Below are 57,671 nucleotides of genomic sequence, written 5' to 3'. Positions count from 1 at the left end.
AATCATATATACGCTATGATGATCGATTAATAGAAGGAGATAGTTTGTATTACGACCGAAATAAAGATTTTGCTTCGGCAACACGAAATGTAAAAATTACCGACTCCATAAATCGAGGAATTGTAAAAGGACATTATGCCGAAATTTACAAACAAAAAGATTCCATGTTTGTAACCAAGAGAGCCGTAGCCATCAACTTTGTTGAAAACGATTCGGTTTATATACACGGAAAAAGACTAATGGTTACAGGAAAAGAAGGCGATCGAATTATACGCGCTTTTAATAATGTTCGGTTTTTTAAAACTGATATGAGTGGAAAATGTGATTCGATACATTCAAGCAGCAGAACGGCTTTAACAAAACTAATACGAAACCCAATACTCTGGAACGGAGAAAGCCAGATTACTGGAGATATCATGCATCTTATTGGTGACAACAACACCAAGAAACTCGACTCACTCAAAGTACTCAATAATACCTTTATTTTATCTAAAGATACCTTGGGAACTGGCTATAATCAAGTCAAGGGATTAAATTTATACGGGAAATTCAAAGATGGAAAACTACACGATGTCGATGTTATAAAAAATACCGAAGTAGTTTATTATATGCGTAATGATGCCAATGAACTCATCGGAATCAATAAAAACGTAAGTAGTAAAATCAATCTTATTTTAGAGAATAACGGTATTGAAACCATAACATTTTTCAATCAGGTCGATGGAGATATATTTCCAGAAGCCGAATTACCCGAGAATGCACGAAAACTGCGAGGAATGAATTGGCGGGGAGAAGAAAGGATAAAGTCCAAAGACGATATCTTTACAAAAGAAGAAAACGAAGAGAACGATAAACTAGTTCAAGAAGGGAAAGATGATAATGCTAAAGAAAATGTTCCTATGAAAATAAGGAAAGAAACGCTCGATTACGATAAAAAGAAACCAGCAGCAAAACCTGCTAAAACATCCAAGACTAAAAAATAGTATATACTCTCCGTATTTAGTATTCAGTCGCAGTAACTATTTTCAGACTCGATTTTCAGTAACAATATTTAGTAACAGCAACCACAACAGTTGACAACTTTTAAACATTAAACTAGAAAACCTTTGTCCCTTTGAGCCTTAGCCTCTTAGAAACTTAAAAGAAAAGAAATGAATCCAGATTTTATAAAATACCAAGCACAAACATCACCCTATCCATTAGGAATGGAAGTTTCACATGCCATAGGATCTTACATATACGACACCAACAATAAAAAATATTTAGATTTCGTAGCTGGCGTTTCAGCCTGTACACTAGGTCATCAGCACCCAAGAGTAAATCAAGCTATAAAAGACCAGCTAGACAAATATTCACACGTAATGGTCTACGGGGAATATTCGCAAAGCCCAGCCGTAGAGTACTGCAAACTTATGGCTTCCCTCCTTCCCGAATCTCTGAATAAAACTTATTTAGTAAATTCAGGAACAGAAGCTATTGAAGGCGCTTTAAAACTAGCCCGAAGAACAACAGGACGCAGTCAGTTAATATCATGTTATAATGCTTATCATGGTAACACAATGGGATCAATGAGTGTTATGGGATTCGAAGAGCGCAAACAAGCCTTTAGACCCTTAATTCCTGATGTAGATTTTATAACCTTCAATAATGAAGAAGATTTACAAAAAATCACCACAAAGACAGCAGGAATAATACTCGAAACAATACAAGGAGGAGCAGGATTTATAGAACCTCATGACAACTTTTTACAAAAAGTACGTAAACGATGCGACGAAGTTGGTGCCATGATGATTGTTGATGAAATTCAGCCAGGGTTTGGAAGAACTGGAAAATTATTCGGATTCCAGAATTACGACGTCGTTCCCGATATCGTCGTTATGGGAAAAGGAATGGGAGGCGGAATGCCAGTAGGCGCATTTACAGCTTCGGCAGAAAAAATGGACTTACTTACCGAAAACCCAAAACTGGGGCATATAACTACATTTGGAGGACACCCTGTCATTGCGTCAGCCTGCTTGGCAACTTTGAAGGAAATTACCGAAACAAACCTAATGCCCGAAACATTAGAAAAAGAAAAGCTAATTAGAAGCCTTTTGGTACATCCTTTGATTAAGGAAGTTAGAGGAAGAGGATTAATGCTTGCTGCTATGACAGAGAGTGCCGAGATAACAAACGAAGTTATCTTAACCTGTCAGGACAGAGGGCTCATTTTATTCTGGTTATTGTTTGAAGGAACTGCCGTACGTATTACACCTCCGTTAACAATTTCTGAAGAAGAAATAAGAGAAGGTTGTGCCATCATCCTAGATGTAATGGATGAAATTTTAAACAAAAAGAATAATTAGGAGCTATCCCGATAACTATCGGGACCAGCTATCCGCTTTATCTTTTGTTTTTTGTAGTCAAAAAACAAAAGGATATCGCTTTTATCTGGGCTAAAGCATATCGTTGACAACAAAATATTTAGAAATTTAAACATATTCAGTTTTATTAAAATTCACATAAAAACTGATCGCTGATACTGCAAATATTGTTAATTAAATTGTTCACAACAATTCCTTCTTTCCCCACATAACAAAAACATGTTGCCTAATTTTATAAAAGGCTAATATCAAAAAAATAAAGTATGCAATTAAGCAACGAAGAAGAAGATTATAACCTATCCCTATCCAAATTTGAGTCGATGTTAAAAACTAACAAAGTACTCTTTTTTGATTCAGAAGAATTTGAAGAGATTATCCTTCATTATCTGGATATAGGTAAGGCTAATTTAGCGAAGAAAGCCTTAAAACTTGCATTAGACCAACATCCAAAATCTACAGGCTTAAAATTAGTACAAGTAGAGATGCTAGTGTATGACGACAAACTCGAAATAGCCGAAAAGCTTTTAAACGAGTTATACGCAATCGAACCCAACAACGAAGAAATTTATATCCAAAAGGCAAATATCTATTCTAAGAGAGACCAACACGAAAAAGCAGTCGAACTGCTTAAAATCGCCTTAGAATATACAGATGATTTTGCTGATGTGTATAATTTAATCGGTATGGAATATCTTTTTATGGATAATCTTGAAATGGCAAAAGATAGCTTTATCAAATGTCTTGAAGAAGATTTAGAAGACCAATCGGCCTTATACAACGTAGTATATTGTTTTGAATTTTTAGATCAAAATCAAGAAGCTATTACTTATTTAAACAAGTACATTAACAAAAATCCTTACAGTGAAATCGCTTGGCACCAGCTAGGACGCTTACATTATGGTATAAAAGAATACGAAAGTGCAATTCGCGCCTTTGATTATGCCACTTTAATCGATGATGAATTCCTAGGAGCTTTCATGGAAAGAGCCAAAGCATTTGAACGTTTAAAAAAATATGCCGAAGCAATAGAAAGCTACAACCGTACCATCGAACTTGATGATGCAACTTCGTATGCATTATTAAGAATTGGAAAATGTTACGAAAAACTAGGGAACAAAGCCTTAGCATTAAAATATTACAATAAAACAGTTCATGAAGACCCGCTTTTAGACAAAGGATGGATTGCCATAACTGATTTTTATGTACGTCAGAAAAACTACCAAAAAGCATTGTTTTTTGTCAACAAAGCATTAGCTATAGACAATCAAAACCGTTTGTATTGGAAACGTTATGCAACGATAAACAAACAAATGAACTTTTTTGAAGAAGCAGAGTTTGGCTACCGAAAAGCAGTAGAATTTGGTGATCATTCACTTGACACTTGGTTATTCTGGGTAGATATACTTCAGTTTTTAGGCGAGTTTGAGAGTGCTATACAAACCTTATTACAAGCAACTGAATATTTTCCAGAAGAAAACGAAATTGAATATCGTTTGGCTGGACTCTATTTTATGATACAGGAAAATACAAAAGCGAAATTCCATTTAAGTAATGGATTACGATTAAAATTTGATAATTACATCTTAATCGAAGACTTATTTCCAGTAGTTTGGACAAAAAAAACAGTTAAAAATTATATTGAAAAACATAGAAAAGAATAATGAAAAAAATAATAACATTTTTATTCTTAGTACTATTCTCTATATCTTATGGACAAGTTGCAAAGGAAAATAAGAAAAAAAGCAAATCTCAAAAAAAAGAAATTCCTGTTAGTGTAAATCCTAAATCTCAAGATTCTATAATGCGTCTGCGCGGAGGAATACAAAGCGAAGACGGTCAAACCTGGAGTGTTCCTGGAGAGATGTCAGCAACTCATCCCGAAAAAGAAGATATAAAAATATATGAGCGTAAAGAAGTTGAGGTAACTGCTGATTTTATCGATAATAAAATGGATCAATTTTTAGATGAGAATTTTGTTATTTCTAAAAAAGTAAAAGAGCAGAAAAAGAATGGAGACATTAACCTTTCATTTGTTGTTGAAAAAGACGGTTCTCTGAGTGCTTTTAAGATTATTAAAGATTTAGGTTACGATACCGGTAAAGAACTGGAAAGAGTAATAAAATTAGGAAAATGGTATCCTTCAGAACTAAATGGTAAAAAGGTAAGATCATTATTTAACTTAACATATACAATAAAAAACAATAATGATTGATACTTTAAAAAGACGGTTTGGCTTATTAGGAAAAAATATTAGTTACTCTTTTTCAAAAGGTTATTTTACTGAGAAATTCAGCGACGAACATTTTAAAGGATGTAGTTATGAAAATTTTGACATTCCAGAGATTAATCATTTTACAACGTTGACAAAAACCAATCCTGATTTAAAAGGATTAAACGTAACGATTCCTTACAAACAACAAGTATTACCCTTTTTAGATAAATTATCAAAAAAAGCTACATTAATCGGTGCTGTAAATACTATCAAGTTTACCAAAAAAGGAAAACTAAAAGGATACAACACCGATTATTATGGTTTTAAAAAATCACTGAAGCCTTTATTAAAGTCACACCACAAAAAAGCATTAATTTTAGGTACAGGAGGCGCTTCAAAAGCTGTTGCCTATGCTTTGGATGAATTAGGTATTTTATACACTTTTGTATCTCGCGAAGCCAAAGAAAATATTATAGATTATAATTTAATCAATGCTACTACTTTTGATAATTATCAAATTATAATCAATAGTACACCCGTAGGTACAAGCCCTAATATTGAAGCTTGTCCAGCAATTCCATATGAATATTTCACAAAAAAACATATTGCCTACGATTTAATATATAATCCAGAAGAAACTACATTTCTTAGAAAAGCAAAAGAAAATGGAGCCACAATAAAAAACGGATACGATATGCTTATTTTTCAAGCCGAGAAAGCCTGGAAGATTTGGAATAAATAAAAATCATAACCAACGAATATTAAAAGACTGCAATTACAAAATTGTGGTCTTTTTTTATTTACGACTGTTTCACGAATAATAGAACGCGGATGACGTTTATTTGAACGCAGATGACGCGGATTTACTTAGCGAAAAGATAAACGGATTTCATTTATGGTTTTTTTAAAAATCTATTTTTAATCCGTGTTACTACCTAGATAAACTTGGCAATAGTAACATAAATCATCCCTAACAGCCACAATATTGTCTTTCTGACGAAGGAAGAATCTCCGTAAGAAATTCAGTTACTATGAGTGTAATATATATATGATTCTTTGTTGCTTTTTTTAGATTGTAGAGTTACTCGTGAAGATTCTTCCTTCGTCAGAAAGACAAGTTTGAGAAAAATCTCCGTGATTATATAAAATATCCATCCACTTTGTACCCTCCTCTTAACTACTTTTTTTTAATACTAACATAACACCATAAAACAATCACTTAAACTTAATACTCTAGCTTTGTTTTAATTAAAACAGATAATAAAGTATGATTGTATTTTTAAAAGTGCTTGTTATTATTATAATACTCTACCTGCTCATAATTATTTATCTTTCTATTAAACATCCTGTTATAAGCTGGGATTGGACTAAAAGAAACACCAATAATTTAAACTTCCCTAAAGATTTTCATTGGGGAACTGCTACTGCGGCACATCAAGTTGAAGGTGGCCACACTAATAGCAACTGGTCTTGGTGGGAAAATCAAAAAAACGAAAAAGGTAAACCGCGAATTGATAATGGTGATAAAGCAGGGCTTGCCACCGATCATTGGAATCTATATCCCAAAGATATCGAGCTCATGCAGGAACTAGGCGTTAACTCCTATCGCTTCTCTTTATCATGGAGTAAAATAAACCCTGAGGAAGGAAAATTTAACTCCGATGCTATTCAACATTACTCGGATGTAATTGACAGCTTATTAGCTAAGCAAATCATCCCAAACATTACCTTGCACCATTTTGAAGAACCGCTGTGGTTTATGAATAAAGGAGGATTTGAAAAAGAAGAAAACATCTCTTACTTTTTATTGTTTGTAAAAACTGTATTTGAAAAATATAATGATCGCGTTACATATTGGACAACATTTAATGAAATTAATGTGTACACAAATCTGGCTTTTATGTCAGACATATTTCCTCCAGGCAAAAAGAATTCAAAAATTGCAGGAAGGGTTTTGAAAAATATATTAATTACCCACACACAAGCTTATAAAATGATAAAAAACCTATCAAATGGTAAGGAATCACAAATAGGGATTGTAAAAGACATTTTTTTCTTTGAACCTAAAAATAGATGGAATTTACTCGATTGGATTGGAGCTTTGGTTGCTAATGACAATTTTAATAATTCATCATTAAACTTCTTCGAAACAGGAAAATATCATTTTGGAGTTCCATTTCAAGCTAATGAAAATTATTTCGACAAAGATGCTCCTAATACTATAGACTTTATGGGTCTCAATTATTACTCGCATTATGCTACTACATTTAAGTTCATTGAGCATGAAAAAATGTTTTCACCTGTGGCTGGTGAAGATATGACTGATATGGATTATACTGTTTACCCTGAAGGAATTTATAGAGCAATTAAACGAATGTCACGAATCAGAAAACCAATCATTATCACTGAAACAGGTATTGCCGATGCCAAAGACAACAAAAGAGGCCTGTTTATAGAAAGAGAAATATTTGCCATATCAGAAGCTATAAAAGATGGATATGACGTAAGAGGATATTATTATTGGTCTTTAATTGATAATTTTGAATGGAGTTTAGGATACGATAAAAAATTCGGATTGTATTCAGTAAATCTAGAAACGCAAGAAAGAAAATTAAAAAATGGAGGTAAACATTATCAGGCAATTATAAAACGTTTTTCAAACAAAAAACAATGATAAAAGCAATTTTATACAAAAAAGTAAGAATATTTTAAATATCTAATGGCAATTACAATCGCTTTTACAACCTCATAAACAACCAATTAACAAGAATATTAAACTTAAACCCACTATAAATAAAGGATTTATTTTGTAGTTCGGAACACCTTTAGTATCTTTCGCTCTAGATTTAAAGTAAAAACCTTATACATTGACAAAATGTTAGAAGAAAAGAATGATAACCTGCAAGAGGCAGATGGAAAATTAGAAATTGAATCTGCAAATTCAACTGAAAACAATGAAACTGTTTCAGTTGAAATTAATGAAAGTGAATCGGAAACCATTGTATCTGAATCTGAGAATACAATAGCTCCTTCTAACGAAGAGTTATCAGATAAAGGAACTGTTGCCGAAACTCAAAACCAGACTGCACTAGATGCAATAACCAATTCTAATGCCGAAGAAAGTGAAGATGAAACGCTGAAAGAGCGCCATGACCTTCCGATGCACGATTATAATACTTTTTCGCTAGACGAACTAGTAGCAGAGCTAAAAAAATTAGTCTCGTCAGATAAGGTTATGTCTGTAAAAGAACATATTGAAGAAATCAAAAAATCGTTTTTGCTACAGTACAATCATCTTATCGAAGAAAAAAGAGAAGAATTTAATACTGAAAATCAAGATCCAAACGAAGAATTTCAATATCATTCTCCTTTAAAAACGAAATTTGATGAATATTACAACATATTCAGAGATCATAGAAATGCTCACTTTAAAAGCCTACAAACCAATCTGAAATCTAATTTAGAAAACAGATTAGCCATTGTTGATGAGTTAAAAGAGCTTATTAATCCGCAAGAAAACATAAAAGATACTCTTAAACATTTTAATGAACTAAGAGAAAGATGGAAAAATGCAGGTTCAATTCCAAAAGATAAATACAATCACGTATGGAATAACTACCATTTTCATGTAGAAAATTTTTATGATTATTTACATTTAGATCGCGAAGCAAGAGATTTAGATTTTAAACACAATCTGGAACAAAAACAAAAAATTGTTGCTCGCGTAGAAGAATTAGTAAATGAAGCAGATGTAAGCAAAGCATTTAGAGAGCTACAAGATTTACATAAAATCTGGAAAGAAGATATTGGTCCTGTTTCTAAAGAACACCGTGATGAAATATGGAATAAGTTTAGTGAATTAACTAAAAAAATTCATGATAAACGCGAAGTTTTATTCGAAAACATTAGAGGTTCAGAACTTGAAAACCTAGAAGTTAAGAAAAATATCATTTCACAAATCGAAGCTCTTGCTACCGAAAAAGTAAATACACACTCTTTATGGTTGCAACAAATAGAAAAAGTAGAAGCTTTACGTTCTGCATTTTTTGCAGCCGGAAAAGTTCCTTCAGATGTAAACGAAGCTACTTGGAGTGCTTTTAAAACTGCCGTTAGAAATTTTAATACTTTTAAAAACTCTTTTTACAAGGACATTAAAAAAGACCAAAACGACAATTTAAATAAAAAAATGGCCTTGGTAGCCAAAGCCAAAGAATTACAAGAAAGTACCGATTACGAGGCAACTACTCCTATAATGAAAAAAATTCAGGAGGAGTGGAAACAAATTGGTCATGTTCCTAGAAAATACTCTGATAAAATCTGGAAAGATTTTAAGGATGCTTGTAATAGTTATTTTGACAAATTAAAAGAACATAAAAACGAAGAAAATGGTGATGAAGTAGCTGCTTTTGACAATAAAAAAGCATACTTAGAAACTATTAGAGAATTCCAACTTACCGGTGATCATAAAACTGATCTTGATGCTATAAAATTACACATCGAGACATGGAAAGGCTTCGGAAAAGTACCTTTCCCTAGACGTCATATCGAAGGTAAATTCAATAAAATTCTAGATGCGCTTTTTGAAAAATTAAGCCTAAGCAAAAAAGAAACAGAAATGATTCGTTTTTCAAACAGAATTGATAATTTATCAGAAAGCAACGATACGAGAAAATTAGACAACGAGAAAATTTTCTTAATGCGTAAAATTGAAGAAGTTCAAAATGAAATTTTCCAATTAGAGAATAACATTCAGTTCTTTACCAATACAAAAAATGCTAAAAAAGAAAATTCAATAGTTCTAGAAGTTCGCAAAAACATTGCACTTCACAAAGAAAGCCTTGATGTTTGGAAAGAGAAATTACACCAATTAAGAAATTTAGATTCAAACAACTAATTTTTTAGAATACACATATAAGAAAGAGCGATAATTCATTTTATCGCTCTTTTTTGTTTCTCACACTTATTCTATCTGGAAAAATTTAACCGCAAAGCGCACAAAGTTTTTTAAGTAAGATTTCTCGCAAAACCGCAAAGTCCGCAAAGCTTTGTGAATTTTGTATTCTGTGTGAATTTTGTATTCTTTGTGGACTTTGCGTAAATCTTAGCGTCCTTTGCGTTTAAATCACTTAATTTACCACATCTGCGTTATCTGTACATTCCTTTATACCGACATACAGAACAATATAAATCTTATTTAATAAATGCCTCCAAAAGCGGACAATTATATTGCTTGAATGTTTTTGTCGTGTTGTAAACAGTATAAAAATTAGTTATTTCTTTTCCAGTTTTAAAAGCGACACGCTCATCTTCCGAAATAATAAAATCTCTATAATAATCATAATAATTACATTCAAAGATCATTAAACTTGCCATTGCTTTTTCTTCTTTATTTTTAGACATCTTCAATGCTTTTTCATAATACATTTTAGCCAATGTACATCGATAATAATTTGAGTTTTGATACTTCATCTCTGCATCATAATTATTCTCTCCATAAACATAATCTGAATATGTTTGTTTATTACCATAAGATGACCAATCGTAAGCGATCATCATCCAAGAGTTCCCCCAATAAGAAACATTAAAATAAGCATGTCCTAATAGTAAATTGCTTTTAACTGTGTTTTCTTTTTTCAATTCAATCAATCTAGCTACAAACTCAGCTTTATTAAAATGATAATTAAACTTTCTCTCTTTTTGTTTCTGTAATACTTTAGGAGTAAATGGATCTTCATTAAGATACGTCTTATACTCGTAATTTTTTTGCCAAAAATTAGCTGGCATACTAGCAAATATTTGATAAGCTACTGCCAAATTATTTTTCCTAAAAGCAATAGTTCCTTTTACATCTCTATAATAATTCACATTGGGTGCTATTGTCCCTGCACAAATATATTTTTCAAACGGGGTTTTATTCACTTTCTGATACAGAGCTATCAAATTATCCATATCATCTAAAGTTGCAAATCTTTCAAAATAACCTATATATTGATAAAAAGATGGAACATCATAATACCAAGAATCAGAAGCTTCTTTCTTGAGATTAGATTTTAAGAACAATAAACCTGCAGTTGCTTTATCTCCTTGCTTTGAAAACTCATTACTTGCAATTCTGTATAAACTATATAAGTTTTTAAGCAAACTATTATCTTTTTCGACCAAGTTCTCTATTGCATTAAAATAATTAAAAAGATTCTTTTGAGTATTTTTATCTTGTAAGTCATCTTGCTTTAAAGCCACAAGAGCCAACTGGATGTTCTTTTGCAATTGAATTGAAGTATTTGCTTTATCAGAAATCATTGCAACATACTTTTTTCCTAAATCTATTTCATCATCTATAAAGCATAATTGCGCAATTGCCGATGAAATAAAATCTTTTTGTTCTCCCGATACTTTAGCATGAACTCCTATCAAGAATTCCCTCAATTCTTTTAGGTAGAAAATATCTTTATTAAAATTATCGGTTTTGGCCTTTTCATAATTATCATACCAACTCATTTGGTCAAAACTTACTGAAGGAATTTTACTAGATGAATATTTAGGAGTAAAAATCCAATCTTCGAGTTTATTAATTTCTCTTTGAACCAAAAAACTAAAATAAACACTATTAGAATCAAGATTATATACTTGTTTTATTGTACTTAAGTCTGGTGCAGGATTTCGCATACTTTCGATTATCAAAATCATGTTACGCTCTTCATCATTTTTCGCCAAACTTAATGTAGCTGCTGTTTGCCTAAAATTATAATGTTGCATTACCGCAAATGATTTATCATCACAAGAAGCAAAAACTTTACTTAATAAATAATTTCGAAGAGGATAATCATCAATACACAATGCTTTATAATACAAGGCCCAAGGTTCTAAAATTGTATTTTTATCTTTAGCAAAATAAGTATCATATAAACGAATCACTTCAACTTTATCTGCTCTATAAAAACGATCTCTCAGAATAAGAAATGCGTAACGTTGTTTTAAAAAAGAATCCTTAATAGATGCTATTTTTTTTTCATAATCACCTAATGCAACATTATTTACATTTTCCTGATAGCTGTTTATACTGCTCCAGGATTCCCATTTTAAACTTGAAACATTATTATACTCTAACTTTTTTGCAAATACCAGATAATCTAAAAAGGCTTTATTCTTTGACAGCAACAAAGTTGCAATAAAGGAGTTCTTAGCAAAAGTCTGCTTTAATATTTTTTTCTGATATGCTTCTTGAAATTTATCCGAGTCTGTTTCATACAGGATTGTATAAATATCTGCTGTGGCAACATTAGTCCCAATTTTTTTCTGCCACTCTAAACAGTTTATTTCCTGATCTTTATTAGATACCTCACTAACTTCATGAAAGTTATTAGCCGAATAACAAAAATAATGTAGTTTAAGAAACCCATTCCTTTCTGATTTAAACAAGACCAATCGACTCGCTTCTGCAGATTCTTCCCATCCACAAGCAAACGAAATCTGAAAAGCAAATAATAAAATTATGCTAGTGAAAACGCGCATAATAACCAGAAATGTTTTTGATGCCGTAATCATGGATGTATTTTTTATCAAATGAAAAAAATGTAACCTTCGTATTATCATTAAAAGGCACCCTGTTTTTTATAATCGAAATCATTTTATTAATCTCATCGTCTGAGATTTTTTCGATTCTTATCTCATCACCATTACGCAAATACGTTTGCCCCACTAAAACATCATCTTGAAGTACATATCTATTAGCTGTAATCTTTTTAAATCTTACACTATCTTTAATAAAACTCTCATAATCAGAAACGACACCTTTAAAATTACTCCCTCTAAAAATAACTGTCCAACTAAATAATGGCAATGCTACATCTAAATCGAGTTCATAATCACTATGTGTAATATATTTTTCTAATTCATCACTTGTCCCAATAGAGTTTTTTGCCATATAATCATTTGGATTTGACAAATTGTAACACATCAACAATCCTCTATCAACTGGGGGAATTCCCGCTTTTTCATAATATTTATATTGCCATAACCTTATGGTTGCTGACAATTGACAGTTTTCTAATTCTTTTTTAATCTGCTCTAGCAAATAAAAATAATTCTCTTTTGATTGTTCAGTCCAATCACAATCAATTAGTACTTCATTAAAATTAGGTTCTAACTTAGCTAATTCAACTGCTTTAATAGAATCGAAATTTAATCTTTTTCTGAAATCACCTTTTTGTGTATAATAACCAGCATACAAAATTTTACTGGCGTTTGTCTCTGCTTTATGATTTACATACCTCTGTCCAATTTCTTTTATTCTTTTCTGAATTTGTTTAGCCAAAGTGTCTAATTGTCCCTTACTTGATTCTAACACAACGGCATTGGTAATAAAAATACTAGGTGTTATCTCTGGATTGGTTTCATTAAAATCCAATTTCTTTATTGTCGCTACAGGAAGTGGTTCCTTTTTATACGGATTCCAGTCTACATCAAAAAAACGAACATATATATGTTTCACATCCAAACTCTTACAAATTGAATCATCTTCATTGTCAAAATAAGCAGTCGTTCTCCAATAACAAAAAGAGCGAATCACTTCTTGTTTATTAACACATCCGGAGTTATTTATTACTACGAATAGTAATACAATAATTAAGCTTCTCATTTTTATTAATACTTACAAATTTTAAGCTAAAATACAGCATAATATGGTAACGTTATTCATTTTTTTAAACAATTTCAAATTTCGATTGTTACCTTTGCAAAAAAAAACAAATATGTCAAACATTTATATCGGGTATCACTTCACGATTGAACCTAAAGAATTAGGATCAGAAATACTAATTGCTGAATTAGGTGAGAAAGCATTTGAGAGTTTTACCGAAACTGAAACTGGGATTTCTGCATTTGTACAAAAAGATTTATGGGACGAGGCTATTCTAGAGGATATTCATATTTTACAATCGGATGAATTTAAGATTGAGTATACATTTGAAGAAATTGAGCAAGTAAATTGGAATGAAGAATGGGAAAAAAACTTCGAGCCTATTGATGTTGACGGAAACTGTCATGTTCGTGCTCCTTTTCATCCAAAAACAAATGCTAAGTTTGACATTGTAATCGAACCAAAAATGAGTTTTGGTACAGGTCATCACGAAACAACTCATATGATGATTCAGCATTTATTAGAAATGGATGTTAACGGATTAAAAACTTTAGATATGGGTTGCGGAACTGCTATTCTTGCTATTCTTGCCGAAATGAAAGGTGCTCAACCTATTGATGCAATTGACATTGATAATTGGTGCTATTTAAACTCAATAGAAAATGCAGAACGCAATAATTGCAAGCATATCACCGTTTATGAAGGTGATGCGGCATTATTAGCTGGTAAAAAATACGATTTGATTATCGCTAATATCAACCGTAATATTTTACTAAACGACATGCAAAGTTATGTTGATTGCCTAAATCCAAAAGGGACTTTATTATTAAGTGGTTTTTATGAAGAAGACATTCCTTATATTGATGCTTCATGCACAGAAAAAGGATTGAAATATGTTAAAAAATTTCAAAGAAATAATTGGGTTTCTTTAAAATATGTAAATTTGTAGTTAATCAATTACAACAGTACAAAAACAAAAAAAAATGAGTACTAAAGAAAAAGTAAAAGAAAGAGTTCGGGAAAAAGAAGCAATATCTTTTAACAACGAAATCATCGTATATAATGATGATGTAAATACTTTTGATCATGTAATAGAAACATTAATTCGCGTGTGCAATCATACACCCGAACAAGCTGAGCAATGCTCTTTAATTGTTCATTACAACGGAAAATGTACCGTAAAAACGGGCTCGATGGATAAATTAAAACCACAATGTACCCAACTTTTAGAAGCTGGACTAAGCGCAGAAATCGTTTAATTTAATTATCAATAATTTAAAAAATTGTGTAATTTATTCTATATTTGAATAAAATACACAATTTTTTTTATGGAAGAATACGGAAAAATACTAATTATTGCAATGCCGATTTTTTTATTATTAATTATAATCGAGAAATCGTATGGTTTATACATTAAACAAGACCACGTCCCTCTTATCGATAGTGTGTCTAGTGTCAGTTCTGGCATTACCAATTCTGTAAAAGATGTCCTAGGTCTCACCATCACTTTTATTTCGTATGAATGGCTAGTTTCTAAAATTGCCATTTACCACATAGAAAATACTATAATTACCTATATCGTTGGATTCTTTGTCATTGATTTTTATGGCTACTGGAGTCATCGCTTGTCTCATCAAATTAACTTTCTTTGGAACAAACATGCCATCCATCATAGTAGCGAAGAATTTAATCTTGCTTGTGCCTTACGTCAACCTATTGCCAGTTTTGTTAATTTGTTTACTTTTTTACTAATTCCAGCTGCCTTACTTGGCGTTCCTGCAACTGTAATTGCTATTACACTGCCACTGCATTTATTTTTACAATTTTGGTATCATACCAAGTATATCAAAAAAATGGGTGTTTTGGAACATATATTGGTAACTCCATCCCATCACAGAGTACATCATGCTATAAATCCTGAGTATTTAGATAAAAACCATTCGCAGATATTCATATTCTGGGATAAACTTTTTGGTACTTTTCAAGAAGAATTAGACACTGTTCCGCCTGTTTTTGGTATTACAAGACCAGCAAACACATGGAATCCCATCCGAATTAACTTTCAGCATTTATCATTACTAATAAGTGATGCATGGCGAGCTGAGAACTGGAAAGATAAATTCACCATTTGGTTTAAACCTACTGGTTGGCGCCCAGAAAATTTTGAAGAAAAGTACCCTGTCAATAAAATTACTGATGTATATAATTACACCAAATATGGAATTGATAATTCTACGAAACTCGTTTATTGGTCGATTACTCAAGTAATGATAACACTCCTGTTTGTAAGTTACTTGTTCAGCAATATTGCAAAGATTGGTTTCCCGAATATCTTTTATTATGGTTTTTTTATTTTCATAACGATTTATAGTTATACGGAATTAATGGATAAAAACCGTTTTGCTATTTTGTGGGAAAGCCTACGTTTAGTTACTGCTCTTGTTATTATTTATCATTTTGGAGATTGGTTTGGACTTAATTCTGTTTTTCCTTTTGGCAACATTGCAATTATCGGATACCTTATTATTTCTTTATTAATCTCAATATACTTTGTAAAAGTAGATTTTAAAACTATAAAACCTGTTCTGGTAAACTCTTAAAAACAAATTATGAAAAGCCCTTTACTCTTAAAATTCTATATTGGTTTTAGTTTTTTCTATCTTTTAATTCTTCTTTACAATCTCGAAAATATTGCCTGGTACTTAAAGGGATTGCTTATTCCTATTTTATGGCTTGCCGTTTATTTTTCTGAAGATTTTCCGTCAAAAAAAATTCTTCTTGGTGCTTTATTATTCTCATGGATTGGTGATGTGATTTTATTATTTGCTAATATTTCCGAAATCTATTTTATATTAGGCTTGGTAGCTTTTTTAATATCTCACGTTATTTATATCATTCTGTTTAACAAACAAAACAAGCCCGATGTCCCTAAAAATAAAGGTGTTTTCTTTATTGGTTTGGGATTTATTTTAGTTTATTTAACCACCATGCTTACCGTTTTGCTACCAAAACTTGGCGATTTACAACTTCCTGTAATTGTTTATGCTTTAACTATTTCCACGATGCTTTTGTACGCTTTTAGTGGCTATTTAATCTGGGAAAAACCTGCAAACACCTATATTTTTATTGGAGCTATTGTTTTTGTACTTTCGGATAGCATCCTAGCAATGGATAAATTTTATGAGCCCATTTATAAAAATTCATTTTTTATTATGCTCACCTATCTTATGGCACAGTATCTGATTGTAATTGGTATTCTAAAACTGAATTCAGTAAGAACAAAATAAAAGGCTCATTAAACTTAAGTAATTTTTTGCACGCAGATTTTGCAGATTTAGCAGATTTTTTTTAATCATTTTAATTCTTGAAATCTGTGACTTATTTTATCAAAACCTTTTACATTTGTATCATTAAACTGCCAAAAAAACATGAAAAAAATAGCTCTTTTTATCATCTTACTTATTACAGCTACATCTTGTGTTAGTACAAAATCTACTCTAAAAAATGTAGATGATAATGCGCCAAACTTAACTTTAAACAAAGACAATACGTTTATAATCACTCAATATAGCAAAGACAAAAAGTATGGTTATAACAAAGATTATCCTGTAAATATATTCTATAGAACATCTAAAGATGAAGTCATTAATCAACAACGCTTTTTAAACGCTCTGGCTGGACCAAATGGAGAAAAGATAACGTATACTAAACTTGAAAGTTGCTGTCCCTTCCCTAGCAAAAGAAGCGATATGGGAGCTGGTTTTCTTGATGTTTATGAAATAAAATGGGAAGGACAAAAAAAACCAATCAATTTATATCTTAATATCTACGAAAAGGGAGTTTTAATGGTTCCACTTGGATTGACTTTGAAGAAATAGAAGAAAGACCTAGAGAGGAAAGAAACAAGATTTGAAGAAGCAAAACTTAAAAATGATAAACTTGAAAGAGAACGATTCTTTTTAAAACTATAAAAATGCTAAATATTGCGCCTTTTATTTTACTTATTTCACCTGTACTATTCCAATTAATAGTTGGAACTAAAATCATATTCGACAAAAAACCAACTAAACTTAAATTTGGAAAAATAAGCTTAATGAGCTTTATCTCTCAAATATTTTTTTCTGTTGCAGCTGTTTTCATAACCAATTATAATATTTCTAAATATTTTGATCAACATCCAAACACAACAAGATGTGGAATGCCTTTTTTAGGAGTTATAGTTGGTGTTGTTTTTCTTGTCATTCTTCTGTGCATTATTATAGTTCTTCAGTTTTTAATTAAAAAATGGAAAGGAAGAAGAGTAAAATAAAACTCTATTTATGCTCAAAACAAAAACAGTTTATATAATTTTTAATTCTCCAATAAACTAAAAAAACTGTACTCTAAAGTACGCCAACAATTATACATGATAAATATCATTAATTAGTTTCTGGCAATGACTTAATATTGCCTTTGCTTATTTCACTTCTTCTTTATTTTTTATAGCTGTTGAGTGAATTGAGTTTAATGTGGAAATCATTTTCTGAAAAAATCTTGTTTTTTTTGAGATTTACTAAGCGATCAGCTGTGGCTTATGTAAAGAGTAAGAAAAAAGATTTTGAGAAAAATAGTACAATGGATAGCAGGAAATGCTCGTTAAAAAATTCCTAATTCTTAATCTGTAAATCGTAAATCATAACTACCTTTGCACTGTCTTAAAAATTTATACTATGAACATACAACATATTCCACAAATTAAGCATACAGATAGCGGTAATTTCTTTTTATTAGCAGGACCTTGCGCCATTGAAGGTGAAGAAATGGCGATGCGTATTGCTGAAAAATTAATTGGTATTACCGACAAACTTGAGATTCCTTATGTATTTAAAGGGTCATTTAAAAAAGCAAACCGTTCTAGAATCGATAGTTTCTCTGGAATTGGTGACGAAAAAGCATTAAAAATTCTAAGAAAAGTTTCTGAAACTTTTCATGTTCCTACTGTAACTGATATTCACACTAATGAGGATGCTGATATGGCTGCTCAATATGTAGATGTTTTACAAATTCCTGCATTTTTAGTACGTCAAACTGATCTTGTTGTAGCTGCTGCCAATACTGGAAAAGTGGTTAACTTGAAAAAAGGACAATTTATGAGTCCTGAAAGCATGAAACATGCTGTACAAAAGGTATTGGATTGTAACAATCAAAACGTAATGGTTACTGATCGCGGTACTATGTTTGGCTACCAAGACATGATTGTAGATTATAGAGGAATCCCAACAATGCAGCAATATGCTACTACAGTTCTTGATGTAACACATTCATTACAACAACCAAATCAAACTGTAGGTGTAACTGGCGGAAGACCTGATATGATCGAAACAGTTGCCAAAGCTGGTATAGCAGTAGGTGTTGATGGAATTTTTATCGAAACTCATTTTGACCCGGCTAACGCCAAAAGTGATGGTGCAAACATGTTGCATTTAGACTATTTTGAAGATTTAATGACAAAATTAGTTGCCATCAGAAAAACCATTAATCAATTTTAAACTTATTACTTTGAAAACTAATTTTATATTATTTTTCTTGTTGTGTTTTTCAGTAAACACTTTTGCACAAGAACAAATGGCAGTACAAGAAAAATATACAGCACATAATAAAGGGAAATTCTTCGTTTCTTGGGGTGGTAACAGAGAAAGTTACAGCAAATCTGATGTTAACTTTAGAGGGAAAGATTACAATTTTACAGTAGAGAACATGTCTGCTCATGACAAACCTAAAGGATGGCATATGGATTATGTTAATCCTGCAAGAATGACCATTCCTCAAACGAATCTACGCTTAGGTTATTTTTTTAGCGATCATTACAGTGTAACGATTGGATTAGATCATATGAAATATGTAATGACTCAAGATCAAACAGCAATTGTTAACGGATATATTAATTCACCTGAAAATCATAATGGTATCTACAACAATACACCTGTGGATTTTACAGATGGTAAATTCTTAATGTACGAACATACAGATGGTTTAAATTATATTAATACAGAGGTTTCTAGATTCGATGATGTTTCAAAATGGTTTGGCTTACCTAATACAGATAAATTTCAAATTAATTTGACTGAAGGTTTAGGTGCTGGAATTTTATATCCTAAAACAAATACAACTCTTTTAGGTAAAGATCGTCATGATGATTTTCACGTTTCTGGATATGGCGTATCCGCAAAAGCGGGAATTAACTTAACTTTCTTCAAACATTTTTACATTCAAGGAGAGTTAAAAGGTGGTTATATTAACATGCAAGACATTCGAACTACCAAAAGTAGCGATGATAGTGCTTCTCAAGACTTTTTCTTCTTCCAGAGAATTATTGCTTTCGGAGGTATCTTCAGATTATAATTACAAATTCATAAAAAATAGTCATCATTTTATTTGGTGACTATTTTTTTTATCATTTACTTTGTAATTCAAAGTACTTTATATGGAAGATAAATATTTACAGGATATTACTGAAATAAAAAACATGATGAATAAATCTTCTCAGTTTATTTCATTAAGTGGTTTATCAGGAATTATGGCAGGAATATATGCTCTTATTGGCGCTCATATTGCCAATGGTCTTATTGAGAGCCATTCGGGTTATTATGTAACTTTAGAAAGTAAAACTTTTAAGTTAATTGTATTAACTGCTTTTTTAGTATTGGTATTCTCTATTATAACTGCTGCAATATTAACTGTAAGCAAAGCCAAAAAACAAGGAGAAAAAATATGGAATTCTACTTCTAAAAGAGTATTAGTTAATTTTTTGATTCCGCTTGTTACTGGTGGTATTTTCGGCTTACTTTTGCTCCGAAATGGCTATTATGGCTTAATTGCTCCTGTTACTCTCCTATTTTACGGATTAGCTTGTGTAAATGCTAGTAAATATACTTTGAGAGACGTACGTTATTTAGGTATTACAATAATTATTCTTGGCTTAATTGCTACTGAATTCTCTGGTTATGCGCTGGAATTCTGGGCATTGGGTTTTGGAGTTTGTCATATTCTATACGGAAGTATTATGTATTTTAAATACGATAGGAAATAATCTTTATTAGTCATAATTCAAAAAGTAAAACATGAAAAAATTTAAATATATTTTTGCTGGAGTTACCTTAATTATTAGCTTTTGTTTTGCTTTATATATCACTAAGCAATTTTTTCCGAATGATCCATTTTCGAAAGCAACTGTTGAAAATCCGAAGCTAAAGGATACTCTTTTGGATAAAATAAAGGCTGGTGATTTAATTTTTCAAACCTCTGAGTCTAGCCAATGTGAAGCTGTCAGGATCGCTACAAATTCTAAGTTTTCTCATTGTGGAATCGTTTATATTTTAGACGGCAAGCGTTTTGTTTTTGAAGCTGTTCAACCTGTAAAACTAACCCCTCTTGATGAATGGATTCAGCATGGTAAAGATCAAGATTTTCTTGTAAAACGATTAAAAGACACAACTGCCTTAACTCCTACTACTATTGAAAAAATGGAAATTTATAGTCGAAATTTTCTTAATAGTGACTACGATTCTTATTTTGGCTGGTCTGATGATAAAATGTATTGCTCTGAATTAATTTGGAAGATTTATAAAAATGGAGCTGGTATCGAATTATGCCCGTTGCAGAAATTAAAGGATTTTAACCTAACTGATTCAAAAGTTAAAGCTAAATTAAAAGAACGATATGGAAACAATATTCCGCTTGAGGAAGCTGTAGTTTCTCCTTCAAACATTGTTGACTCTAAATTGTTAAAAACCGTAATTGATACCTACTAAAAATTGAAAAGCATCATTCAAAATATAAATAAAGCCTTTGACCATCGAATTCGACTTGGAATCATGTCTGTATTGATGGTCAATGATTCGGCTGATTTTAGCACTCTGAAAGAGCTCTTAGGCGTTACTGATGGTAACTTAGCTAGTCATGCTAAGGCATTAGAATTGGAAAACTATATTGAAATACAAAAACAATTTATTGGCAAAAAACCCAATACGAGTTATAGGGCCACTAAAGATGGTAAACTTGCATTTGTTGCACATATTGACGCTCTTGAAAAATTGATACAGAAGAAATAGCGCCTTTTTTTTACCTATTAACTTTGAAATACAAAGTACTTTCAAAAGAAAACTAACCCGAAAAAACATGAAAGATTTATTAATAGAGAAAATGTATGAATGGTCTCGAAAACCATATCAGAAATACATGAAGAAAAATGCGCCATGGGAAGTAAACAAGTCTCAATTACTTGCTTTTCCGGAAGGAAGTTTAGGATATGGTTTGGGGGATTTTCTTCATAGAAATAACTTTGATATTCAAGCCAAATTAGAGGATCATGATATCATTCATGTTCTAACAAATATTGGAATTTCTGTAGTAGATGAAATTGGTATGCAATACTATCTTTTGGGAAATCGTAAAAAGAGTTTGTACTTGTATATGGTGATTCTGTCAGGAACTGTCTTCTATCCTACACAACTTTGTTATTTCTTAGAACAATATAAAAGAGGAAAAAAAGCGATGCCTTTTTATTATTTGGATTTCTCCAAAATGTTATCCACTCCTATTCTATCAATTCAAAAAACTTTTAAAATCTAAAACTATGAAAAACTTAATTAATGAAGAAAAATTTGAATGTAGAGCATCTACTGAACTAACCATTGGTAGTCTTATAATTTGTTCGCTCTTTTTTGCACTGTTTGTACTTGTAAAAGACAACTCTTATATCTTGATTGTTGGCTTTCTTTTTAGCGTTGCTGCTTTATTTCTTAATGCCATCATGCTATTTCATTTAGTAGAGAGTTTCATTTCTCTACCAAGTCAAAGGGACTATATAGGTCGTAAAATCTTAATTCTATTATCAAACATTCCTATTGCGCTTTTGTATTATACAATCATTATTAAACTTAATTTATTATAAAACCTTAAAACAACTTTACCATGGAAACAAACGAAACTCCAAAACCCACTTCTATTTTTCAGTCTAATACTGCCAAGATGATTATGGTAGGTTTGCTTACTCTATTTTTGCTAGTTCCTCTGGAATATGTGAAGAATTTAATTTCGGAACGCTCTTATAGACAAAACGATGTTATCTCTGAAATCAATGACAAATGGGGAGAAAGTATCTATATCTACGGACCTATATTAAAAATCCCATATACTTCTTACGAAGAAACTGTAACGATAAATGAAAAAACCAAAGAAACTGTAAAACAAAAAGTAGCATCTACAAAATATGCTTACTTTTTTCCTCAAGAACTAAATATCAATTCGAATATTGATACAAAAATACTGAATAGAAACAATTACGAGTCGGCTGTTTTTACTACTAATATGAAGTTTAAAGGTAATTACATTCGACCTGATTTTAGCAGTAAAAATATTGCTCCAGAGGCTATTCAGTGGGACAAAGCAACGATTTTAATTAAAACTACAAATCTAAAAAGCATAAAAGAGGAAGTGAAAATTAATATAGGAGCTACTCACTATGTTTTTGAACCTGTATATAATTCATCTAAATCTGATACTACTGAGGCTCTTGAAACAGGTTATATCGATTTGACAAAAATACTATCCGCTCCCAAAACTGATTATAGCTTTGGCATTACCTACAATGGTAGTAAGCAAATTAAGATTGTACCGATTGGAAAGACTACTAATGTTGCAATGAAATCTAATTGGGCTTCACCAAGCTTTACTGGTAATTTCTTGCCGGATGATAAAACAAAAAAGATAAGCGAAACTGGATTTATTGCTAATTGGAAAATTTTGCATATCAACAGAGCATTCTCTCAACAAGCTTTTGATATTTTGCCTGATTTAAGTTCATATAGTTTCGGGGTTGACTTTGTAATTCCTGTAGATCAATACCAACAAAACGAGCGTGCCTCTAAATATGGTTTTCTTGTTATTGGGCTTACCTTTTTGATTTTCTTTTTAATCCAGAATATGAGCAAAATTAGTATTCATATTTTCCAATATTCGATGATTGGTTTGGCTCTTATTATGTTTTATACTTTATTAATTTCGATAACTGAACATAGTAATTTTACCAAAGCGTATATTTTATCTGGTATAGCCGTTATATCGCTAATTACAGCGTACTCATTTTCAATTTTAAAGAATAAAAAATTTCCGATATTCATTGGGTTTTCACTCACCGGATTATACACTTTCATTTATGTTATTATCCAATTAGAGAATTATGCATTATTGGTAGGTAGCGTAGGTTTATTTTTAATTCTTGCAGCAGTGATGTACTTTTCTAGAAAAATAGATTGGGGTAATAATTAACTGAAAAAGTTAGATACAATTTGGATGCTGTATAATTTGGAATATCCTTTTATGATATGAAGGTTATGCCTCTTATGCACTGAAAATAATTACATCCAACAGCTTAAAATAATTTCAGATAGCTTATAAGTCAGTAAGCTATCTGAAATTATATTTTAAAAACTAATCTACTATTTATCCTGTTTTAAGCCTACTTAACTCATTAATAAACGAAATAACTTATTTTTTTATATTTCTATGTTTTTTATTTTCTTCAATAAGTAATTTAACTGATCTGCTTCCTGATCGGATAATGCTCCATATACTTCCTCATCGAGTACATGAAGATTTTCATTGACTTTATTCAGTAACGTTTCTCCTTCTTTAGTGATAATAATTGCAATTAAGCGCTTATCAGATGCTACAGTTTCTTTTACTACTAATTTCTTTAAGACTAAACGATCTACCAAACGTGAAACTCCAGCATTTTTTTCGACCATTTGTGCCAATATATCAGAAGTAGATAACGCTTTTTCATTCTCTGCTAATATTTTTAAGACATTGTATTGCTGAGAAGTCAATCCATATCTAGCAAAGAACAATTGAGATTTAGTATAAGCCCAATTGAAAGTTTCAAGTAGATTTAATCCTAATTCTCTTTTTATAGAAGGAAGAGTCTGTTTTTTATCAAAAGCCATAATTTTATCTGTAAAACAAGATTACAAAAAAAAAGAAGAAGCTATTCTCCTTCTTTTTCCTTTAAACATCTTTCAAAGATACTAATTATTGAATTAAATAGCCCCCATCTACAGGCAAATAGGCTCCTGTACAATAGCTGGCATCATCTGACGCTAAAAATAAAAATGTTTTAGCTATCTCTTCTGGTTTCCCTAATCGTTTCATTGCTGTTTTTGATTTTAAATACTCGGCTGCGCCAGATCCTGCATTGTCCATTAATATAGGAGTTTCAATATATCCTGGGCCAATTATATTAACACGAATATTTTCTGTTCCGTTTTCTAGAGCTGCTGCTTTCGTTAACCCTACCACACCATGTTTTGAAGAAACATACGAGGCGATTCCCATATCTGTAACCTGACTCATCACTGAACCGATATTAACGATTGATCCTCCGCCTTGTTTACGCATTTGCGCAATCTGATATTTCATACCGTAAAACACACCGCTCAAATTTACTGCAATTACTTTATTCCACTCTTCAAGTGTTTTTTCATTAACATGACTTAAACTTGTGTCCACAATACCTGCATTATTAAGAGCCACATCCAATCTCCCAAAAATTCTTACTGTTTCATTTACCGCATGTTCCACTTCTTCAGGTTTAGAAACATCGCATTTTACATACGCAGCTTTACCACCTGCTTTTATTATTTCTTGTACTACCTGAGAAGTTTCACTTAAATCAGTAATCATTACTACAGCCCCTTCTTTTGCAATTGCAAGAGCTGAAACTTTACCTATTCCTGAATTCCCTCCAGTAATAAAAGCAACTTTATTTTCAAAACGTTTCATCTTTTATATTTTTAAGTTATTCGATTAAAAATCAAATTTAATGATTAGTCATCAATGTCTAGTCAATAAATAGTTAAATTAAGCATAAAACTAAAAAACTATATAAATCAAACACATAACAATAAAAAACTTAAACAAAAAAATGCCTCCAAATAGTACATTACTTTTTGGAGGCAATTCAAATTAAGTGACTTGTTTTTTTTTAATTAGAATCTAATTATTTCGTTAAGATTCCGTTTTGATCGATTAGATATACTAATGAAGCCATTGTTGCGGCTCCAAGCTCTAGTTCTCTTTTGTTGATTGCATCAAATTTATCATTGGCTGCATGGTGATAATCAAAGTAACGTTGCGAATCTGGCTTTAAACCTGCTTTAACAAGCGTTTTAGACGTTAAGTGTCCAATGTCTGAACCACTGTGCCCTTTTACAAAACTATGTATCAAATAAGGCTCAAATAATCCTTTGTAACTTTCGATTTTCTTAAAGTTTTCATCATCTGTTTCAAATGAGAATCCTCTTGGACTGAATCCTCCTGAATCACTCTCTAAAGCAAAAATATGGTTCTCTTTATTTTTTTGTGCCATTTCTTCATACATAGCTCCACCTCTACCTCCATTTTCCTCATTCATAAACAAGACTACACGAATTGTATTTTTAGGTTTATAACCTAAATTTTTAAGGATACGTACTACTTCCATGCTTTGTACTACTCCGGCTCCATCATCATGTGAACCATCGGCTAAATCCCAAGAATCAAGATGTCCTCCAACAATCATAATGTTTTGTGGATTCTCAGTTCCTTTCATTTCTCCTATTACGTTATGTGATAATACATCTGGTAATTGCTCGCAAGATTGTTTGAAATAAAACTTTAGCGTTGGATTTTTCTTTAAAGATTTACTTAATAATTCAGCTCCATTTGTACTTATTGCGGCGGTTGGTATGTATTCTGATTTTGGCAAATCCCCATAACTTTGTGTTCCTGTATGTGGAAAATCATCTAATCTCAAATTCATAGAACGTACAATTGTTCCTACTGCTCCAAATTTAGCTGCTTCTTTTGCTCCTGCATATCTTTGATCTACACAACCTCCGTATGATTTAAATGTTTCAACATTTTCAGGATCCATTGGTCGGTTAAAGAATACTATTTTACCTTTTACTTTAGCTCCTAGTTCATTTAATTCTTTTATTCCTTGTACTTCGATTACCTCTGCAGTAACTCCTGTTTTTGGTGTTGCGATCGATCCTCCCAATGCTGTAATTGGTACTTCAATTTTAATTTTATTATCTAAAATATAAGCCGTTTCTTTTTCTCCACGAACCCAATGTGGCACCATTACTTCCTGAAGATATACTCTGTCTAGACCTATACTTTCTAACTGATTTTTTGTGTACTGCACTGCCTCAGCTGCGTTCGTTGAGCCTGACAAGCGCCCTCCGATATCATTAGACAGGTATTCTAACCATGTATAACATTTAGAGTTAGTTAAAGCTGATTTGTAAATAGATTTAATATTTTTTTCATCGGGAGTTTGTGCAAATGCAGTTAATCCACTTAAAAATAAAATAGTTAATAAAGATGTTTTTTTCATTGGTTATATGGCTTTTTGAAATTAGTTAACTTTTAGAAGTTCTTTTAATTTCAAAAATAGACAAATTTCTTTGTAACTCTGGTACGTTTTTCTATACGTTTTCTGAAAATAGAATCTGTAATTATTTCACTTCGATGATTTCATTTTTTACACTAATTCCATTCTCATTAAAAGCTTCAATTGTAAAGTAATATTTTGTGCCTTTATCTAAACCTCTAAAATCATACTTACTTTCATCATAAACCATTATGCTGTTGTATAATTTATTTGGATCAATTCCGTAATGAATAGTATAGCCAATTGCATCTGGTTGTTTTTTCCATGAAATCATTGCATTACGAGAGTCAGTCGAACTTCTGTCAACTTTAAACTCCGAGACTGGCTTTGGTTTTTCTAATAATCCATTTCCAAAAACTCTAAAATCAGACACTGCAAATAATCCTGAAGCATTATGTATGTTTACCATTTTTATATAACGCGCATTAATCGATTTTGTTAGCTCTACATAATCATGCGGTACATCTTTGTCATTTCTAGATTTATCTATAACCAAAGTCCAATTTACAGCATCGTCAGACATAAATATCTTATACTGATAATAGATATCCATTGCCTTATTGTATTGTGTTGCTTTATGATCGGCATAATTAATTTGCAGTGCCTTTATTTGCATCTTTCTGCCTAAATCAAGTTGCAACCATTCGCCCGGATTGCTCGTTTTTGCTGACCAATAGGTTTGAATATCTTCATCAGTCAAATTCTTAGCATCGTAGCAAAATTTCTCAAATACCTTTTTTCCACCGTTATCAACTCTATGCGTTTGAACTTCCATACATTCTTCTGAAGAAGAAACGGTTACAGGCTTTTTATACGAAAGTAACATCCAGCCTGAAGAAGTTCCTTTGGTCTGATCACGTTGTTTCGTTGGTAATACTATCGGAAAATCTCCGTATGATGTAATAGAATACATTACATCATCTTTATCGAATCCTGCTGGAAACATATCGATACGACGTTCAAAACGGTCTTTTATAGAGATTTTACACGTTCCTGTATTCCAGTAATTGCCATAATTATCAGCAAAGGTATTTCCGTGTCCAGCACCGATTACAAATCCTCCTGGTTTATATGACATCGGATTGTGTTTTTGGTATACAAATGGACCTAACGGATGATCTCCTACATGTACTCCATTGGCATAGCCTTTAAACTCTGTAGCTGGTGCTCCGTATTGCATATAATATTTCCCATTGTGTTTTGTCATCCACGCTCCTTCGATAAAATTCCCCCAAGGTGCAGGCTCCATATCATTATTAGGTCCAAAACGTTCCCATCCATGATTTGCAGGATCTAAGCCCACAACTTCTTTTATTTCGCCATATGGACGCTGAATATCTTCTACTTCTGTTGCTGCGTATAGTTTTGCATAATCTGCCTGATTTCCTACTGGAAGCCATGTTTTATAATCTACTTCTGTACCTACAAGTGGTAATTTCCCGCTTGAACCATAATACATATACACTTTTTTATCATCGTCCTGAAAAATTGCAGGATCCCAAGTTGGCAACATTGCTGTATTGACATGTCTTGTCCAACGACCCGATTTTGGGTCAGCTGTTTTCCAAATAGGATGATCTTTTTTCCATGTTGAACCTACATAAAACATCGTGTCATTTACAACCCAAGCTGCTGGTGCACATTGATCATCATCGGCTGGTCGTCTCTGGAAACTACCATAAACAAATTCCCAATTGGACATATCTTTACTCCAAAAGAATCCTGCTTGATTGGTTCCAAATAAATAGTACTCGTTTTTATAAGTAATTATCACTGGATCTGCACTCGAACGACGCGATTCTGGAATTCCATTATGATTTTCGGTGGTGTAATTGTATCCAATATTTACAGGATTACAATATGTTGATACAGGTTTGTTTGGATCAAACCATTCTGTCTTTCCAAAAAGGTTCGTTTTAGGTTCTGATCTATGAATTTTACATCCAACCAAAAGCAACAAAAGTGCTATTGAGTATAGTTTATAGTTATTTTTCATCATATCGTTTTATAATTTATAGATAAGTTTAATAGAATCTTATAAAAATCTATTTTTTAATCTTTATTCTTTCACTTAATAACTCAGGTTCATTGGTGGTTATATAGTTAAAATTATTCTCGATAATCCAATCCATATCGTTAATATCGTTAACCGTCCATACATTTAAGGTGATCTTATTATCCTTTGCTTCTTTTATCCAATCTGGATGTTTTTTAAATACTGAATAATGATAATCTACACCAGTAATTTTATCTTTTTTTACTTCCTTCGGCGATTTATTACCTTCTAAATATTGTAATGTTGTTTTAGAATCGACTTCGCGAATTTGTTTCAAGATGTCATAATCAAAACTGATATAAGTAGTTATTTTTTCAGCCTTAAGGCTCTTAACTATTTCAACAGCTTTTAATGCAATTTTTTTTCCTCTTTCTTTACTTACTCCCGAAGGTTTTATTTCACAAACTAAAGTTGTGTGTTTGTTATTTTTTAGTCCTTCTAGAATATACTCTCGCAACGTTGGTAGCTTTTCTCCATTAGAAAGTTTAAACTTAATCAAGTCTGCATATTTTGTCTCTTCTACAATTAGCTTATTATAATGTGGATCGTGATTTATAACAAGCGAATCATCAGCTGTCATAACTACATCAAATTCTGCCCCCACTGCTTTTAAATCGATAGCATGCCTAAGTGCTGCTATAGAGTTTTCTGGTAAATTATTTTTTTTCCATGCTCCACGATGTGCAACAATCCCATTTTTTGTTACATTACATGATGTAAAAACAAATAGTATTAGTATTAGAAATACGCGAAATATTTTAATAGTATTCATGGTAAAATTTTTTAAGGTTAAAAATAGTTAATAGGAAGCGAGTTTCTTTAAAAATGCGCCCTTTTAAGTTAAAAAAAAGGCCCTTCGAAACCAATACGAAGGGCCAAACACGAATCAATCTAACCAATTAATTGATTAACTCAAAACTAACTTTCTTATCTGCATTTGAATCAGTTCCAACATATATGTCGAATTGACCTGGTTCTGCAATAAATTTTAAATCTGAATTGTAAAATTTCAAATCCTCAACAGTAATTTCAAAATTCACAGTTCTTTTTTCTCCTTTTTTAATATCAATTTTTTGGAAACCTTTAAGTTCTCTTACTGGTCTTGTAACTGATCCTACTAAATCTCTTATGTATAATTGAACTACTTCTTTACCATCATAATTTCCTGTATTTGTAACATCAACGGTAACATTTAATTTTCCTGTAAAGTTCATTTTATCAGATGAAATTTTTAAGTTTGAATAATCAAAAGTTGTATAACTTAATCCATAACCAAAAGCATATAAAGGCTCATTTCTTTCGTCAATAAAGTTTGATCTGAATTTCTCAAATTTCCCTTCTTTGTTTACTAATGGTCTTCCTGTATTTTTTTGGTTATAATAAATAGGCACTTGTCCTACGCTTCTTGGGAATGTTGATGTTAATTTTCCTGAAGGATTTTCATCTCCAAACAAAACATCTGCAATTGCGTGTCCTGCTTCACTTCCTGCGAACCAAACATTAAGAATTGCTGGAACAGTTTCGCTTTCTTCTTTTATTACTAATGGGCGGCCATCAAATAAAACTACAACAACTGGTTTTCCTGTTTTTAATAATGCTTGTAATAGATCTTTTTGTGCTTGTGGAATTTCTAAATTAGTTCTACTACTGCTTTCTCCGCTCATCTCTGCAGATTCTCCAATTGCTGCTACAATTACATCCGATTGTGACGCCACTTTTAAGGCCTCTGCAAGCAACTCTTCTTTAGTTCTGTTATCACGATATAGTGTTTTACCAAACATCGTTGCGTTTTTTTCAAATTCTGCATCGTAATCAAGATTACTTCCTTTTGCATAAAGCACATTTGTAGATTTTCCTGCAACATCTTTAATTCCTGCTAATAATGAAATAGCAGTTTTCATATTTGTAGCAACACTCCAAGTACCTGGCATATTTTCTTTGGCATCTGCCAATGGTCCAATTACTGCAATAGTTCCTGATTTTTTTAAAGGCAATAATTGATTTTCATTTTTCAATAAAACCAAAGATTGTGAAGAAATTTTTCTAGCTTCGGCTCTATGACTTGCTGTAAAAATTTCTGTTTTAGCTCTTTTTGGATCACAGTATTTATATGGATCTTCAAACAATCCTAAATCATATTTAGCTTCAAGAATAAGGCGTACTGCATTGTCTAATTGTGCCATACTTACTTTATTCTCTGCCAATGATTTTTTTAATGTCGTAAGAAATCCTTCTCCTACCATATCCATCTCTACACCTGCGTTTAATGCTAATGCTGATACAGTTTGTAAATCTCCCATTCCATGATCAATCATTTCTGGAATTCCTGTATAATCTGTAACTACAAATCCTTTAAAACCCCACTCTTTTCTTAAAACATCTGTCATAAGCCATTTACTTCCAGTTGCAGGAATTCCGTCAACTTCATTAAAAGAAGCCATAACTGAACCTACTCCTGCATCTATCGCTGCTTTATATGGAGGGAAATATTCATTATACATTCTTATTTTACTCATATCTACCGTGTTGTAATCACGTCCTGCTTCTGGTGCACCATATAAAGCAAAGTGTTTTACACATGATAAAATCGTATTGTTTTTTGAAAGATCATGTTGTTGGTATCCATTAACCATTGCTTTTGCAATTTCGCTACCTAAGTACGGATCTTCTCCTGAACCTTCAGAAACTCTACCCCAACGTGGATCACGAGAAATATCTACCATAGGAGAGAATGTCCAGTTGATACCATCGGCACTAGCTTCTTTTGCCGCAATTTGAGCACTTCTTTCTATCGCTTTCATATCCCAAATACAAGATAATCCTAGCGGAATAGGAAATGTAGTTTCGTAACCATGAATGACATCCATACCAAAAAGCAAAGGAATTTTCAATCGGCTTTTTTCGACTGCAATCTTTTGTACTTCTTTAATTTTTTGAACTGATTTAATATTAAATAAGCCTCCTACTTTACCTTCTTCAATATTTTTAGCAACATTAGAACTATTAGCCTGACCTGTTGTTATATCTCCTGATGTTGGTAAATTTAACTGTCCGATTTTTTCATCTACTGTCATTTTTGACATCAACTCTGAAACGAACTCAGATCTTGGCTTAATTTTTACCGTTTTTTTGGCTTCTTTTTTTTGAGCATAACTCAAAAAAGCACATCCTAAAAAGAGTATTACTAATTTGTTTTTCATTCTATGGGTTTTATTTATTTCTTACTTGTTTAAACATCCAGTCATAAATTTCCTGGTTGTCATATACTCTTGACCAACTATCATGACCTGCGTCATCAAAAATGGTCAACTCTACATTGCTATTACATTTTTTTAATTCTTTATAAATTGTAATAGCATAATCTATATTCACGACATCATCCATTAATCCATGAAAAATTCGTGTTGGAATCTTTGCTATTTTACAGGTCTGTTCTAATTGAATTAAATCTACAAATCCCGAAATAGGAACTATTGCTGCAAACATATCCGGATGTGCAAAAGCTAGATTCCATGTTCCCCAACCTCCCAGACTTAATCCTGTTACATAAATTCTATCTGAGTCGATATTATTTTCTTTTTGGATTTTTAATATCAATCGATATAAAACTTCTGCATCCCATTCTTCGTTCTCTGGACATTGCGGAGCAAGGACATAAGCATCGAGTTTATGGTCTTTTAAATACTTAAATGGACCATGAATTTTTACTTTCTCTATATCTGATCCTTTTTCGCCTGAACCATGAAGAAAAATTAGCAATGGTTTCTTCTCTTTTATATCCGCTGGAATATGCAATGCGTACCCTAGTTCATGTTTTTGAATGATTTCGGTTTTGATCTTCCCATTTACAGTTGTTTGAGCAAAAGAAATGAACGAAAATAATAGAGCTACTACTGCTAATTTATGCTTCATATTATGGTTGTTTTTCTAGAATCCGTATTTACCTGAGTGGAAACCTAAGCCTATCAATCCTTGTTTAACTTCTGGAGCATTCATAAATAATTTCCATAATAAACCTGAACGATAGTTTTCTAACATTACTACTTCAGGACCTTGGTCTATGGCCAAGTAGCGTTGTGCAGTCCAACCATATTGTAAGCTACTGGCATCATAAAATCCTGCTACTCCCCAAGTATCTTTTTTATGATTTTCATATAAATTACGCATCACTGCAATAGATTCTTTTGGTGTATAAACAATAGAACTTATTGCTGCTGTTGGTGCAATAACTCCTACATCATTACTTGGCATATGTGCATTGTAACCTATGGTCCCATCAGGATTTCTAGAATATGATGCGGTTAATCCCCAATAATCAGAACCATATCCTTTAAATTTCTTAGGATTCTCTACACAATACTCATAATCGATTTTAACGTGATTTACATTAAGATCCCAATAGTTTGCATATTTATCAGTTAATTGATTTGGATCAAGTCCAACATACGAATAATGTGCCCAGAATAAAGGACCTCCAAATTCTTCAGCTCCATTGTGTTTTAGAATTAGGGGAATATTATATTTGGTTTTATCCGTAACTATTCCCCCATTTCTTGCCCAACCTTCGTGGTATTCTTTCGGCGTAATTGGGTGTGTTGGCGAAGCTGCCGCCAATATGTAAGTAATTAAACATTCGTTATATCCTTCTAGAGGAAAATTCATTTGCCAATCATAAGTAGGCGACCAGTGCCAGTACAAGAAATTCTTGTTATTAGTGTACCATTTCCAATCTACACCTTTCCAAAGTACATCGTATTTTTTAGCAACTGCTTTTTCGGCTTCTGAACCGTCTTTTAAATATTCGCGAACTGTAAGCATTCCGCTAACTAAAAATGAAGTTTCAACTAAATCTCCTCCATTATCTTTAGTTCCAAATGGCTTTACTTTTCCTGTATTTCCATCTATCCAATGCGACCAAGCTCCGTGAAAACGGTCAGCTTTGTCTAGGAAATCAGCTATTTTATTCAGTCTATCAACACCTTCTTTTTTAGTAATGTACCCTCTTGACATTCCTGATACGATTGCCATTAACCCAAAACCAGAACCTCCGGTCGTAACAACATTAGCATCATTTTCGGGATAAACCCCATCAGGATGATAACGCTCTCTCGCCAAGCCTGAGTTTGGTTCGGCATAATCCCAAAAATATTTAAAGGTTTGTTTCTGCACGAGCTCAATAAGCTCTTCGTCTGTTAACTTTACAACTTCTGGAGTTACTACTGCACCATCTTCTGATATAGTCGCATGCGAACCACAACTAAAAAAAACAAACGAGACTAATAAAACTGAAATTCTAATCATTATAAAAATTTATGCCATTAATAAATAATCACTTCCTTCAGTAGATGAAGGAAGTGATATTTTTGTATTTTAATTAGTAACCAGGGTTTTGTTTTAAAATACCGTTACTCAATGAAATAGCCTGAGCTGGAATTGGGAAAAGTTCATTTTTCCCAGCCGTAAATCCTTGAGGTCCTAAAACAGCTGGTCCTCTACCTTGACGTACTAGATCTAAAAATCGATCATTCTCCATACCCATTTCTGATCTTCTTTCCTTCCAAATAGCTAGACGTAGTTGATCCTTAGACATAGATGTTAAAGCTGGTAACGATGCTCTTTGTCTAATCTTATTAACAGAAGCTAAAGCTAACCCTGTATCTCCAATTTCATTTGCTGCTTCAGCATTCATCAAAAGAACTTCTGCAAAACGCATTAGTCTAATGTTTTGCTCAGAACCTTCAGAACAGTTTCCTATTTGTCCAGATGGGACATATGCTTTTTGGTTGTACATTGGGTTATCACCTGTTGGTTTAATATAATCTTTTTCAGGAGTGGTTTCGCCTCTATAAATAATAGTTGCATCTCTACGTACGTCACCTGCCTCATAAGAATCAGATAAATTCTGAGAAGGAACATTGAATCCCCATCCAAATTGATCTCTTACTCCTTGCACTTGAGAAAATTGAGAATTTGATAAATCACAATTCCCAGAAACATAAGTACATTGTACTTCTAAAATCGATTCTATACTATTTTCAAATTCAATACGGAAAACACTGTTATAACTTGGCAACAAGCCATATCCCATTCCCATTACTTGATTAGTAATAGAAAGTACTTTATCCCAATTTCCTAAATACATATGCGCTTTTGCTTCATATGCTCTTGCAGCGCCTTTTGTTGCTCTACCAATATCTGTAGCTCCATAATTAGCTGGTAAGTTTTCCTCTGCAAACTTAAGATCAGCCAAAATAAAGTTGTAAACTTCATCTTTTGAGTTTCTTGGACGGTTATAATTTCCATCAGCAGGAAGTCCATCGTATATAGGCACTCCACCATAAAGCTTAACTAAATTAAAATAATGGTATGCTCTAAAAAAACGTGCTTCAGCAAGCAACCTTGTTTTCAAGGCGTCATCCATATCAATATTTGGGACATTAGTAATTGTTTGATTAGCTAAATTAACACCTCTAAATTGTCCAGACCAATATCCTTCAATAATCCCTGCAGATGCAGTAAACGTAAAGTTTTTGATATCATCAAAGAAAGGAGCATCTCCAGGTGAACTACCTTTATCAGCATCATCAGAAGATACAGACAAAATAATTGGAGCAAAAGCCGCTAAATCCCAAGTTCTAAGATTAGTATAAATTGCACTTACAGAAGCTAAAGCATCTTCTTTTGTTTTGAAGAAGTTTTCGCTTTTGATTTGATCTTCTGGCTTTATATCAAGATAGCTTTCGCTACAAGCACTTAAAAGTGCTACTCCAAAAAGTGTAAAAATTATTTTTCTCATTTTATTAAAAATTTAAGTTAATACCAAAACTGTATGTAGCTGATAATGGGTAAGCATTATTATCAACTCCTAAGTTTTCAATAGTTTGATTTCCTAATTCAGGAGAAAAACCATTGTATTTAAATGCAGTAAATGGATTTTGTGCGCTTAAATAAAAGCGTAATTTTTCGATTTTAATTCTACTTAATAAACTTTCAGGTAAAGTGTACCCTAATTGTATCGTTCTTACTCTAAAGTAATCTCCCTTTTCTACGTAAAATGAACTAGGGCGAGAAGAATTTTGATCTGAATTTGCTGCAGGATAAGTATTAGAAGGATTAGAAACTGTCCAACGATTATTTACGAAATCTTGGTCCCAATTTTCATTACCAAAACGAGAATTTCTATTAAAATTATATATTTCATTTCCTGCAACTCCTTGAAATTCTAATGCTAAATCAACATTTGAATATGCTAAATTTACTCCAAAACCATAAGTTACATCAGGAATTGGACTTCCTAAAAATGTTTTATCATTATTGTCAATTACACCATTTTCATCTATATCTTTAAATTTTAATGCTCCAACTTTTGATCCTAAAGCAGTTGCTTCAGCTTGAGTTTGAATAACCCCATCAGTTTGGAAACCATAGTAAGCTCCTACTTCTTGTCCTTTTTCATATCTTTTCACAGGATTACCAAACAAACTAGGTCCTGTATTAAAGAATGATCCACCTATTACATCTGTAATTTGGTTTTTGATTGTTGTAAAGTTCCCATAAACAGAATATGTGAATTTTTCACCTATTTTATCATTCCAAGTCGCAGAAAATTCAACTCCTTTATTTTCAAATGAACCAGCATTAGTATAATAATTTCCTCCTAACCCAGATGTACTTAAATTAGTAATATTAAAAATAGCGTCTTTAGTTTCTTTTTTATAGTAACCTGCTTCAATAGACAAACGATCTTTTAACATTCTTAATTCAATTCCTATATCAGTACCAGTAACAACCTCCCATTCAATTGATGGATCTACTAATTTAGTGATAGATATTGCTGAATTTACTTGAGAAGGATTTCCGAAAAATGCACCTGACATTGTAGATGCAGTATTATCAAACTGTCTTGTAATAGTTGCATTTCCTAATTTACCCCAGCTTCCTTTAATTTTCAAGAAATCTACGCCTAAATTCTCCATGAACTTTTCTTTACTAATAACCCATCCAAGACCTACAGAAGGAAAAGTAGCTGATTTTTGATTTCCATCAAAATTATAAACTGAAGCTCCGTCACGACGAACAGTTGCATTAAAAAGGTATTTATCATCAAAAGCATATTGTACACGTCCAAAATAAGATTGGAAACGAGTTTCACTTCCTTGATCTCCAGGTTTATCTGCTAATAAGTCAGTTAATGAATTACCTAAATTTAAATATAAAGTTTCATCAGAACCAAAAAAAGGAACATCAATTACTGAGAATGAAGTGTTTCTGGTTTTTCTGCTTTCGCGACTCGCACCTGCTAAAGCTACAATTCTATGTTTATCAAAAGATTTTGTCCATGTAAGAGTATTTTCTGTCAAAAGATTATCTCTTGTAGCATCATTTTTTATAAGCTTACTGTTTCTAAGTATAGCTGATGTAAGAGGCATGAATTCTGGAGTATAGATATACGCAGAAGAAGTTTCAAAATCTCTAGAAATATTAACCTTATAAGTTAAATCTTTCAAAACGTCATATTCAGCATATCCGCCTAACAATGTTCTTGTTATATTAGTTTTACCTCTATATAAATCCAACATCATTCTTGCATTATTATCTCCAGCCGTACCTAAACCAGAACCAGTAGGAACTTTACCGTAAGAACCATCATCATTATATACAGGAACTACAGGTGGTGTAATTCTTGCTGTTTGAAAAGGTGCATTTGCATCATTTGAATCTGATTTAGAGTATGCTAAATTAGCTCCAACTCTAAATCTGTCAGATACATCATAAGAAGTATTAAAACGTGCAGTTATTCTTTTGTAATCTTCTCCAGAACTTACTCCTTTACCTGCATTCATGATACCGTCTTGAGTAAAGTAACCTATACCCATAGCGTATCTTGCTTTTTCTGAAGCACCACTAATACCTAGATTGTGAGAATTAATCAAAGAAGTCTTTCTTAAAATTTCATCCATCCAGTTTGTATCAACTCCATTAAATTGACCTAAAGTCAATACTTTCGATGGATCTGTATTTCCTTCAAACTGTAGTTTTTCGTTATAAAGTTGTACATAATCTGATGCATTTGCAAACTTTGGCACATTAGTAGGAGTCTGAATTCCAAGATTAGAATCATAACTGAATTTGATATTCTCAGCAACGCCTTTTCTTCCTAGTTTAGTTGTTATTACTATAACTCCGTTTGCTGCTCTAATACCATAAATAGCTGAACTTGAAGCATCTTTAAGGATACTCATCTTATCAATATCATTTGGATTAAGATAAGAAATATCATTAGTTATTACTCCATCAACAACGTAAAGCACATCTCCACCAGAAATACTACCGATTCCTCTTACACTCACTTTTGGCTGTCCACCTGGACTTCCTGAGTTAACAATAGAAACCCCGGCAACTTTTCCTTGAAGTGAACTCACTGCACTGGCATTAGGTCTATTTTCTAAATCTTTTTGAGAAACTACAGTGATTGCCCCCGTAATGTCTGATTTTTTTTGAGTTCCGTATCCTATAACTACAACCTCTTTTAAAGCTGTATCTTGAGATTCTTTCAGAACAATACTCATAGGAGTTGAAGTTGCGTTTATCACTAGGGCTTCAAATCCAACCATGCTAATCTTTAAAGGCTCGCCTACTTTGGCTTTGATCTCAAAATTACCATCAAAATCTGTGTCTGTAGAAGTTCTAGATTCTGTGGCGACAACCATTGTTCCTGGAATTGCCATACCTTGTGAATCTAAAACCTTACCTTTAATTACTTGACCAGACATATAGGCTGGAAGTAGAATGAGTGCTAATAAGCTAAAAATAAGATTTCTCATATATTAATAAATTGTTAAAGTTAGTTCGTCAAACTTAGATAATTACAACGTTATAGTACGTTAAATAGAAATACTACATGAATACATCAAAACATACAAAACACACACCAATTACCTAATAAACAAGTATTTAAACAAAACAAAAATACACCACTCTACATCATGATGATGTAGTAATGATGTATTGTAATTTGACATAAATTAAAGTTAAATAATGCATTATCTCTAAAAAACTAAGATGTTTTTATAGATTCAATAAAAAATTAGAAAGGTTTTCATCCTGAACTAAGTTCAATTTCTTTCTTAATCGATAACGATGTAGCTCTACTCCTCTAAATGAAATATTCAGTAAAGGAGCTATCTCTTTTGAAGAAAGATTCATTTTTAAATAAATACAAAGCTTAATATCCTTCGAAGTTAAATTTGGATATTTTTGAGAGAGGTTTGTCACAAACTCATTATGAATTTGATTTAGATTGTTTTCAAAAATTTCCCACTCATGCTTATTAACAGCATTTATTTTTATAGCTTTTTTAATTTCACTTTTAAGTTTATTAAAATCTGTTTCTGAGTCAAGAATGCTTTGGATCTTCTCAATCATTTCTCCTTGTTTAGCAATAGAAAGTGATTTACCTGCAACCTCTGATGATTTGGTTTGCAATTCAAGTTCAAGAATATGTTTTTGGTACTCTTGACTGTTCAAATCATGCTCAGCTTTCAATTCCATTTCTAGAATTTCTTTCTGATGTCTTAGTTCCTCTTCTCTTAATTCTAATTTTTGCAAATACCGCATTTTATTCCATCTATAGTAAACATATAAGACACCTGCTATAAAAGACAGGTACAATAAAAGCATCCAAAAAGAAAAATACCACGGTTTAGCGACAAAAAAATTAAAACTTGAAATTTTACTGTAACTTAAACCATCATGATTATATATCTCGATATTATGTGATCCACTATTTAAGTTATTTAAAACTATCAAACCATCTTTTATAGATCTAAAATTATTTTCATCATTAATTTTATAAAATAAGTTTGGCTTAGTTGCCCCGAATAAACCAGAGATAACATTTATTCGTAATTCTGAATTATAATTTATTCTTGAATTATTTTCAATTAAGTTTTCATCATTGAATACCTCGACCTTTAAATCTAATTTTAGTTTATTTATCTCTTTTAGCTTAAAGGATATAAAACCATCGTCTAAATTCAATAAGTAATTGTTCTTATCCTTAAATATATTCAGATTCTCATTAATGATTTTACCTTTATAGTATTTTTCCTGAATACTATTCCAAATAAATTTATTTCCATTTGCATAAATATGGTACAAAAGCCCGTCTTGTAACAATATAAAATGATTTTCATCTATAGCGGCTACATCTGAAATATTCTTAAAATTATAATTAAAAAGCTCATTGTTTTCTAATTGATTGGTGATCGAGTTATAAGTGTACCACGTTTTATTTATTAAAAACAGAATTTCATTTCTGAACTCAAATATTTTTACACCAAAATCATTTCCAATTTTACTGTGCTGTGTAACATTTTCTACTTTCTCTGTTTCATAATTGTTATTATACAAGATTCTATATAATCCCCTATAATTATCAGCAGCCCATACTTCATTTTTTTTGTTCTGAGCTACATATTTTATAGGTTTCATTAATCCTTTTAGAACTACTTTTTCTTCCAGATTGTTACTATCCTTATAAACAACAACACCACTATAAGTTGCTTGAAAATAAGAATTACCAATACTACTTTTGGTGAAATTCCATCCTCCGTTTATTGTATTTAACTTAGAGAACTTCCCGTTTTCATACAAAAATGTTCCTTCATTATGGCCTATAAAATACCTATTATCTACTTTGCTTATATTCCACGCTTGCCCTTGACTATTAGGAATCAAAGAAAGTTTCTTATCTGCATACTTAAAAACACCATGATTAGATGCCATTAAATACTCTTTATCGATATTAACTACGGAATATACAGATCCTAAAACTCCCGAATTATCATAAAAAATAGAAACTGGTGAGGTAACTTCAATATGAGCTATTCCATTATCTAATCCTAACCATAAATCATCTTCTTTATCTAGTCCGATACTTAAAATGGAATTGTTCATCAACACATTTTTTCTATTGATGTTTTTAAAAGAATTATCGTTAAAATCAAACATATAAATCCCTTCTCCAGCTGTACCAATTATAAGTTTATTATTTTTTAAAAAACGGGCAACATTAATATTTGCATTTTTTAAGACCTCATTTAATGGATTATTCCAAGCTGTTAAAATCCCTCTATCATCCACAAAAATTCCTTTTTTATGGGTAAAGATGTATGTTTTGTTTCGATGTTTTTCAATAGCATGAATGACATTATTTTTTATTGCTCCCCAACCTTTTACTGGATTTAACTTGTTTCCGTTAAGAACAAAAACACCATGCTCAACAGAAGCAACAAGCAATTGATTATCTACAATAAAACAGTAGGAAATCAAAAATGGCAATTTCGTTTTCTGGATTGATTTTCCGTCATAAATAAAGATTTGATTGAATGATTGGAAATAAATTAAATCATTAAGTTTAAAAATTTTCCATACTTCTTCATTCTCATTCTCATCAAATACACCTCTGTTTTTAGACACAGAAACGTACTTCATTTTTCCATCTTGTCGATACCAATATCCAAATTCTTTATAAGATCCTGAATAAACTTTATCACCATCAACCATAATTGATCGAATGATTGTTTTATTTGGTAATGTATATTTTTCCCAAACAACTCCATTATATCGTACCAAGTAATGATTATTTGCAAAATACATTGCATTATCATTTCCTTGTGCAACACTCCATGTCTGGTTGTCTCCTTCGTAACTAGATTTATTATAATTTTCTACAAAGGGAAGTAACTCTTGAGCTTGAATTTGAAAAGTTATGAAAAGAAGGAAAAATAACTTAAGAAGATTTGATTTCAAAATATTGGTATTTGTGTTCAAATATAATCACATTTATTCAATTTTTCATATAAAAAAAGCCTCTCATAGAGAAGCTTTCCTTTTATAAAAACAATTAACCTTATTTAATTTTTAAGTAAGTGATAGACCTGATTTGCAATTTCAAACTCTTCATCTGTAGGGATTACCAAAATTTTAGTCTTAGATGCTTCAGTATTAATTTCACGATTTGATTTAGAACGAATTTGATTTTTTTCATCATCAAGCTCAATTCCAAAATATTCCATATCCGTACATACTAATTTTCTTATATGCGACGAGTTCTCTCCTATTCCTGCGGTAAAAACAATAGCATCTAAACCATTTAAAGCCGCCGCATAAGAACCTATATATTTTTTAATTCTATAGGCATTCATAACCAAAGCCAATTGACATTCTTTATTTCCATTTTCTGCTTCTGATTCAATATCACGTAAATCACTATAACCCGTAAGCCCAAGCATACCACTTTGTTTCAACAAAATCGAATTGACCTCATCTGGAGTATAATTTAGATTTTTCATCATATAAAAGATAACCGATTGATCTATATCTCCTGCTCGTGTACCCATAATCAAACCGTTTGATGGAGAAAACCCCATGGTATGATCAATACTTTTTCCATCTTTTATTGCTGTCATACTACATCCGTTTCCGAGATGTATCGTGATAATTTTAGATTTATGCTCTAAGCATTCCATTGCTTGTTCAGAAACATATTTGTGGCTAGTTCCATGAAAACCATAAACACGTATTTTATTTTCTGTTAAAAGATAATTGGGTATCGCGTATTTATATGCTTCTACAGGAATTGTTTGATGAAAAGCAGTATCAAAAACAGCTACTTGTTTTGCAGTTGTAAAAATTTCTTCGGCTACATTTATCCCAACATAATGTGCTGGATTGTGTAACGGAGCTAATTCTGAAAGCTCTTTTACTTTGTTTTTAACCTCAGCGGTAATAATTGTTGTATCCGAAAAAAGACTACCCCCATGAACGATGCGATGTCCAACAGCATCAATCTCTGAAGTAGCTTTTATTACTCCTATTTCATCATTTAAGAGTAAGTTAGCAACTCTTTCTAATCCAATTTTATGTGTTAATATCGATGCTGTTTCTTCAAAAGAAACGTCTTTCGTTTTATAAGTTACATTCGAACTCTCTAATCCTATTCTGTCTATCATTCCAGAACAAATTACTTCGTTGTCTGGCATTCGCATTAATTGATATTTTATAGAAGAACTTCCTGAATTTAATATTAATATTTTCATGTGTATATTTTTATAATCCTTGTGCTTGAATGGCTGTAATAACAACTGTATTTATAATATCATCTACGGTACAACCTCGGCTTAAATCATTTACTGGTTTTTTTAACCCTTGTAACATTGGCCCTATTGCTAATGCTCCTGTTTCTCTTTGTACAGCTTTGTAAGTGTTATTTCCGGTATTTAAATCAGGGAAAATAAGTACACTTGCTTGTCCTGCAACTTCTGAATCTGGCATTTTACTTTTTCCAACACTTCTATCTACTGCAGCATCGTACTGAATTGGTCCTTCTATTTTTAAATCAGGTCGTTTTCGTTTAACAATTTCTGTTGCAGTTCTTACTTTTTCAACTTCATCTCCTTTTCCTGATGAACCAGAAGAATAAGAAAGCATTGCTATTTTTGGTTCTATCCCAAAAGCAAGACTAGATTCCGCAGAAGAAATAGCAATTTCTGCCAATTGTTCGGCAGTAGGGTTTGGATTAATAGCGCAATCTCCAAATACCGAAACTCGATCTTCTAAACACATAAAAAACACAGATGAAACTACCGATGAATTAGGTTTGGTTTTAATGAACTGAAGCGCTGGCAATATCGTATGTTGTGTTGTATGAGCTGCCCCAGAAACCATTCCATCAGCATCACCTTTATACACCATCATTGTACCAAAATAAGAGACATCTTCCATTAAATCTCTTGCCATTGTAATACTAACATTTTTAGCCTTTCTAAGCTCATAATATGTATTTGCATAATCCTCATAAAGGTCAGATTCTACCGGATTAATAATATTGACTTTAGAAAAATCAAAAGTAATCCCCAGTTCAGTCACTTTATTTTCGATTTGTTTTTTATCTCCAATAATAGAAATATCAACAACATCCATATCTAATAATCTTGAAGCTGCCATAATGATCCGATCATCATTCCCTTCTGGCAAGACAATGTGTTTACGATGCTGTTTCGCTCGTTTAACCATATTGTATTGAAACATTTTTGGCGTCATCCCTTCTGCTTGAAAAGTGATTAATTTTTCAGACAAACTATCTAAATCAACATATTTTTCGAAAGTAGTAATTGAGGTTTCTATCTTATGACTATTATTGGCATAAATTTGCGATTTGATTGCCCCTATTTTATTCGTAATATGATATGTTCCTTCTTCTACAGCAATAATTGGAACGATTGCAGACAATCCTTCTATTAATTTCAAAATACTTTCTTCTGGCAAAATATTTCCTGTAAGCACAATTCCTGAAATTGCAGGATAATTGGCTGATTCATTTGCTTGCAATGCACCCAAAATAATATCGGCACGATCTCCAGGAGTAATTACTAACGAGTTTGCTCCTAAATGCACCAAATAATTATGCAATTGCATTGCTCCAACACTAAAATGCCCGGTTTGATTGTTTAAATAAGCTTCTCCAAATAAAACTTTAGCCCCAAGGTGATTAACAATTTCTTGCATCGTTGGATGATTCAAACTCGAAATAATAGGAATTGCATTTACCAAAACTCCTTCAGGTAAGCTTTTTTGCAATCCAGAAGTCACCAATTCTATGTTCTCAATTTGTACTTTATTAGCAATAACCGCCAATACCTCAACATCTTTTATTTTAAATGAATTATAAACCAGTGAAAGATTATCTATTAATTCATCTAATGTTTTACCAACTCCTGATCCTAAAATAATAGTAGGAATTCCTAAATTCTTTGCAATTAATACATTTGTATCCAATTCAATTGCAGTACCTTCTCCAGTAAAGCTGGTTCCTTCAACCAATACAAAATCAAAACGTTCTTCAAGACGTTTGTATTTTTCGATAATCAAATCAAGAACTTCACCTATCTTACCTTTATTTTTTTTCTTAATTAATTTGCTTTTGGTTATTGCAAAGGCATCTTCAAAGGCTATATCAAGATTAAAATGCGTTAGTACTGTATCGATATGATTGTCTCGATCTCCATCGACAAAATCCTCTATAATGGGTCTAAAATACCCTACTTTGGCAGTTTTCCCCATTAACATACTCATCAATCCCAACGTGATAATAGATTTTCCACTATTCTGCTCACTTGTCGCTATATATACCGCTTTACTCATAAATTCATTCTTTAAAACATTATAAAAGTAATTTAAATTCTATGTTGATCTATTAAAAAAAACTTAAACCATTGAACCTAAAAATTAACCTTAAACAAAATGGTCTCCTAGTCATAAATCACTTTAATTTGAAAGCAAAATTAAAAGAATTCCTCCTTGTTACAACTGATTTTTGTCATATAAAAGACAACTATATCCACTATTATTTCCTCTTGACTTCAATACATATTCTGAAGTACCAGTGAATATAGTATCAACTATTAATCCTAAAACCATCTTCTTTTTTTAAAATAAATAATTAACGCAATCACCAACAAAAACATACCAATCATAACAGAATAGTATCCATACTGATATTTCAATTCTGGTATGTTTTCAAAATTCATCCCATACACTCCAACGATAAAAGTAAGCGGAATAAATATTGCCGAAATAATAGTAAGTGTTTTCATAATTTCGTTCATCTTATGGCTTTGTGCCGAAAAATAAAAATTAGAAGCACTTTCTAATGAACTCATATCTGACTCTATTTGTTCTAAAAGCTCAAGACTTTTTTGATGCAAACGTGCAAAAAAACTAAAATTTTCTTTTTCTATCCCATTAAATGTATTGTCGTCTTTTATACTTTTAATATCATACAAAGAATCACGAAGTGGAATAATAGAACGTTTTAAGAAATTAAAATTATCCCTATGTTTTTCTATTTTCTCAAGAATAATAGGATTTGTATCGCCCTTAGTAATATTAATTAGTTCTTCGACCTTATTTTCCTCATCCTCAAGCGTGATATAGAAATTTTCCATAACTGCATCTAACAATAAATAAAGTAAGTAATCGACTTTTTTAGTCCTTACAATTCCTGCGTGTTGCCTAATACGCTCACGAATATGAGTAAAGAAATCACTTCGTTTTTCTTGAAAAGAAATTAAAATACCATCCTTGATTATAAAACTAATCTGCTCGACACTAATATTATCCGAGTCCTCTGAAGGTAAAAGTGATTTTATATTAAAGAAAAGAATTTCTTGCTGTTCTTGTAGTTTTGTTCTTTTGGAGGTATTAAGTATATCAGCAAGCATAAACCCATCTACTTCAAAATATTCACCAATAGATTTAATCAAATCGATATTGTTTAAACCATGAATATTTAGCCAATTATTTTTAGTATAATCAATACAGGTTTTTAAAGCTAATATATTAAAATTTTCATATTCGGTGATATCTAAATCATCGTAAACGAAAAGCTGCATTTCTGACTGAGTATCTTTATGCCGACCTGTATATTCTAATGAATAAGGTTGTAGTTTACGGCCTTTTTTGTATTTTATTTTTCTCATTCAATAAATGATTTATATAGTAATATTACAAAAAAGTTTTTTAAAACACTGCTACATTCCCAATTTTGGCATTACTAAAACAAAATTCTAACTTATTTAAGAATTAAATAAAGTAGGTTATTATTTTACTTTCTTTTCCATAATAAAGTCTTCCATTAAGTATCCATGATCGAGCTCAATATCAGCTTCGGCTACAATTTCGAAGCCCATTTTCTTATAAAAAGAAGCTGCTTTATTAAATCTGTTTACATTCAAAGTAACGATATCTGAACCTTTTTCTTTAGCTGCGGCCTCAACAGCATCAATTAATATTTTCCCCATACCTTTTCCTTGTGCTTCAGGAAGTAAATACAGTTTGTTTAAACGTGTAGCCTTCTTATCTTGGTAATTATGTTGATACCCCGCATAACCAAGACAAAAATCATCCTCATAAGCCATTGTAAAAATATGTCCATTGCGAATACTCTCTTCTAAAAGTGTTGGCTCATAAAATTTGCCAAGCATATAATCAAGCTGCTCTTTAGATAGAATTTCACCATAAGTATTTGGCCAAGTTTTAAATGCAATTTCTCTTATTGCAGGTACATCAATTGCCGATGCTATTTTAAGTGTAATCATTTGTTTAGACTTTTTAGATTGCTAGACTTCTTAGACTAGCTTAGGATTTTAGATTCTTTAGATTTTATGATAATTGGAATTGTCCTTCGACTCCGCTTAGGATGACATTAAATACTGTTACTAAAAACTGAAACTGCTTAGACTTCTTAGACTGGCTTAGAATTTTAGACTCCTTAGTTTTTATTTTAGACTTTATACTAATTAGAATTATCCTTCGACTCCGCTCAGGATGACATTAAATACTGTTACTAAAAACTGAAGACTGAAAACTAATCTTATCCGTGAATTGTCTCTCCTTTTCCGTAATTAGAAATTATAGACTCTTCGTAGGCAAGCCATTCTCTCCAACGTTTCTCTACATCGATTCCTACTCCATATTTTCTAGCATAAGTGATAAAAGTAGTATAATGTCCTGCTTCACTTTCCATCAAATCTCTGTAAAAAACTGCCAATTCTTCGTCATTAATGTTTTCCGAAAGTACTTTAAATCTTTCGCAACTTCTGGCTTCAATCATTGCAGAGAACAATAATCGCTCGACTAAGCTCGAAACACGACTTCCGTCACTGCTTCTTTTCATATATAAATATAATTCATTTACATAATCGTCTTTGCGTTCACGCCCTAATTTCAATCCTCTTTTGATGATGATATTGTGCACTTGTTCAAAATGGTCAATTTCTTCTTTAGCCAAAGCCAATAAATCTTTAACTAAATCCTGATGCTCTGAATTGTTGGTTATTATCGTAATAGCATTTGTTGCTGCTTTTTGTTCGCACCAAGCATGATCTGTTAATATCTCCTCAATATTTTTCTCTACAATATTTACCCATCTTGGGTCAGTTGGTAACTGTAATCTTAATACGCCCATAATCTTTATGTTTTATTTTGTTTCAGCTTTTCTTTGTTTAAAGTTTCCTTTGTCAATCGAGCTTTCAGCCTCGGGATGTTCTCTAGAACTAAAAAAAGTTTAAAGTTTTGCTTTACGTTTTTACGCGTCACAAAACTTTAAACTTGAAATCTGAAACTCGAAACAATTAAGTTTCAAATTTTATTTTATTTAGTAAACGAAGATAGCTCTTTCGCTCATCATTTCATTTACTTCATTAGCAACTTCTTCGATAACTTCTTCACTTGTGTGGTTTGTTAATACTCTATCGATTAAAGCAACAATAGTTTCCATATCGTCTTCTACTAAACCACGAGTGGTGATTGCAGCTGTTCCTACACGGATACCTGAAGTTACAAATGGTGATTTATCATCAAATGGAACCATATTTTTATTTACAGTAATTTCAGCTTTTACTAATGCATTTTCAGCATCTTTACCTGAAATTCCTTTATTTCTAAGATCGATTAACATCATATGATTGTCTGTTCCTCCAGAAATAATATCGTATCCTCTTTTCACAAAAGCTTCTGCCATTGCACTTGCATTACTTCTTAATTGCATTGCATAAGTAAAGAATTCATCTTGTAATGCTTCTCCAAAAGCAACCGCTTTTGCAGCAATGATATGCATTAAAGGTCCTCCTTGATTACCAGGGAACACAGCTAAGTCTAATAATGCAGACATCATTCTGATTTCTCCTTTTGGATTTGTTAATCCTAGTGGATTTTCAAAATCTTTACCCATCAAGATCAATCCTCCACGTGGTCCACGCAATGTTTTATGCGTTGTTGTAGAAACGATATGACAATGAGGAATTGGGTCATTCATTAATCCTTTAGCGATAAGTCCAGCAGGATGCGAGATATCAGCAAATAAAATTGCTCCTACGCTATCTGCAATTACTCTAAAACGCTCAAAATCCATATCACGAGAATAAGCCGAAGCTCCTGCAATGATTAATTTTGGTTGCTCTTTTGTAGCAATTTCTTGAATTTTATCATAATCTAAACGCCCTGTCTCTTTATCAACACCATAAAAAACAGGTGTATATAAACGTCCCGAAAAGTTTACTGGAGACCCGTGAGTTAAGTGACCACCGTGAGATAAATCAAATCCTAAGATTTTATCTCCAGGCTTTAAACATGCATGATAAACTGCAGTATTTGCTTGTGATCCTGAATGTGGTTGTACGTTTGCATACGTAGCACCAAATAATTCTTTGGCTCTATCGATAGCAATTTGCTCAATTACATCAACTACTTCACAACCTCCGTAGTATCTTTTACCTGGATAACCTTCTGCATATTTATTAGTTAAAACAGAACCAGCTGCTTCCATTACCTCATCACTTACAAAATTTTCTGAAGCGATTAGTTCTAATCCGTGAATTTGTCTGTCTTGTTCTTCAAGAATAAGATCAAAAATTTGTTCGTCGCGTTGCATTTTTTAGTTTTTCGTTAATTTGATGCAAAAATACAAAAAAACGTTTGTCAAACTGTTAGATTATGATATATTTGACATAGAATTTTTCAACAAATAATTAACATTCACATGCCGATAACAGCCAACGATACTAAACGAAAATCATGGTTAGATGTACCAGAGAATAGCGATTTCCCTATTCAAAACATTCCCTTCGGTGTTTTTCTTACCAAAGAAAATATAGTAACGGTTGGAACGAGAATTGGCGACTATGCCATAGATTTAGGTGCTTTGCAACAATTAAGTTATTTCTCAGGAATTGATTTAACTGATGATATGTTTATGCAAGACACGCTAAACGACTTCATTTCTGATGGAAAAAAGACTTGGCGATTGGTTAGAAACCGTATTGCCGATATATTTGACATTAACAATCCACAATTAAGAGATTCTACAAAAGATAGAGATATTGTCATTTTTAAAATTGATGATGTCGAAATGCAATTGCCTGTTTTAATTGGTGATTATACCGATTTTTACTCAAGTAGAGAACATGCTACTAACGTAGGTAAAATGTTCCGTGATCCAGAAAATGCATTATTACCAAACTGGTTACACATTCCAGTAGGATACCATGGAAGAAGTTCTACAATTATTCCTTCTGGAATTCCTGTACACAGACCAATGGGGCAAACGCTTCCTCATGGTGAAAACTCTCCTGTATTTGGCCCATCAAGATCTATTGATTTTGAATTGGAAACTGCATTTATTACAACTGACGCAAACATAATGGGAGAACCTATTCCTGCTTATGAAGCCGAAGATTACATTTTTGGAATGGTTTTATTAAATGACTGGAGCGCTCGTGATATTCAAAAATGGGAATATGTGCCTTTAGGTCCGTTCTTAGCAAAAAACTTTGCTTCTTCTATCTCTCCATGGATTGTTACCATGGATGCTTTAGAGCCATTTAGAACCAAAGGACCTAAACAAGACCCTGCTCCGCTTCCTTATTTACAAACCAAAGGAAAAAAAGCTTTTGATATCAATTTAGAAGTTTCTCTTAAACCATTAGACAAAGAAGAAACTGTAATATCTAGATCGAATTTTAAACATATGTACTGGTCAATGAGCCAACAATTAGCACATCATACCTCTAATGGTTGCCGCGTTAACTCTGGTGACATGATGGGTTCTGGAACAATATCTGGACCTACTCCTGACAGTTATGGATCTATGCTAGAATTAACTTGGGGCGGAAAAAACCCTTTAAAGCTAAACGATGGCAGCGAACGTAAATTTATAGAAGATAATGATACTGTAATTATGAGAGGATATTGCGAAAGCAATGAAGTTCGTATTGGTTTTGGAGAAGTATCAAGCCAACTACTTGCTCCTTTCGTGAGACAATGAAGAGATCTTGATTCTGAATAAAAAAATAGCGTATTGAATTCAATACGCTATTTTTTTTATACTATACTTATATTCCTTCCTACTGAGGCTGTTGTTGCGCAACACAATGCACCATCCCTCCATTTGCATACAAGTTCCTTACATCTATCCCTATAACTTTTCTTCCTGGATATAACCCTTCAATAATTTTATTTGCAACGATATCATTTGGATCATTATAATTAGGCACTAAAACTTTTCCGTTTGCTACATAAAAATTAATATAACTCCCTTTATACCCCAAAGCTATCCCTGTTTTCGTTGTTACATCACGTTTCGTAAGCGGTAAAATAACTTTTGTATATACCTCATTTTTTATGTTTGAAGCCGCATTTAAAATAGTAATATCTGAATCTGAAAGTCCCCAGTTTGACAAATCTGAATCACTCATAGTAATCATTTTATTATCCGAAGCAAATTTTACTATTCCATCAATATGCATATCTGTAACATCCTCTTCACTAAAACCTCCTTCTAACCAAATAAACTTAGTAGCTCCAAGGTATTTTGTAAAATTTAACTCTGCTTGAGCCTGAGCCATCCCTTTATTCCTTACTGATTTTTTTGGCTTTTGGCTAATTATCGAACTTTTAGTAGCCATTAATACACCATGACCATCTAATTCTACTGAACCTCCTTCATTTACCATGATATTGTTCAAATTCAACACCGTTACTCCCGTATCAGCCCCAATAACACTAGGTATAACATCGCAATTAGCAGATTCATATTTACCTCCCCATCCATTAAATCCCCAATCTTCTATTACCAATTTTCCTTGTGCATCTCGCACATAGATTGGTCCGTTATCCCTAACCCAAACATCATCTGTACGATGTATTTTAAAGTCAACATTTGCTAAAGAAACCCCAGCTCCTTTCAATAAATCAATAATTCTAGCTTGCTCAATTACATCATAAGCAATAATATGTACCTTTTCTGTAGACTGTAACGCATTAGTCATTGCTACCCACGTCTCATCTAAATCATTTCTGTATGAAATACCATGTTGGTATTGATGAGGCCATTGTAACCAAGTACCTTCATGTAGATCTGATTCGTTAGGCATTGTATATTGTACTTGCGAAGGATCTGGTGTTTGTATTACATCAGTAGTGCCTTCATCACTAGCACACGAATTAAAAGCAGGTGCTACAATCGAAGTAAACAAAATTAAAATTTGAAATTTCATCATTTTTATATGAGTTTTAGATATGCAAAACTACAGCATGCTTACACATCTGGATTGTCTTATTTTGACAACTTACGTTTTACTGGTACATATATTTCTGTTACAAAATTTGTTGATTCCGCATCATCTATATATTGTTCTATAATTGGAGAAGTATCTAACTCATAGTCCTTTTCATAAAGCCATCGGTAATAAATATCACGATAGGTTTCTTCTATTTCATCATAACTACCACGATGAACATATTTAGCATACCAACCTCCAAAAATAGTTTTAGAAAGATATAATTTAGGATTAGCACAATTATCTACACAAACTTCATATCTTGATTTTTCTTTATCCGAAATTACTGGCTGATCGACAATCACTCCAAAACATTTGTAAGATGTAATTGTTTTGTTCTCATTAATAACAGCATCCCATAACTCATTTATTGCATTGTTATTGTAGTTATTACTCATAAGTGTTTTATAATAAACACTCATTTTATCTTTATACTGATATTCAAAATCAATAAAAAGAAGCTTGTCTTTTTTTGTTTTAATATATTCATCAAAAAGCAACTTCTTATTTTGTCTTGCTTGTAAAGGTGTAATTTGGAATTTATTCTTAAATGCTTTAGCAAAGGACTGGTTACTGCTATACCCAACATCATAGGCAATATCTACAATCGAATGATCTGTATAAACTAATTGCTTATATGCATTTTCAAGCTTTAATCGAGTACAAAAATTACCAATTGTCTCCTTAAGTATGGCATTAAAAATACGCTGAATGTTTCTATAAGAATAATTTGAAATTTCTTCTAGCTCCACAGGATCTATTTGTCGATGATAATTATCTTCTAAAAACGTTAGAACCTTTTGTATATTTTCTATTCTCATCGATTTTAGTATTAATTACAAATAGAGTATCTCTTTTTTAAAACTTGAAACTCATAATAAAATTGTTTCAATAAATAATCTTCTACACTTTTACCTTCAACACAACTTTCATTTCCTTCAAAGTAATTGCAACTTAACTACAAAGTTAAGAACAAAGCATCTATGATAAAATATTTATTAGAAACCAATATCATCCTAAATCTTAAACTCGACCTCACAAGAGAAAACTATTTGGTTAAAGGAATAGACAAAAAAAAATATCCATACATAATATATGTACAGATATTTTTCGAATGCAGTCTTACGACATACTATATTAAAAAGATTTTCTTTAAGCTGGAATTTGCTGGCTCAAGCAATGCAATGTTCCGAATCCCCAAATAAAATCCACACAACTAATCCCTATTACTTCACGATCAGGAAAACATTCTGAAAGTATATTAAGTGCCACACGATCATTACTATCATTAAAAGTCGGAACCAAAACACAGTTGTTTAAAATCAAGAAATTAGCATAACTTGCTGGTAATCTTAAATCTTCAAAATCGACTCTCTTCGGCATTGGTAAAGCAACAATTACTGGAGATTTCCCATTTTCAAGCTTTGCATTTTGCAATCTTTTCAAATTATCCTGTAAAGGCTTATAATTTGAATCTTCTGAATCAGTTTCTACAATGGTAACAATAGTATCTTCATTTACAAAACGACATAGATCATCGATATGCCCATGTGTATCATCACCTTCAATTCCATCACCTAACCAAATAACGTTTGTTACTCCAAGATATTCTTTAAAAACAGCTTCATAGTCTTCTTTAGTAAAACCTGGATTACGGACTTGAATACTTGGATGCATTAAACATTCTTCAGAAGTTAGTAATGTTCCTCTTCCGTTTACATCAATTGCACCACCTTCTACAATAACTGGCTTTCCTTTATATACAACCTGTGTAACCGGAATATCTAAAACTGCTGCAACCTTAGCTGGTACAAATTTATCTAATTGGTAGTTTTTATATTTTGCCCAACCATTAAAATTAAAGTTTAATGCTTCTCTTTTATCTCCATTTCTAACAACAATTGGTCCTGAATCACGCATCCAGCTTCTGTTGGTTTTATGAATGATATAAGTAACATTCTTTAAATCTACATGTGCTCTTTCGAGCATATCGCTCACTTTTGCTTTCAAGTCTTCATCGGCAACTACCAAGAAAACAATTTCATGTGTAGCTACTTTTTTTATAAACTCTACAAAAGCCCATTGAACTGCTTCGTATTTCCCTGGCCAATCTTTACCATTATGAGGAAAACACAATACAATTCCTTGTTGCTTTTCCCACTCCGCAGGAAATATCCTATTATTTGTCGTCATAAAAAGGTTCTAAATTAAAAAAAGACAAAGATAAACATTCATACCCTTTATCATTATGTAAAGTTCTTTTTTTCCAGCAAGATAGAAATTTAAATTATCCTAAATATCTAAAATTATTGTTCTCAATAAACGTGAAAATTGATGAAGAAACCCACAAAACATGGGAATTATGTAATAGCAATAGAACATCTGTTATACCCGATAGCCCTATTTTTATACTGAGTTTAAACGAAAAAGCTCAAAAAAAATTAAATTTAACAATAGGATATCATGAAAAAGAAATTAGCTTCCGTATCACTTTTATTACTGTCCATGGCGGCAGGTGCACAAAGTATGGCAACAAGTACTGCACAACCCACAATTGAAAAAAACTCGTACAACAAATGGTCTATCGAATTAAATGGTGGTTTAAACAAACCAACTAGAACAATGACTGAAGGCTATTCTACATCTACACTTAGCCCGTTTCATGCAGATTTAGGTGTACGTTATATGTTTAGTCCTAAATTTGGTTTAAAATTAGATTTTGGATACGACCAATTTCAGGAACGCAATGATACCGCTCCTTTTGATAGCAAATACTTCAGAACAAGTTTGCAAGGGGTAGTAAATATTGGTAGAGCTTTAAACTTTGAAACTTGGACTAATACTATTGGTTTATTGGCACATGGTGGTTTTGGTGTTTCTCAATTAAGCGCTGATAATGGTTTTGATGGAAAAGACTATATGGCACACGGAATTGTTGGTCTTACTGGACAAATTAGATTAAGCAACAGTTTTGCTTTAACTGGTGACCTTACCGGAATCGTTAATGGTAGACAAAACCATAACTTTGACGGAATGGGACAAACAACTACTGGCTCATTTGATGGTGTACTATTAAATGCTTCTGTAGGTTTGACTTTCTACCTAGGTAAAAATCAAAAACATGCTGACTGGTATTCTGAAGACAATGACAGATTAAGTAAATTAGAAGATAGAGTTAATACAATCGAAACTGGTCTTATCGATACTGATAAAGATGGTGTAGCTGATTTATATGATCTAGAGCCTAATACTGTTTCTGGAGTTGCTGTAAATACTAAAGGACAATCTATAGACACTAATCAAAATGGTGTTCCAGATGAATTAGAAAGCTATTTAGATAAAACATATTCTAAAAAAGGTAGCGAAACCGCAACAAACAATACAGTTGAAGAATTGATTAACGGAGGATACGTTAACGTATATTTCGATTTTAACTCTTCTAAACCAACAAATGCTTCTTTATCTGGTGTTGACTTTTTAGTTAAATACTTGAAAAACAATCCTGGTAAATCTGCAGATGTTATTGGATATTCAGACGAAATCGGAAACTCTAGCTACAATACTGAGTTATCTAGAAAAAGAGCTGAAGCTGTGAAAAAAGTAGCTACAAATGCTGGAATTGATGCTTCTAGATTAAATGTAATTGCTAACGGTGAAGACACTTCTGTGAACAAAAACTCTAAAGAAGCTCGTCAAATCGTAAGAAGAGTTACTTTTAAAGTTAAATAATTAGAAACTTTACTCTAAGAAACAAAAAAAGGACAAAATGTAAATTTTGTCCTTTTTGCTTTTTATATAAATTGACTAAATTAGTCTATTGCTCTTTTTGTAATATCTCCAAAAGCATCAATTCTTCTGTCTCTAAAAAATGGCCAGTTCTGACGTACATTTTCCTGTAAATCCAAATCAACCTCAGCAATTAAAATCTCTTCTTTATCGTGTGAAGCTTGTGCTAAAATTTCTCCTTGAGGTCCTGCTATAAATGAAGCTCCCCAAAACTGAATTCCATCTGTACCATCAATATATTGCTCCAAACCAATTCTATTAGCAGCTGCAACAAATACACCATTTGCAACAGCATGTCCTTTCATTACGTTCATCCAAGCTCCGTACTGGTTTTCACCATATTGCTCTTTTTCTTTTGGATGCCATCCAATAGCTGTTGGATAAAATAATACTTCCGCACCTTTTAAAGCTGTAATACGAGCTGCTTCTGGATACCATTGATCCCAACAAATTAATGTTCCTATTTTTCCTTTTTTAGTTTCAATTGCTTGAAAGCCTAAATCGCCAGGTGTAAAATAGAATTTTTCATAAAAATGTGGATCATCTGGAATATGCATCTTACGGTACAATCCTGCTTCTGATCCATCAGTATCAATGATATATGCACTATTGTGATATATTCCTGCCATTCTTTTTTCGAAAAAAGGAACAATAATAACCACACCTAATTCTTTAGCCAAAGCACTAAAAGCTATAAATGAAGTACTGTATAATGGTTCTGCTAATGCAAAATTATCTACATCTTCACTTTGGCAAAAATAATGACTACTATATAGTTCTGGCAATAAGATTACTTCAGCACCTTTATTGGCTGCATCTTTCACCCAACTAATACATTTTTTAAGATTATTTTCGGCAACATCATTCAGATTTAACTGGATAACGGCTATTTTATATTTCTTATTCGGCATGTCTTAAAATTTAGAGTGCAAAAATAGTAATTTTTAAAGGAATAGCAAAGTAAGCCTTTGGTTCAAATAAAAAACTAAAATTTCCATTTTAGCCCAGATAACTGTAGTAATCATTTTGTTTTTTCTTTAAAAAATAAAACATTAAAACGAATATCGGGAAATATGTTCTTATCAAAAATAATCCTCTTGCTCCAAAATAAAAAACACCAGCGTTCTAACTGGTGTTTAATTTTGAATGTCGTAAAAATAAACAGCTTTTTACAAACCGCTTGTTTCTACATAGTAAGCACTCTATTTAGGTTAATTATTCAATAACCACTTTTGCTGTCACGAATTCAGTCTCTGATTTTTTAAATTTTATATCAAAAGTCCCTTTTGCTGTTGATTTAAATTTGTAAACTGTTTTTTGAGGACCTGGTACTTGTAGCGTACATGCACCCGATGGATATGTAGCTTCAACTTGCAATCCTTTTTCTGTACCAATTGTTACCTCACTAATTTTACCAAATTGAGCACAAGCACTATCAACTAAATAAGTTACATCATAACTAAGCTCCTCATTTACTTTTCCTTTTTCTGGCCCTTTCACTTCAGTCACTAAAGCAGTTTTCACAGTAAATTCAGGAATAATCGGTTGCTCCTCATCATTATCATTACTACATGAAATTAATGCCGTTGCTAAGAATAACACAGTTAAAACTGATTTTAAATTGAAATTTTTCATAAATGTATATTTTTTGTTATTAATTATAATATAGATGCAAATACATTGAGATGGTTGCTTTATAAAATTGTTAAAAAAACAAAACAAATAAATAAAACATTAAAAATCAATAACTTAAAGCTTTAAAAAAAATCACTTTTGACATAAAAAAAACACCAATCTTTCGATTGGTGTCATATATCATAGGCAAAAAAAATTATTCTGCTACTTCTTTTTTTGGAATCATTTTTTTGATTACAGTTACAACTCCTAAAACAAGAAACCCGATAACAAGTCCGATAACAAATTCTTTTACGATTGAAGGCAACTGAGGTACTAAATGATGGA

The 57,671-nt window shown here is 32.0% G+C and carries 48 protein-coding genes (2 of these 48 cut by a window edge); 23 read left to right on the top strand and 25 right to left on the bottom strand.

Annotated features, from left to right (window positions below; translation table 11 throughout):
- The 7 genes from LPB87_RS05900 to LPB87_RS05870 form a co-directional block, all read left to right on the top strand.
- Positions 1-983: the 3' portion of an OstA-like protein gene (locus tag LPB87_RS05900; RefSeq protein ID WP_230605262.1), read on the top strand. The gene continues 679 nt to the left of window position 1, outside the view; only the last 983 of its 1,662 coding nucleotides appear in the window; its start codon lies off the left edge, out of view; the stop codon is at positions 981-983.
- A gap of 168 nt (positions 984-1,151) precedes the next feature.
- The gene (locus LPB87_RS05895; protein WP_129538059.1) at positions 1,152-2,345 is read left to right on the top strand and encodes an aspartate aminotransferase family protein; all 1,194 of its coding nucleotides are present in this window, start codon (positions 1,152-1,154) and stop codon (positions 2,343-2,345) included.
- A gap of 281 nt (positions 2,346-2,626) precedes the next feature.
- Positions 2,627-4,024 carry a tetratricopeptide repeat protein gene (locus LPB87_RS05890; RefSeq protein WP_129538058.1) on the top strand — a complete coding sequence of 466 codons (1,398 nt, stop codon included), beginning with the start codon at positions 2,627-2,629 and terminating at the stop codon, positions 4,022-4,024.
- A complete protein-coding gene (locus LPB87_RS05885) occupies positions 4,024-4,575 on the top strand; it encodes an energy transducer TonB (protein WP_230605261.1) in 552 nt (183 codons plus the stop codon). The genes LPB87_RS05890 and LPB87_RS05885 overlap by 1 nt, the downstream gene beginning before the upstream one ends.
- On the top strand, positions 4,568-5,317 hold the full coding sequence (locus LPB87_RS05880; RefSeq protein ID WP_129538057.1) for a shikimate dehydrogenase: 750 nt from the start codon (positions 4,568-4,570) through the stop codon (positions 5,315-5,317). The genes LPB87_RS05885 and LPB87_RS05880 overlap by 8 nt, the downstream gene beginning before the upstream one ends.
- A gap of 525 nt (positions 5,318-5,842) precedes the next feature.
- A complete protein-coding gene (locus LPB87_RS05875) occupies positions 5,843-7,249 on the top strand; it encodes a glycoside hydrolase family 1 protein (RefSeq protein WP_230605260.1) in 1,407 nt (468 codons plus the stop codon).
- 201 nt (positions 7,250-7,450) lie between these two features.
- Positions 7,451-9,469 carry a DUF349 domain-containing protein gene (locus tag LPB87_RS05870; RefSeq protein WP_230605259.1) on the top strand — a complete coding sequence of 673 codons (2,019 nt, stop codon included), beginning with the start codon at positions 7,451-7,453 and terminating at the stop codon, positions 9,467-9,469.
- 296 nt (positions 9,470-9,765) lie between these two features.
- Here the strand turns inward: LPB87_RS05870 and LPB87_RS05865 are convergent, their stop codons facing one another.
- Both LPB87_RS05865 and LPB87_RS05860 read right to left on the bottom strand, forming a co-directional pair.
- Complete coding sequence (locus tag LPB87_RS05865) at positions 9,766-12,120, bottom strand: hypothetical protein (RefSeq protein ID WP_230605258.1); 2,355 nt, start codon at positions 12,118-12,120, stop codon at positions 9,766-9,768.
- Positions 12,071-13,213, bottom strand: a complete 1,143-nt coding sequence (locus LPB87_RS05860) for a hypothetical protein (protein ID WP_230605257.1) — start codon at positions 13,211-13,213, stop codon at positions 12,071-12,073. Before LPB87_RS05860 ends, LPB87_RS05865 begins: the two co-directional genes overlap by 50 nt.
- 112 nt (positions 13,214-13,325) lie before the next feature.
- Here LPB87_RS05860 and prmA point away from each other — a divergent pair, with 112 nt between their 5' ends.
- The 14 genes from prmA (at position 13,326) to creD (ending at position 23,521) form a co-directional block, all read left to right on the top strand.
- Positions 13,326-14,162, top strand: coding sequence for a 50S ribosomal protein L11 methyltransferase (gene prmA, locus LPB87_RS05855; RefSeq protein ID WP_230605256.1), 837 nt, complete (start codon positions 13,326-13,328; stop codon positions 14,160-14,162).
- Positions 14,163-14,196: 34 nt separating this feature from the next.
- The gene (locus LPB87_RS05850) at positions 14,197-14,472 is read left to right on the top strand and encodes an ATP-dependent Clp protease adaptor ClpS (RefSeq protein WP_129538052.1); all 276 of its coding nucleotides are present in this window, start codon (positions 14,197-14,199) and stop codon (positions 14,470-14,472) included.
- 69 nt (positions 14,473-14,541) lie between these two features.
- Positions 14,542-15,813, top strand: a complete 1,272-nt coding sequence (locus LPB87_RS05845) for a sterol desaturase family protein (protein ID WP_129538051.1) — start codon at positions 14,542-14,544, stop codon at positions 15,811-15,813.
- Positions 15,814-15,822: 9 nt separating this feature from the next.
- The gene (locus LPB87_RS05840) at positions 15,823-16,500 is read left to right on the top strand and encodes a lysoplasmalogenase (RefSeq protein WP_230605255.1); all 678 of its coding nucleotides are present in this window, start codon (positions 15,823-15,825) and stop codon (positions 16,498-16,500) included.
- A 141-nt stretch (positions 16,501-16,641) separates the two neighbouring features.
- Positions 16,642-17,091: a 2-dehydro-3-deoxyphosphooctonate aldolase gene (locus tag LPB87_RS05835; RefSeq protein ID WP_129538049.1), complete on the top strand. Its 450-nt coding sequence runs from the start codon at positions 16,642-16,644 to the stop codon at positions 17,089-17,091.
- Positions 17,092-17,186: 95 nt separating this feature from the next.
- On the top strand, positions 17,187-17,522 hold the full coding sequence (locus tag LPB87_RS05830) for a hypothetical protein (RefSeq protein ID WP_129538048.1): 336 nt from the start codon (positions 17,187-17,189) through the stop codon (positions 17,520-17,522).
- 400 nt (positions 17,523-17,922) lie between these two features.
- Complete coding sequence (kdsA, locus tag LPB87_RS05825) at positions 17,923-18,741, top strand: 3-deoxy-8-phosphooctulonate synthase (RefSeq protein WP_035625892.1); 819 nt, start codon at positions 17,923-17,925, stop codon at positions 18,739-18,741.
- Between the two features lie 10 nt (positions 18,742-18,751).
- Positions 18,752-19,594, top strand: coding sequence for a hypothetical protein (locus LPB87_RS05820; protein WP_230605254.1), 843 nt, complete (start codon positions 18,752-18,754; stop codon positions 19,592-19,594).
- An 82-nt stretch (positions 19,595-19,676) separates the two neighbouring features.
- A complete protein-coding gene (locus LPB87_RS05815) occupies positions 19,677-20,282 on the top strand; it encodes a hypothetical protein (protein WP_129538046.1) in 606 nt (201 codons plus the stop codon).
- Positions 20,283-20,313: 31 nt separating this feature from the next.
- Positions 20,314-21,003 carry a YiiX family permuted papain-like enzyme gene (locus tag LPB87_RS05810; protein WP_129538045.1) on the top strand — a complete coding sequence of 230 codons (690 nt, stop codon included), beginning with the start codon at positions 20,314-20,316 and terminating at the stop codon, positions 21,001-21,003.
- Between the two features lie 3 nt (positions 21,004-21,006).
- Complete coding sequence (locus tag LPB87_RS05805; RefSeq protein ID WP_035625903.1) at positions 21,007-21,303, top strand: transcriptional regulator; 297 nt, start codon at positions 21,007-21,009, stop codon at positions 21,301-21,303.
- Between the two features lie 67 nt (positions 21,304-21,370).
- Positions 21,371-21,823 (top strand): hypothetical protein, encoded by a 453-nt coding sequence (locus LPB87_RS05800; RefSeq protein WP_230605253.1) that lies wholly within the window; start codon positions 21,371-21,373, stop codon positions 21,821-21,823.
- A 4-nt stretch (positions 21,824-21,827) separates the two neighbouring features.
- Positions 21,828-22,145: a hypothetical protein gene (locus LPB87_RS05795; RefSeq protein WP_230605252.1), complete on the top strand. Its 318-nt coding sequence runs from the start codon at positions 21,828-21,830 to the stop codon at positions 22,143-22,145.
- A gap of 20 nt (positions 22,146-22,165) precedes the next feature.
- Positions 22,166-23,521: a cell envelope integrity protein CreD gene (gene creD, locus LPB87_RS05790; RefSeq protein ID WP_230605251.1), complete on the top strand. Its 1,356-nt coding sequence runs from the start codon at positions 22,166-22,168 to the stop codon at positions 23,519-23,521.
- A 227-nt stretch (positions 23,522-23,748) separates the two neighbouring features.
- Here the strand turns inward: creD and LPB87_RS05785 are convergent, their stop codons facing one another.
- The 17 genes from LPB87_RS05785 to glyA all read right to left on the bottom strand — a co-directional run bounded on the left by LPB87_RS05785 (position 23,749) and on the right by glyA (position 49,237).
- Complete coding sequence (locus LPB87_RS05785) at positions 23,749-24,198, bottom strand: MarR family transcriptional regulator (RefSeq protein ID WP_230605250.1); 450 nt, start codon at positions 24,196-24,198, stop codon at positions 23,749-23,751.
- Positions 24,199-24,283: 85 nt separating this feature from the next.
- Positions 24,284-25,033, bottom strand: coding sequence for an SDR family NAD(P)-dependent oxidoreductase (locus LPB87_RS05780; RefSeq protein WP_230605249.1), 750 nt, complete (start codon positions 25,031-25,033; stop codon positions 24,284-24,286).
- 217 nt (positions 25,034-25,250) lie between these two features.
- A complete protein-coding gene (locus LPB87_RS05775) occupies positions 25,251-26,630 on the bottom strand; it encodes a M20/M25/M40 family metallo-hydrolase (protein WP_129538039.1) in 1,380 nt (459 codons plus the stop codon).
- A 121-nt stretch (positions 26,631-26,751) separates the two neighbouring features.
- Entirely contained in the window at positions 26,752-28,686 is a 1,935-nt protein-coding gene (locus LPB87_RS05770) for a family 43 glycosylhydrolase (RefSeq protein WP_230605248.1), read from the bottom strand.
- 46 nt (positions 28,687-28,732) lie between these two features.
- Entirely contained in the window at positions 28,733-29,515 is a 783-nt protein-coding gene (locus tag LPB87_RS05765; RefSeq protein WP_230605247.1) for a glycerophosphodiester phosphodiesterase family protein, read from the bottom strand.
- 127 nt (positions 29,516-29,642) lie between these two features.
- Positions 29,643-31,943 (bottom strand): beta-glucosidase BglX, encoded by a 2,301-nt coding sequence (gene bglX / locus LPB87_RS05760; RefSeq protein WP_230605246.1) that lies wholly within the window; start codon positions 31,941-31,943, stop codon positions 29,643-29,645.
- 10 nt (positions 31,944-31,953) lie between these two features.
- The gene (locus LPB87_RS05755) at positions 31,954-32,655 is read right to left on the bottom strand and encodes a prolyl oligopeptidase family serine peptidase (RefSeq protein WP_230605245.1); all 702 of its coding nucleotides are present in this window, start codon (positions 32,653-32,655) and stop codon (positions 31,954-31,956) included.
- Between the two features lie 15 nt (positions 32,656-32,670).
- Positions 32,671-34,044 (bottom strand): glucoamylase family protein, encoded by a 1,374-nt coding sequence (locus LPB87_RS05750; RefSeq protein ID WP_230605244.1) that lies wholly within the window; start codon positions 34,042-34,044, stop codon positions 32,671-32,673.
- 73 nt (positions 34,045-34,117) lie between these two features.
- Positions 34,118-35,539 (bottom strand): RagB/SusD family nutrient uptake outer membrane protein, encoded by a 1,422-nt coding sequence (locus LPB87_RS05745; protein ID WP_230605243.1) that lies wholly within the window; start codon positions 35,537-35,539, stop codon positions 34,118-34,120.
- A 4-nt stretch (positions 35,540-35,543) separates the two neighbouring features.
- Positions 35,544-38,567, bottom strand: a complete 3,024-nt coding sequence (locus LPB87_RS05740) for a TonB-dependent receptor (RefSeq protein ID WP_129538035.1) — start codon at positions 38,565-38,567, stop codon at positions 35,544-35,546.
- Between the two features lie 244 nt (positions 38,568-38,811).
- Positions 38,812-41,556, bottom strand: coding sequence for a histidine kinase (locus tag LPB87_RS05735; RefSeq protein ID WP_230605242.1), 2,745 nt, complete (start codon positions 41,554-41,556; stop codon positions 38,812-38,814).
- Between the two features lie 104 nt (positions 41,557-41,660).
- Positions 41,661-42,845 carry an acetate kinase gene (locus tag LPB87_RS05730; RefSeq protein ID WP_129538033.1) on the bottom strand — a complete coding sequence of 395 codons (1,185 nt, stop codon included), beginning with the start codon at positions 42,843-42,845 and terminating at the stop codon, positions 41,661-41,663.
- Positions 42,846-42,855: 10 nt separating this feature from the next.
- Entirely contained in the window at positions 42,856-44,949 is a 2,094-nt protein-coding gene (gene pta, locus LPB87_RS05725) for a phosphate acetyltransferase (protein ID WP_129538032.1), read from the bottom strand.
- 266 nt (positions 44,950-45,215) lie between these two features.
- Entirely contained in the window at positions 45,216-46,286 is a 1,071-nt protein-coding gene (gene corA, locus LPB87_RS05720) for a magnesium/cobalt transporter CorA (protein ID WP_230605241.1), read from the bottom strand.
- Positions 46,287-46,406: 120 nt separating this feature from the next.
- Positions 46,407-46,904, bottom strand: a complete 498-nt coding sequence (locus LPB87_RS05715) for a GNAT family N-acetyltransferase (RefSeq protein WP_230605240.1) — start codon at positions 46,902-46,904, stop codon at positions 46,407-46,409.
- Positions 46,905-47,179: 275 nt separating this feature from the next.
- Positions 47,180-47,773, bottom strand: coding sequence for a tRNA-(ms[2]io[6]A)-hydroxylase (locus LPB87_RS05710; protein WP_129538030.1), 594 nt, complete (start codon positions 47,771-47,773; stop codon positions 47,180-47,182).
- Between the two features lie 189 nt (positions 47,774-47,962).
- The gene (gene glyA / locus LPB87_RS05705) at positions 47,963-49,237 is read right to left on the bottom strand and encodes a serine hydroxymethyltransferase (RefSeq protein WP_129538029.1); all 1,275 of its coding nucleotides are present in this window, start codon (positions 49,235-49,237) and stop codon (positions 47,963-47,965) included.
- Between the two features lie 108 nt (positions 49,238-49,345).
- Between glyA and fahA the strand changes: the two genes are divergently transcribed.
- The gene (fahA, locus tag LPB87_RS05700) at positions 49,346-50,629 is read left to right on the top strand and encodes a fumarylacetoacetase (RefSeq protein ID WP_129538028.1); all 1,284 of its coding nucleotides are present in this window, start codon (positions 49,346-49,348) and stop codon (positions 50,627-50,629) included.
- A 79-nt stretch (positions 50,630-50,708) separates the two neighbouring features.
- On the opposite strand, the gene LPB87_RS05695 is transcribed toward fahA, so the two are convergent.
- The 3 genes from LPB87_RS05695 to LPB87_RS05685 form a co-directional block, all read right to left on the bottom strand.
- Entirely contained in the window at positions 50,709-51,863 is a 1,155-nt protein-coding gene (locus LPB87_RS05695; RefSeq protein WP_230605239.1) for an agmatine deiminase family protein, read from the bottom strand.
- 56 nt (positions 51,864-51,919) lie between these two features.
- On the bottom strand, positions 51,920-52,744 hold the full coding sequence (locus LPB87_RS05690) for an AraC family transcriptional regulator (RefSeq protein WP_230605238.1): 825 nt from the start codon (positions 52,742-52,744) through the stop codon (positions 51,920-51,922).
- Between the two features lie 331 nt (positions 52,745-53,075).
- Positions 53,076-54,116, bottom strand: a complete 1,041-nt coding sequence (locus LPB87_RS05685) for an agmatine deiminase family protein (protein WP_230605237.1) — start codon at positions 54,114-54,116, stop codon at positions 53,076-53,078.
- A gap of 270 nt (positions 54,117-54,386) precedes the next feature.
- Between LPB87_RS05685 and LPB87_RS05680 the strand changes: the two genes are divergently transcribed.
- Positions 54,387-55,652 (top strand): OmpA family protein, encoded by a 1,266-nt coding sequence (locus tag LPB87_RS05680; protein WP_129538025.1) that lies wholly within the window; start codon positions 54,387-54,389, stop codon positions 55,650-55,652.
- Between the two features lie 80 nt (positions 55,653-55,732).
- On the opposite strand, the gene LPB87_RS05675 is transcribed toward LPB87_RS05680, so the two are convergent.
- From LPB87_RS05675 to LPB87_RS05665, 3 genes are all read right to left on the bottom strand, one after another.
- Positions 55,733-56,620 carry a carbon-nitrogen hydrolase gene (locus LPB87_RS05675; RefSeq protein ID WP_035620980.1) on the bottom strand — a complete coding sequence of 296 codons (888 nt, stop codon included), beginning with the start codon at positions 56,618-56,620 and terminating at the stop codon, positions 55,733-55,735.
- Between the two features lie 304 nt (positions 56,621-56,924).
- The gene (locus LPB87_RS05670) at positions 56,925-57,344 is read right to left on the bottom strand and encodes a hypothetical protein (protein ID WP_230605236.1); all 420 of its coding nucleotides are present in this window, start codon (positions 57,342-57,344) and stop codon (positions 56,925-56,927) included.
- 196 nt (positions 57,345-57,540) lie between these two features.
- A protein-coding gene (locus tag LPB87_RS05665) for a DUF808 domain-containing protein (protein ID WP_230605235.1) crosses the window boundary here: on the bottom strand, positions 57,541-57,671 show its 3' portion. The gene runs 751 nt beyond the window's last position; 131 of the gene's 882 nt are visible here — the last part of the coding sequence; its start codon lies beyond the right edge, outside the window; its stop codon occupies positions 57,541-57,543.

The sequence above is a fragment of the Flavobacterium sp. EDS genome (assembly GCF_020991525.1).
In the GTDB taxonomy this organism is placed as follows: Bacteria; Bacteroidota; Bacteroidia; order Flavobacteriales; family Flavobacteriaceae; genus Flavobacterium.
The sequence above is the reverse complement of the archived record's forward strand: the minus strand, read 5'-3'. Positions and strand labels throughout refer to the sequence as shown.

Bases quoted from the DNA above. Each gene is read 5' to 3' on its own strand.
- LPB87_RS05895 (WP_129538059.1), top strand. From the start codon at position 1,152: ATGAATCCAGATTTTATAAAATACCAAGCACAAACATCACCCTATCCA.
- LPB87_RS05890 (WP_129538058.1), top strand. From the start codon at position 2,627: ATGCAATTAAGCAACGAAGAAGAAGATTATAACCTATCCCTATCCAAA.
- LPB87_RS05885 (WP_230605261.1), top strand. From the start codon at position 4,024: ATGAAAAAAATAATAACATTTTTATTCTTAGTACTATTCTCTATATCT.
- LPB87_RS05880 (WP_129538057.1), top strand. From the start codon at position 4,568: ATGATTGATACTTTAAAAAGACGGTTTGGCTTATTAGGAAAAAATATT.
- LPB87_RS05875 (WP_230605260.1), top strand. From the start codon at position 5,843: ATGATTGTATTTTTAAAAGTGCTTGTTATTATTATAATACTCTACCTG.
- LPB87_RS05870 (WP_230605259.1), top strand. From the start codon at position 7,451: ATGTTAGAAGAAAAGAATGATAACCTGCAAGAGGCAGATGGAAAATTA.
- LPB87_RS05865 (WP_230605258.1), bottom strand. From the start codon at position 12,120: ATGATTACGGCATCAAAAACATTTCTGGTTATTATGCGCGTTTTCACT.
- LPB87_RS05860 (WP_230605257.1), bottom strand. From the start codon at position 13,213: ATGAGAAGCTTAATTATTGTATTACTATTCGTAGTAATAAATAACTCC.
- prmA (WP_230605256.1), top strand. From the start codon at position 13,326: ATGTCAAACATTTATATCGGGTATCACTTCACGATTGAACCTAAAGAA.
- LPB87_RS05850 (WP_129538052.1), top strand. From the start codon at position 14,197: ATGAGTACTAAAGAAAAAGTAAAAGAAAGAGTTCGGGAAAAAGAAGCA.
- LPB87_RS05845 (WP_129538051.1), top strand. From the start codon at position 14,542: ATGGAAGAATACGGAAAAATACTAATTATTGCAATGCCGATTTTTTTA.
- LPB87_RS05840 (WP_230605255.1), top strand. From the start codon at position 15,823: ATGAAAAGCCCTTTACTCTTAAAATTCTATATTGGTTTTAGTTTTTTC.
- LPB87_RS05835 (WP_129538049.1), top strand. From the start codon at position 16,642: ATGAAAAAAATAGCTCTTTTTATCATCTTACTTATTACAGCTACATCT.
- LPB87_RS05830 (WP_129538048.1), top strand. From the start codon at position 17,187: ATGCTAAATATTGCGCCTTTTATTTTACTTATTTCACCTGTACTATTC.
- kdsA (WP_035625892.1), top strand. From the start codon at position 17,923: ATGAACATACAACATATTCCACAAATTAAGCATACAGATAGCGGTAAT.
- LPB87_RS05815 (WP_129538046.1), top strand. From the start codon at position 19,677: ATGGAAGATAAATATTTACAGGATATTACTGAAATAAAAAACATGATG.
- LPB87_RS05810 (WP_129538045.1), top strand. From the start codon at position 20,314: ATGAAAAAATTTAAATATATTTTTGCTGGAGTTACCTTAATTATTAGC.
- LPB87_RS05800 (WP_230605253.1), top strand. From the start codon at position 21,371: ATGAAAGATTTATTAATAGAGAAAATGTATGAATGGTCTCGAAAACCA.
- LPB87_RS05795 (WP_230605252.1), top strand. From the start codon at position 21,828: ATGAAAAACTTAATTAATGAAGAAAAATTTGAATGTAGAGCATCTACT.
- creD (WP_230605251.1), top strand. From the start codon at position 22,166: ATGGAAACAAACGAAACTCCAAAACCCACTTCTATTTTTCAGTCTAAT.
- LPB87_RS05785 (WP_230605250.1), bottom strand. From the start codon at position 24,198: ATGGCTTTTGATAAAAAACAGACTCTTCCTTCTATAAAAAGAGAATTA.
- LPB87_RS05780 (WP_230605249.1), bottom strand. From the start codon at position 25,033: ATGAAACGTTTTGAAAATAAAGTTGCTTTTATTACTGGAGGGAATTCA.
- LPB87_RS05775 (WP_129538039.1), bottom strand. From the start codon at position 26,630: ATGAAAAAAACATCTTTATTAACTATTTTATTTTTAAGTGGATTAACT.
- LPB87_RS05770 (WP_230605248.1), bottom strand. From the start codon at position 28,686: ATGATGAAAAATAACTATAAACTATACTCAATAGCACTTTTGTTGCTT.
- LPB87_RS05765 (WP_230605247.1), bottom strand. From the start codon at position 29,515: ATGAATACTATTAAAATATTTCGCGTATTTCTAATACTAATACTATTT.
- bglX (WP_230605246.1), bottom strand. From the start codon at position 31,943: ATGAAAAACAAATTAGTAATACTCTTTTTAGGATGTGCTTTTTTGAGT.
- LPB87_RS05755 (WP_230605245.1), bottom strand. From the start codon at position 32,655: ATGAAGCATAAATTAGCAGTAGTAGCTCTATTATTTTCGTTCATTTCT.
- LPB87_RS05750 (WP_230605244.1), bottom strand. From the start codon at position 34,044: ATGATTAGAATTTCAGTTTTATTAGTCTCGTTTGTTTTTTTTAGTTGT.
- LPB87_RS05745 (WP_230605243.1), bottom strand. From the start codon at position 35,539: ATGAGAAAAATAATTTTTACACTTTTTGGAGTAGCACTTTTAAGTGCT.
- LPB87_RS05740 (WP_129538035.1), bottom strand. From the start codon at position 38,567: ATGAGAAATCTTATTTTTAGCTTATTAGCACTCATTCTACTTCCAGCC.
- LPB87_RS05730 (WP_129538033.1), bottom strand. From the start codon at position 42,845: ATGAAAATATTAATATTAAATTCAGGAAGTTCTTCTATAAAATATCAA.
- pta (WP_129538032.1), bottom strand. From the start codon at position 44,949: ATGAGTAAAGCGGTATATATAGCGACAAGTGAGCAGAATAGTGGAAAA.
- corA (WP_230605241.1), bottom strand. From the start codon at position 46,286: ATGAGAAAAATAAAATACAAAAAAGGCCGTAAACTACAACCTTATTCA.
- LPB87_RS05715 (WP_230605240.1), bottom strand. From the start codon at position 46,904: ATGATTACACTTAAAATAGCATCGGCAATTGATGTACCTGCAATAAGA.
- LPB87_RS05710 (WP_129538030.1), bottom strand. From the start codon at position 47,773: ATGGGCGTATTAAGATTACAGTTACCAACTGACCCAAGATGGGTAAAT.
- glyA (WP_129538029.1), bottom strand. From the start codon at position 49,237: ATGCAACGCGACGAACAAATTTTTGATCTTATTCTTGAAGAACAAGAC.
- fahA (WP_129538028.1), top strand. From the start codon at position 49,346: ATGCCGATAACAGCCAACGATACTAAACGAAAATCATGGTTAGATGTA.
- LPB87_RS05695 (WP_230605239.1), bottom strand. From the start codon at position 51,863: ATGATGAAATTTCAAATTTTAATTTTGTTTACTTCGATTGTAGCACCT.
- LPB87_RS05690 (WP_230605238.1), bottom strand. From the start codon at position 52,744: ATGAGAATAGAAAATATACAAAAGGTTCTAACGTTTTTAGAAGATAAT.
- LPB87_RS05685 (WP_230605237.1), bottom strand. From the start codon at position 54,116: ATGACGACAAATAATAGGATATTTCCTGCGGAGTGGGAAAAGCAACAA.
- LPB87_RS05680 (WP_129538025.1), top strand. From the start codon at position 54,387: ATGAAAAAGAAATTAGCTTCCGTATCACTTTTATTACTGTCCATGGCG.
- LPB87_RS05675 (WP_035620980.1), bottom strand. From the start codon at position 56,620: ATGCCGAATAAGAAATATAAAATAGCCGTTATCCAGTTAAATCTGAAT.
- LPB87_RS05670 (WP_230605236.1), bottom strand. From the start codon at position 57,344: ATGAAAAATTTCAATTTAAAATCAGTTTTAACTGTGTTATTCTTAGCA.